The 47,310-nt window shown below is 75.7% G+C and carries 46 protein-coding genes and 1 pseudogene (1 of these 47 cut by a window edge); 14 read left to right on the forward strand and 33 right to left on the reverse strand.

Features of this window, described 5'->3' with window-relative positions:
- On the forward strand, window positions 1-139 hold the end of the coding sequence (locus ACFC2L_RS16835; protein WP_375825476.1) for a peptidase. Its footprint begins 533 nt before the window's first position; the window shows 139 of its 672 coding nt (coding positions 534-672); its start codon lies off the left edge, out of view; it ends in the stop codon at window positions 137-139.
- Between the two features lie 58 nt (window positions 140-197).
- Here ACFC2L_RS16835 and ACFC2L_RS16840 read toward each other — a convergent pair whose 3' ends face one another.
- The 6 genes and pseudogenes from ACFC2L_RS16840 to ACFC2L_RS16865 form a co-directional block, all read right to left on the reverse strand.
- Complete coding sequence (locus tag ACFC2L_RS16840) at window positions 198-851, reverse strand: hypothetical protein (RefSeq protein ID WP_375825477.1); 654 nt, start codon at window positions 849-851, stop codon at window positions 198-200.
- A 5-nt stretch (window positions 852-856) separates the two neighbouring features.
- Window positions 857-2,133, reverse strand: a pseudogene (locus ACFC2L_RS16845) (glutamate decarboxylase).
- Window positions 2,134-2,191: 58 nt separating this feature from the next.
- A complete protein-coding gene (locus ACFC2L_RS16850; RefSeq protein WP_375825526.1) occupies window positions 2,192-2,569 on the reverse strand; it encodes an SHOCT domain-containing protein in 378 nt (125 codons plus the stop codon).
- 32 nt (window positions 2,570-2,601) lie between these two features.
- On the reverse strand, window positions 2,602-2,922 hold the full coding sequence (locus tag ACFC2L_RS16855; protein WP_375825478.1) for an SHOCT domain-containing protein: 321 nt from the start codon (window positions 2,920-2,922) through the stop codon (window positions 2,602-2,604).
- 24 nt (window positions 2,923-2,946) lie between these two features.
- Window positions 2,947-3,423 (reverse strand): DUF6325 family protein, encoded by a 477-nt coding sequence (locus ACFC2L_RS16860; RefSeq protein ID WP_375825479.1) that lies wholly within the window; start codon window positions 3,421-3,423, stop codon window positions 2,947-2,949.
- Window positions 3,424-3,546: 123 nt separating this feature from the next.
- Window positions 3,547-5,913, reverse strand: coding sequence for an arylsulfatase (locus tag ACFC2L_RS16865; RefSeq protein WP_375825480.1), 2,367 nt, complete (start codon window positions 5,911-5,913; stop codon window positions 3,547-3,549).
- Window positions 5,914-6,118: 205 nt separating this feature from the next.
- Between ACFC2L_RS16865 and ACFC2L_RS16870 the strand changes: the two genes are divergently transcribed.
- Window positions 6,119-7,291 carry an epoxide hydrolase family protein gene (locus tag ACFC2L_RS16870; RefSeq protein ID WP_375825481.1) on the forward strand — a complete coding sequence of 391 codons (1,173 nt, stop codon included), beginning with the start codon at window positions 6,119-6,121 and terminating at the stop codon, window positions 7,289-7,291.
- A gap of 7 nt (window positions 7,292-7,298) precedes the next feature.
- Here the strand turns inward: ACFC2L_RS16870 and ACFC2L_RS16875 are convergent, their stop codons facing one another.
- From ACFC2L_RS16875 to ACFC2L_RS16885, 3 genes are all read right to left on the reverse strand, one after another.
- Entirely contained in the window at window positions 7,299-9,215 is a 1,917-nt protein-coding gene (locus ACFC2L_RS16875) for a heavy metal translocating P-type ATPase (protein ID WP_375825482.1), read from the reverse strand.
- Window positions 9,216-9,365: 150 nt separating this feature from the next.
- Window positions 9,366-11,600, reverse strand: a complete 2,235-nt coding sequence (locus ACFC2L_RS16880) for an AAA family ATPase (protein WP_375825483.1) — start codon at window positions 11,598-11,600, stop codon at window positions 9,366-9,368.
- 31 nt (window positions 11,601-11,631) lie between these two features.
- Window positions 11,632-12,021: a carboxymuconolactone decarboxylase family protein gene (locus ACFC2L_RS16885; RefSeq protein WP_375825484.1), complete on the reverse strand. Its 390-nt coding sequence runs from the start codon at window positions 12,019-12,021 to the stop codon at window positions 11,632-11,634.
- Between the two features lie 337 nt (window positions 12,022-12,358).
- On the opposite strand from ACFC2L_RS16885, the gene ACFC2L_RS16890 reads away from it, so the two are divergent.
- Entirely contained in the window at window positions 12,359-13,495 is a 1,137-nt protein-coding gene (locus ACFC2L_RS16890; RefSeq protein WP_375825485.1) for a YihY/virulence factor BrkB family protein, read from the forward strand.
- A 4-nt stretch (window positions 13,496-13,499) separates the two neighbouring features.
- On the opposite strand, the gene ACFC2L_RS16895 is transcribed toward ACFC2L_RS16890, so the two are convergent.
- From ACFC2L_RS16895 to ACFC2L_RS16910, 4 genes are all read right to left on the reverse strand, one after another.
- Window positions 13,500-15,140, reverse strand: coding sequence for an MFS transporter (locus ACFC2L_RS16895; RefSeq protein WP_375825486.1), 1,641 nt, complete (start codon window positions 15,138-15,140; stop codon window positions 13,500-13,502).
- Entirely contained in the window at window positions 15,137-16,174 is a 1,038-nt protein-coding gene (glsA, locus tag ACFC2L_RS16900) for a glutaminase A (RefSeq protein ID WP_375825487.1), read from the reverse strand. The genes ACFC2L_RS16895 and glsA overlap by 4 nt, the downstream gene beginning before the upstream one ends.
- 199 nt (window positions 16,175-16,373) lie before the next feature.
- Entirely contained in the window at window positions 16,374-17,348 is a 975-nt protein-coding gene (locus ACFC2L_RS16905; protein WP_375825488.1) for a LacI family DNA-binding transcriptional regulator, read from the reverse strand.
- Between the two features lie 135 nt (window positions 17,349-17,483).
- A complete protein-coding gene (locus tag ACFC2L_RS16910; RefSeq protein WP_375825489.1) occupies window positions 17,484-18,002 on the reverse strand; it encodes a VanZ family protein in 519 nt (172 codons plus the stop codon).
- 100 nt (window positions 18,003-18,102) lie between these two features.
- Here ACFC2L_RS16910 and ACFC2L_RS16915 point away from each other — a divergent pair, with 100 nt between their 5' ends.
- The 3 genes from ACFC2L_RS16915 (at window position 18,103) to ACFC2L_RS16925 (ending at window position 20,310) form a co-directional block, all read left to right on the forward strand.
- A complete protein-coding gene (locus ACFC2L_RS16915) occupies window positions 18,103-18,972 on the forward strand; it encodes an MBL fold metallo-hydrolase (protein WP_375825491.1) in 870 nt (289 codons plus the stop codon).
- Window positions 18,973-19,118: 146 nt separating this feature from the next.
- A complete protein-coding gene (locus tag ACFC2L_RS16920) occupies window positions 19,119-19,886 on the forward strand; it encodes a methyltransferase domain-containing protein (RefSeq protein WP_375825492.1) in 768 nt (255 codons plus the stop codon).
- Between the two features lie 43 nt (window positions 19,887-19,929).
- On the forward strand, window positions 19,930-20,310 hold the full coding sequence (locus ACFC2L_RS16925; RefSeq protein WP_375825493.1) for a VOC family protein: 381 nt from the start codon (window positions 19,930-19,932) through the stop codon (window positions 20,308-20,310).
- Window positions 20,311-20,322: 12 nt separating this feature from the next.
- On the opposite strand, the gene ACFC2L_RS16930 is transcribed toward ACFC2L_RS16925, so the two are convergent.
- Entirely contained in the window at window positions 20,323-20,988 is a 666-nt protein-coding gene (locus ACFC2L_RS16930; protein ID WP_375825494.1) for a LysE/ArgO family amino acid transporter, read from the reverse strand.
- A 52-nt stretch (window positions 20,989-21,040) separates the two neighbouring features.
- Between ACFC2L_RS16930 and ACFC2L_RS16935 the strand changes: the two genes are divergently transcribed.
- A complete protein-coding gene (locus ACFC2L_RS16935; RefSeq protein WP_375825495.1) occupies window positions 21,041-22,000 on the forward strand; it encodes an ArgP/LysG family DNA-binding transcriptional regulator in 960 nt (319 codons plus the stop codon).
- Between the two features lie 22 nt (window positions 22,001-22,022).
- Here ACFC2L_RS16935 and ACFC2L_RS16940 read toward each other — a convergent pair whose 3' ends face one another.
- Window positions 22,023-23,042: an NAD(P)H-dependent flavin oxidoreductase gene (locus ACFC2L_RS16940; RefSeq protein ID WP_375825496.1), complete on the reverse strand. Its 1,020-nt coding sequence runs from the start codon at window positions 23,040-23,042 to the stop codon at window positions 22,023-22,025.
- Between the two features lie 162 nt (window positions 23,043-23,204).
- On the opposite strand from ACFC2L_RS16940, the gene ACFC2L_RS16945 reads away from it, so the two are divergent.
- Window positions 23,205-24,005 carry a thioesterase family protein gene (locus tag ACFC2L_RS16945; RefSeq protein ID WP_375825497.1) on the forward strand — a complete coding sequence of 267 codons (801 nt, stop codon included), beginning with the start codon at window positions 23,205-23,207 and terminating at the stop codon, window positions 24,003-24,005.
- On the opposite strand, the gene ACFC2L_RS16950 is transcribed toward ACFC2L_RS16945, so the two are convergent.
- The 14 genes from ACFC2L_RS16950 to ACFC2L_RS17015 all read right to left on the reverse strand — a co-directional run bounded on the left by ACFC2L_RS16950 (window position 23,992) and on the right by ACFC2L_RS17015 (window position 40,089).
- Window positions 23,992-25,329, reverse strand: coding sequence for a condensation domain-containing protein (locus ACFC2L_RS16950; protein ID WP_375825498.1), 1,338 nt, complete (start codon window positions 25,327-25,329; stop codon window positions 23,992-23,994). The two genes, ACFC2L_RS16945 and ACFC2L_RS16950, sit on opposite strands and share 14 nt — an antisense overlap.
- Window positions 25,326-26,093 (reverse strand): 4'-phosphopantetheinyl transferase family protein, encoded by a 768-nt coding sequence (locus tag ACFC2L_RS16955; RefSeq protein WP_375825499.1) that lies wholly within the window; start codon window positions 26,091-26,093, stop codon window positions 25,326-25,328. Before ACFC2L_RS16955 ends, ACFC2L_RS16950 begins: the two co-directional genes overlap by 4 nt.
- Complete coding sequence (locus ACFC2L_RS16960; RefSeq protein ID WP_375825500.1) at window positions 26,090-26,860, reverse strand: HAD-IA family hydrolase; 771 nt, start codon at window positions 26,858-26,860, stop codon at window positions 26,090-26,092. The genes ACFC2L_RS16955 and ACFC2L_RS16960 overlap by 4 nt, the downstream gene beginning before the upstream one ends.
- Window positions 26,857-29,064, reverse strand: a complete 2,208-nt coding sequence (locus ACFC2L_RS16965) for a hypothetical protein (RefSeq protein ID WP_375825501.1) — start codon at window positions 29,062-29,064, stop codon at window positions 26,857-26,859. Before ACFC2L_RS16965 ends, ACFC2L_RS16960 begins: the two co-directional genes overlap by 4 nt.
- Window positions 29,061-30,902, reverse strand: coding sequence for an MATE family efflux transporter (locus ACFC2L_RS16970; RefSeq protein ID WP_375825503.1), 1,842 nt, complete (start codon window positions 30,900-30,902; stop codon window positions 29,061-29,063). The genes ACFC2L_RS16965 and ACFC2L_RS16970 overlap by 4 nt, the downstream gene beginning before the upstream one ends.
- Window positions 30,903-30,960: 58 nt before the next feature.
- On the reverse strand, window positions 30,961-32,118 hold the full coding sequence (locus tag ACFC2L_RS16975) for an acyl-CoA dehydrogenase family protein (protein WP_375825504.1): 1,158 nt from the start codon (window positions 32,116-32,118) through the stop codon (window positions 30,961-30,963).
- The gene (locus ACFC2L_RS16980) at window positions 32,115-32,933 is read right to left on the reverse strand and encodes an acyl-CoA dehydrogenase family protein (RefSeq protein ID WP_375825505.1); all 819 of its coding nucleotides are present in this window, start codon (window positions 32,931-32,933) and stop codon (window positions 32,115-32,117) included. Before ACFC2L_RS16980 ends, ACFC2L_RS16975 begins: the two co-directional genes overlap by 4 nt.
- On the reverse strand, window positions 32,930-33,877 hold the full coding sequence (locus ACFC2L_RS16985) for a hypothetical protein (RefSeq protein WP_375825506.1): 948 nt from the start codon (window positions 33,875-33,877) through the stop codon (window positions 32,930-32,932). Before ACFC2L_RS16985 ends, ACFC2L_RS16980 begins: the two co-directional genes overlap by 4 nt.
- Window position 33,878: 1 nt before the next feature.
- The gene (locus tag ACFC2L_RS16990; protein WP_047233438.1) at window positions 33,879-34,169 is read right to left on the reverse strand and encodes an acyl carrier protein; all 291 of its coding nucleotides are present in this window, start codon (window positions 34,167-34,169) and stop codon (window positions 33,879-33,881) included.
- A gap of 71 nt (window positions 34,170-34,240) precedes the next feature.
- Window positions 34,241-35,557, reverse strand: a complete 1,317-nt coding sequence (locus ACFC2L_RS16995) for a type III PLP-dependent enzyme (RefSeq protein WP_375825508.1) — start codon at window positions 35,555-35,557, stop codon at window positions 34,241-34,243.
- Window positions 35,554-37,029, reverse strand: coding sequence for a hypothetical protein (locus tag ACFC2L_RS17000; RefSeq protein ID WP_375825509.1), 1,476 nt, complete (start codon window positions 37,027-37,029; stop codon window positions 35,554-35,556). The genes ACFC2L_RS16995 and ACFC2L_RS17000 overlap by 4 nt, the downstream gene beginning before the upstream one ends.
- On the reverse strand, window positions 37,026-38,003 hold the full coding sequence (locus tag ACFC2L_RS17005; RefSeq protein ID WP_375825510.1) for a 3-oxoacyl-[acyl-carrier-protein] synthase III C-terminal domain-containing protein: 978 nt from the start codon (window positions 38,001-38,003) through the stop codon (window positions 37,026-37,028). Before ACFC2L_RS17005 ends, ACFC2L_RS17000 begins: the two co-directional genes overlap by 4 nt.
- Entirely contained in the window at window positions 38,000-38,266 is a 267-nt protein-coding gene (locus ACFC2L_RS17010) for an acyl carrier protein (RefSeq protein WP_375825511.1), read from the reverse strand. Before ACFC2L_RS17010 ends, ACFC2L_RS17005 begins: the two co-directional genes overlap by 4 nt.
- Window positions 38,263-40,089, reverse strand: coding sequence for a fatty acyl-AMP ligase (locus ACFC2L_RS17015; RefSeq protein ID WP_375825512.1), 1,827 nt, complete (start codon window positions 40,087-40,089; stop codon window positions 38,263-38,265). Before ACFC2L_RS17015 ends, ACFC2L_RS17010 begins: the two co-directional genes overlap by 4 nt.
- A 231-nt stretch (window positions 40,090-40,320) precedes the next feature.
- Here ACFC2L_RS17015 and ACFC2L_RS17020 point away from each other — a divergent pair, with 231 nt between their 5' ends.
- Window positions 40,321-41,040 carry a LuxR C-terminal-related transcriptional regulator gene (locus ACFC2L_RS17020; RefSeq protein WP_375825513.1) on the forward strand — a complete coding sequence of 240 codons (720 nt, stop codon included), beginning with the start codon at window positions 40,321-40,323 and terminating at the stop codon, window positions 41,038-41,040.
- On the opposite strand, the gene ACFC2L_RS17025 is transcribed toward ACFC2L_RS17020, so the two are convergent.
- The 3 genes from ACFC2L_RS17025 to ACFC2L_RS17035 all read right to left on the reverse strand — a co-directional run bounded on the left by ACFC2L_RS17025 (window position 41,037) and on the right by ACFC2L_RS17035 (window position 42,491).
- The gene (locus tag ACFC2L_RS17025) at window positions 41,037-41,456 is read right to left on the reverse strand and encodes a VOC family protein (protein WP_205201125.1); all 420 of its coding nucleotides are present in this window, start codon (window positions 41,454-41,456) and stop codon (window positions 41,037-41,039) included. The genes ACFC2L_RS17020 and ACFC2L_RS17025 overlap by 4 nt on opposite strands.
- A 157-nt stretch (window positions 41,457-41,613) precedes the next feature.
- Window positions 41,614-42,051, reverse strand: a complete 438-nt coding sequence (gene arfB / locus ACFC2L_RS17030) for an alternative ribosome rescue aminoacyl-tRNA hydrolase ArfB (RefSeq protein WP_375825514.1) — start codon at window positions 42,049-42,051, stop codon at window positions 41,614-41,616.
- Window positions 42,052-42,134: 83 nt separating this feature from the next.
- Window positions 42,135-42,491, reverse strand: a complete 357-nt coding sequence (locus ACFC2L_RS17035) for an iron chaperone (RefSeq protein WP_375825515.1) — start codon at window positions 42,489-42,491, stop codon at window positions 42,135-42,137.
- Between the two features lie 147 nt (window positions 42,492-42,638).
- Between ACFC2L_RS17035 and ACFC2L_RS17040 the strand changes: the two genes are divergently transcribed.
- Window positions 42,639-43,265 carry a superoxide dismutase gene (locus tag ACFC2L_RS17040; protein ID WP_375825516.1) on the forward strand — a complete coding sequence of 209 codons (627 nt, stop codon included), beginning with the start codon at window positions 42,639-42,641 and terminating at the stop codon, window positions 43,263-43,265.
- 129 nt (window positions 43,266-43,394) lie between these two features.
- On the opposite strand, the gene ACFC2L_RS17045 is transcribed toward ACFC2L_RS17040, so the two are convergent.
- A complete protein-coding gene (locus ACFC2L_RS17045) occupies window positions 43,395-44,105 on the reverse strand; it encodes a metal-dependent transcriptional regulator (RefSeq protein ID WP_375825518.1) in 711 nt (236 codons plus the stop codon).
- Between the two features lie 118 nt (window positions 44,106-44,223).
- Here ACFC2L_RS17045 and ACFC2L_RS17050 point away from each other — a divergent pair, with 118 nt between their 5' ends.
- The 4 genes from ACFC2L_RS17050 to ACFC2L_RS17065 form a co-directional block, all read left to right on the forward strand.
- The gene (locus ACFC2L_RS17050) at window positions 44,224-44,568 is read left to right on the forward strand and encodes a PadR family transcriptional regulator (protein ID WP_375825519.1); all 345 of its coding nucleotides are present in this window, start codon (window positions 44,224-44,226) and stop codon (window positions 44,566-44,568) included.
- Window positions 44,565-45,509: a permease prefix domain 1-containing protein gene (locus tag ACFC2L_RS17055; protein WP_375825521.1), complete on the forward strand. Its 945-nt coding sequence runs from the start codon at window positions 44,565-44,567 to the stop codon at window positions 45,507-45,509. The genes ACFC2L_RS17050 and ACFC2L_RS17055 overlap by 4 nt, the downstream gene beginning before the upstream one ends.
- 9 nt (window positions 45,510-45,518) lie before the next feature.
- Entirely contained in the window at window positions 45,519-46,733 is a 1,215-nt protein-coding gene (gene zapE / locus ACFC2L_RS17060) for a cell division protein ZapE (RefSeq protein ID WP_375825522.1), read from the forward strand.
- A gap of 89 nt (window positions 46,734-46,822) precedes the next feature.
- Window positions 46,823-47,310, forward strand: a 488-nt coding sequence (locus ACFC2L_RS17065; protein ID WP_375825523.1) for a ClpX C4-type zinc finger protein, incomplete at its 3' end; no start/stop codon positions are given.

Raw genomic sequence — 47,310 nt, forward strand, 5'->3', positions numbered from 1 at the left:
CGAGATCAGCGCGTCCGCGCAGAACCCCAGCCTGGCGGAGACCGGCGCGACGGTCGGCCTGTACGCGGCCCTCGCCGCGGGCCTCGCCGCGGTGGGCGCCGCCATCGTGCTCCTCACGCGCCGCGCGCGCCGGAGCTGATCCAGCCTTCCGCCCGCGAGCGCTGCGCTCCCGGCCGAGCGACGCACCCCGACGTGCGTCACCCGGCCGGGAGCGCGTCGCTCGGCGCGGGCGCGTCGACCGACCGCCGCGACAGCAGCGCCGCGACGAGGAAGCACACCGCCCCGACGAGCGTGCCGGCGTCGTCCCACCACTCGCTCACGTACGTGCCCGTCGCGGGAGAGACGTACGCCCCGACCGCCGACGCGCCGAACGCGACCGAGCCGACCAGGTTGAGCCACGTGCCGTGCCAGGTGCGGGCGTCGACGTCCCACAGGTGCCCGCGGTCGCGCGTCGCGACGACGGCGAACGCCGACGACACGAGGAACGCCACGGACCCGTAGGCGTCCGGCTTCCAGCCCGCGCCGAGCGCCGTCGGGTCGTCGACCGCCGCGACGAGGGCCGCCGTCGTGCTCACGTTGAAGCACAGCGTCCCGACGAGCTGGACGGCCGCCGCCCACCAGTCCCACCGGTCGGCCGGGTGGGTCCCCGCGCGCGGCGGGCGCCGCCCGCTGAGGCCGAGCTGCACGAACGCGGCGGCGGTGAAGAACACCGCGCCGACGACGAACGTCACGTTCGTGGCGACCGCACCGACGGCGTCGGCGTAGGGCGGGAGCGCCCCGACGAGGAAGCACAGCGACCCGACCGCGAACCCCCACGCCTCGCGCCGCAGACGACGCTCCCGCCGGTCCACGACGGTCAGTGGTGGAAGCCCGAGCGCCGGCCCTCGGCGGGCATGGGCGACGTGAGCCCGTCGAGCCACTCCGTCTCGACCCGGATGTCCTCGAGGAGGTCGTCGGCGAGGTCGCGGCTCACGCCGTTGCGCACGACGATGCGCTGCACGGTGAGGTCGGCGAGGTCGTCGGGCATCGGGTAGGCGGGGACCAGCCAGCCCTTCATGCGCAGCCGGTCCGAGAGGTGGTAGAGGTCCCAGTTCTCCGTGTGGCCCGGCTTGAGCCGCCAAGCGAACACCGGGATGTCCGACCCGTCGTTCCACAGGTCGAACGCGCCGATGTCCTCGATCCCGTGCGCGAGGTACTTGGCGACGTCCTGGCACTCCTGCTGGATCGCGGTGTAGCCCTCCCGGCCCAGCCGCAGGAACTGGAAGTACTGGAGCAGCACCTGGGCACCCGGGCGCGAGAAGTTGAGGGCGAGCGTCGGCATGTTCCCGCCGAGGTAGCTCACCCGGAAGACCAGCTCCTCGGGCAGCGCGTCGAGCGTGCGCCACACGACCCAGCCGACCCCGGGGTACACGAGCCCGTACTTGTGCCCCGACGTGCTGATCGAGTGCACGCGCTCCAGGCGGAAGTCCCAGTCGATCTCCGGCTGCAGGAACGGCGCGATCATGGCGCCCGACGCGCCGTCCACGTGGATCGGGACGTCGAGGCCGGTGCGCTCCTGGAGCGCGTCGAGCGCCGCCGCGATCTCCTTCACGGGCTCGTACATGCCCGTGTAGGTCACGCCCAAGATCGCGACGACGCCGATCGTGTTCTCGTCGACGTACTTCTCGAGGTCGTTGCCGTCGAGGCACGGGTGCTCCTCCGAGATCGGCACGTACCGTGCCTCGACCTCGAAGTAGTTGCAGAACTTCTCCCAGCACACCTGCACGGCCGAGCTCATGACGAGGTTCGGCCGGTCCGCCGGCTTCCCCGCCGCCCGGCGCGCGAGCTGCCACCGCCGCTTGAGCGCCAGGCCCCCGAGCATGCACGCCTCGGACGACCCGATGGTCGACGTGCCGATGCAGTCCTGCACGTCCGGCACGTTCCACAGCGACCCGAGGATGCGCCAGCAGTTCTCCTCGACCGCCGCCGTGCGCGGTTGAGGCGCGAGTTGCCGTCCAGCATCACCTCGTCGTGGACCACCTGGTAGGCGGACGTCGGCTCCATCTCGGCGTCCGGCATGGTGAAGCGTGGCGCGACCGCCCGCACGCCGGGTCGCGTGTTGGTCGGGCGCAGGACGTGCTGCTCGTCGGTCATGCTGGTTCCTTCCGACACGCCGGGTTCTGGCTCGTTCGACGGTCCTGACGGGGTCGCGTCAGGCGAGGGCCTTGGCCTTGAGGACGGAGAACTCCTGCGCGTCGATCGCGCCGGCGTCGAGCAGCGCCTTCGCGTCCGCGATCTGCGACGACGGGGACGAGCCCGCGACGCCCCGGATGTACGCGTCGGTCGCCGCCTGGGCGCTCGCCACGCTCTGCGCGTGCCGCTCACCCATGCCCTTGCCGCGCGCGATCAGGTAGACGAGCGCCGACAGGAACGGCACGACGATCAGCGCGAGCAGCCACACCGCCTTCCACCACCCGCTCAGGTGCCGGTCGCGGAACAGGTCCGCGACGATCTGGAAGAGGATCACCAGATACATCACGAAGAAGAACCACCACACCATGAGCCAGAACCAGTCCCAGAAGGTGTCCATGTCCATGCCTTTCGTGTCGGGGTCGTCCTCGCTCAGTCCGCGAGGATGCGTGCCTTCTGCGCCTCGAACTCCGCGGGGCTGAGCACGCCCTGGTCGCGCAGCGCGGCGAGCTGCGTCAGCTGCGCGATGCGGGCATCCATGTCCGGCGCCGCCGCGGGCGCGGGGGCGGGGGGCGCGGCGTAGGTCGGCTGGGGGGCCGCGTACTGCTGCGGAGGCGCGGCGTACTGCGGCTCCTGCGCGCTCTCCTGCGCGGCCCAGCGGCCCGCCTGGCGGCGGGAGACGCGGTTCGAGACGGCGGTCGCGGTTCCGGCGACGACGGCGGTGCGCGCGACGCCGCGGATCAGTCCTGGCACGGGATCCTCCTTAGGGCGGCCGGATCAGGCGTCCGGCTCGGTGGCGTCCAGCGACGCGATGAGCGCCTGGACCGGGATGCGCCCGCTCGCGACGAGCTGGGCGCCGTTGCGGCGCAGGGCGGTCGCGAAGGGCGCCGCCCAGACGTTCTCGTAGACCAGCACGACGGCCGTCATACCGGGCTCGACGGCGCTCGCGGCCTCGTCGAGGTCGTCGTCGCCGAGCAGGCCCGACCGCGACCCCTCGAACACCGCGAGCTCGGTCGACCCGTCGTCGAGCTCCTCGAGCCCGAGGCCGACGACGCTGCCGTCGTCCTCCCGGCGCACGACCACGAGGTCGAGCACGCGGATGATCCCGCGGTCCACGAGGTCGACGAGGTGCGGGAAGGCGGCGTCGCCCGTCGCGCGGTCCGTCGGCAGCTCGATGACCAGGAAGTCGATCGGCCCGCTCTCCTCGAGGTCGCCGAGCTCGCTCCCGACCCCGTCGCTGAGTTCCTGCGTCATCGTCGCGTCCTCTCCGCGTCCGTCCCGCGCGCCGTGCGCGGGCCTGTCCTCAGGCTCGTCGTCGCCGTCGGTCGCGTCCTCACCCAGAACGAGTGAACTCCCGGCCGGCGGCGCCTCCGGCCCCTACCTGTCCGCCCCGTCGGTCGCGGGCAGCAGGTACTCCACGTGCACGGCGTCGACGCGCCCGTCGAGCGCGAACGGCATGCGGTCCGCGTACGCGCGCGACACCGCGCCGCCGTACGCGCGCCCGACGTCGAGGCAGTCATTCGCGGAGAAGAGCAGCGGCGCGCTCACGGGCACCGTGCCCCGGCCGACCTCCTCGCCGTCGACCAGCAGGACGACCTCGAGCGGCCCCGCGGGCCGCGGCTCGACGTACGTCGTCACGACCTCCACCGTGTGGTCGCCGGCCGTGAGCGGTGCGCTCGACCGGACCACGGACCGCTGGATGAGGAAGAGGTTGTACTCGTACGTGAGGACGCCGTCGAGGAGGAAGCACGTGAGCCCGCCGCCCGCTCCCCCGAGCTTGTAGAGGACCCCGTTCGCGGCGTCGGGCACCGAGAGCCGGATCTCCACCCGGTTGGGGCGGTTGCCGAGCGCGGGCGCGCAGAACTCGGGCACGCGCACCGTGTCCCCGGACAGGTCCCACTCCGTGTACGGCGGGCTGATCCGGTCCTCGGGGTGGATCGCCGGGACCCACAGGCCGCCGCCCACGGGCAGGACGTCGTTGCGGGCCGCCTCGATCGCGAACAGCTCCTTGAGCTGGGCGAGCTTCTCGGGGTGCTCCGCGGCGAGGTCGTGCGCCTGGCTCCAGTCCTCGTCGAGGTGGTAGAGCTCCCAGGGGTCCTCGTCCGGGGTCCAGGTCCGGATCCCGGCCGGCATCCCCTGCACCCACGGCAGGCGTGGACCGGTCGCCGACGCCATCCAGCCGTCGGCGTAGACCGACCGGCTCCCCATGATCTCGAAGTACTGCGTCCGACGTCGTCCCTCGGCAGCGGCGTCGTCGATCGAGTAGGCGAAGCTCGTCCCGTCGATCGGGTCCTGCGGGACGCCGTTCACCGTGTCCGGGTGGGAGATGCCGAGGATCTCGTAGATCGTCGGCGCGAGGTCGACGACGTGGTGGAACTGCGTGCGCGGCACGGGGTCCGGCTCGATGTGCCCCGGCCAGCTCACGAACATCGGGTTCCGCGTGCCGCCGAGGTGGGACGCGAGGAGCTTCATGCCCTGGTACGGCGAGGACCCTGCCCACGCCCACGCGGCGTGGTACTGGTTGTCCGTCGCGGGGGTGCCGAGGGCGTCGAGCCCGCCGAGCTCGTCGAGCGCGGCGATGTGCTGCTCGACCGTCGACGGGATGCCGTTCTGGGCCAGCAGCTCGCTGATGGTCCCGTTCTGCCCCTCGCCCGACGAGCCGTTGTCGCCCCAGATGTAGACGACGATCGTGTCGTCCGCGTACCCCAGCCGCTCGACCTCGTCGAGCAGCCGCCCGGCCTGCACGTCCGCGTGCTCGCCGAACCCGGCCGCGACCTCCATGAGCCGCGCCTGGAACGCCTTCTGGTCGTCGGGGATGTCGTCCCACCCCGCGAGGCTGTCCGGGCGGGGCGTGAGCTCGGCGTCCTCGGGCACCCAGCCCGCCGCCTTCGCGCCCGCGAGCGCCCGCTCCCGGTAGACGTCCCAGCCGTCGTCGAACGCCCCGGCATACCTGTCCGCCCACTCCTTCATGATGTGGTGCGGCCCGTGCAGCGCTCCGGTCGCCCAGTAGACGAAGAACGGCTTGTCCGGTGCGTTCGCCTTGTGGTCGCGGAGCCAGCGCATCGCGTCGTCGGCGATGTCCTCGCTAAGGTGGTACCCCTCCTCCGGGGTCTTCGGCGGGAGCGTCGGGGTCGTGTTCCGCACCAGGTGCGGCTCGTACTGCGACGCCTCGCCCGCGAGGAAGCCGTAGAAGTACTCGAACCCGTACCCCGTGGGCCAGCGGTCGAACGGTCCGGACGCCGTCGTCTCCTCCGCCGGGGTGTTGTGCCACTTGCCCCACGCGCCGGTCGCGTAGCCGTACTGGCGCAGCACCTCGGCGATCGTCGCGCTGCTCTTCGGGATGTGACCGGAGTAGCCGTCCCAGTCGTTCGCGAGCTCCGCGATCTGCCCGTTGCCGACCCGGTGGTGGTTGCGCCCGGTGAGCAGGGACGCGCGCGTCGGGGAGCACATCGCGGTCGTGTGGAACCGGTTGTACCCGATGCCGTTCGCGCGGACCCGGTCGAGCGTCGGGGTGCGCACCGCCCCGCCGAGCGTCGTGGGGAGCGCGGGCCCGGCGTCGTCGATGAGGATCACGACGACGTTCGGCGCGTCCGCGGGCAGGTGCCGCTCGGGCGGGCGCGGAGAGTACGTGGACTCCTGGATCGTCCGGCCGGCGACGCTGCCGGACCGACGGGGCGGGAACGGCAGCGACCGCTCGGCGGGCAGCGGCGGTCCGACGACCGTGCGGCGGGGCTCGTCACTCATCGACTCTCTCCTGTCTGTCCAGGACCTCACGGACGGCGCTCTCGCCGGCCCCGGGGCGGGCGAGCGGTCGCCGGGCCGTCGTGCAGGTGGGAAACGCCCGGCGGCCCGACGACGCGTCGACCGTAGGTCCGCCCCGGCCGCGAGGGCATCACGCAGATCGTGCGAACGACGTTCCCGCGATCGAGGTCCGGCTAGCCTCGGTCGCATGGCGTACCTCGTGACCGACCTGGAGGACCACACCCCGCAGATCTCCGAGGCGGTGGTCGCCGACCTCCGGTCCCGGCTCCGCGCGACCCGGTGGGTCGACGCCCCGGACGGGCTCGGGTGGGACGCCGGCACCGACGTCGCGTACCTGCGTGACCTCGTCGCCTACTGGGCCGACGGCTTCGACTTCGCCGCGCACCAGGCACGGCTCTCCGCGCTCCCGAGCCGGCGCGCCACGATCGACGGGACCCGCGTCCACCTCGTCCACGCGCTCGCGACCCCGCGGCCCGGCGACGCTCCCCCGCTCCCGCTCCTGCTCGCGCACGGCTGGCCGGACTCCGCGTGGCGGTACCGCAAGGTCGTGCCGCTCCTGACCGAGCCGGGCGACCCCGCGGCCCCGGGCGGCGCGGGACGACGCACCTTCGACCTCGTCGTCCCCGACATGCCCGGGTTCGGGTTCTCCGACGTCCCCTCCGGCCCGACCCCGGACAACCGCACGGTCGCCGCCCTGTGGGCGGAGCTCATGACCGCCCTCGGCTACGACCGGTTCCTCGTCGCGGGCGGGGACATGGGCAGCCACGTCGCCCGGTTCCTCGCGCTCGACTTCCCCGACCGGGTGATCGCGGTGCACCGCACCGACGCCGGTCTGCCCCTGTTCACGGGCGACCCGGCGTCCCTCACGCCCCAGGAGCGCGACTGGCTGGAGGAGAGCGTGCGGTGGCGCACGACCGAGGGCGGCTACGCCGCCGTGCAGGCCACCAAGCCGCAGTCGCTCGCGGTCGGCCTCACCGACTCCCCCGCCGGTCTCGCGGCGTGGGTCGTGGAGAAGCTGCGGTCGTGGAGCGACTGCGGCGGCGACCTCGAGTCGGTGTACACGCGGGACGAGGTCCTCGACCTCCTCACCGAGCACTGGGCGGCCGCCAACGTCGGGTCCGGCGTCCGCGCCTACCGGGCGAACGCCGCGATCCCCCGCGAGCAGCTCGCCCGCTACGTCGACGTGCCGTCCGGGTTCTCCGTGTTCGCCGGCGACGTGGTCCGCCCGCCCCGCGCGTGGCTCGACCGCGTCGCGAACACCGTGTACGCGACCGAGCCGCCGCGCGGGGGACACTTCGCCCCGTTCGAGCAGCCCGAGAGCTACGCCCACGAGCTGCGGTCGTTCTTCGGCCGGTTCTAGCCGCCCGTCAGGCCGGGGTGCGCGTTCTCGTCGCGGGTCCGGGACTCGGCGCGGGGACCGCGGCCGGAGACCCGCTCCGGCGCAGGCCTGGGAGCCGGACCGTACGGCCGGCCGCACGCAGCGCCCAGGCGATCGCGAGGATGTCGACGGCCTCCTGGAGCCACGCGCCCACCACGGCCGGGAGCGCGCCCGTGGTCGCGACGAGCATGAGCGCGACGCTCACGGCGATCCCGATCCAGATGCTCTGGCGGGCGACGTCCACGGTGCGGCGCCCGATCTCCAGCGTCTCGGCCACGCGCCCGACCTCGTCCGGAAGGATGACGACGTCGGCGGACTCGGTCGCGGCGCTCGATCCGCGGGCGGCCATGGCGATACCGACGTCGGCCGCGGCGAGCACCGGGGCGTCGTTCACGCCGTCGCCGACCATGACCACGGGTCGCTCGGGCACGTCGCGCACGGCCGCGACCTTGTCCGCGGGCAGGCACCCGGCACGGACGTCGTCGATGCCGACCTGGTCGGCGACGGCGCGGGCCGTCGCCTCCTCGTCGCCCGTGACCATGAGGACGTGGCGGATGCCGCGCGCACGCAGGCCGGCCACCGTCTGGGCGGCGTCGGCGCGCACCTCGTCGCGCAGGACGAGGCACCCGGCGTAGGCGCCGTCGACCGCGACGTGGACGGCGAGCTCGCCCGGGGTGAGCCCGGGCACGGGCACCTGGGACCCGGTCCGCTCGGCCACGAACGTCCGCTTGCCGACCACGACGCGGACGCCGTCGACGGTCGCGGTCACACCACCGGCCGTCGTCTCGGTGACGTCCTGCGGCACCGGCAGCACGACACCGCGGGCCGTCGCGCCCCGCACGATCGCGTCCGCGAGCACGTGCACGGAGGCCTGCTCCGCCCCGGCTGCCAGACGCACCAGAGCGTCCGGGTCGAGGCCCCCCGCCGGGCGCACGTCGGTGAGCGCGGGTGTCCCGCGCGTGAGGGTGCCGGTCTTGTCGAAGGCGAAGGTCGCGGCCCGGTGCAGCTTCTCCAGGGTGGCGCTGGACCTGATGATCGCGCCACGGCGGGCCGCACGGCTCATGCCCGCCATGAACGCCACCGGCGCGCCGATGATGAGGGGGCAGGGCGTCGCCACGACGAGCACCTGGGCGAACCGGAGCGGGTCGCCCGAGGCCCACCAGGCGATGCCCGCGATCGCGAGCGCGAGCGCCGTGAACGGGAGGGCGTAGCGGTCGGCGAGACGCACCATCGGGGCGCGGCTCGCCGCGGCCTCCTCGACGAGCGCGACGATCCGCTGGTACTGCGAGTCCTCGGCGCGCCGGGCGACCCGGATCGTGACGGCGCTCGCGCCGTTGATCGCTCCCGAGTACACGGTGTCCCCCGCGACGCGCTCCTGCGGCAGCGACTCCCCCGTGAGGGACGAGTCGTCGAACACCCCGGCGTCGGAGACGAGGACGCCGTCGAGCGGCACGATCTCGTGCGCGCGGACCAGGACCCGCTCACCCATCTCGACGTCGGCGACGTCGACGTCGCGCACCGCCTCGTCGGCGGTGAGGAGGTGCGCGGTGCGCGGGGCGTTGGACACGAGCGAGGTCAGATCCTTGCGCGCCCGGCCCGACGCGTACTCCTCCAGCGCCTCGCCGCCGGTGAGCATGAGCACGATGACGGCGGCGGCCCAGAACTCTCCCACCGCGATCGTCGACCCGATCGCCGTCACCGCGAGGATGTCGACGCCGAAGGTCCCCGAGCGCAGCTCCGCGACCATCGCGACCGCAGCCCGGAGCGCCATCGCGCCCGCGTAGACCCCCAGCACCCACGGCACGGCCTCGGGCCACACCGCCGACAGCACGCCCGCGACGGCGATCACGACGAGGGTCGCGGTCACCCACGGAAAGGCGCGCGCAGCGGAGAAAATGCGGCTCATGCATATGATCTTTGTCGAGCACTCGCATTGTTTCAAGCAAGCAAAGCCTTGCCGAACGACATTGATCGAAGCAAGAGAAAGGAAAGCCTCACCATAGATCGGGCTTTTCGAGGCAGGAAGGTCCGGGAGGCTCACGTCCCCCTCGGCGACCTAGCTCCCGAGGAGGCCGAGCATCACCGCACGCTCGACGGCGGCGCCGCGGGTCGTCGCGCCGAGCTTGCGGTAGATCGCGCCGACCTGGGTGCTCACGGTGTTGCGGGAGACGAAGAGCCGACGGCCGATCTCCGCCATCGTGAGGTGGGTCTGCAGGTAGGGCAGGAGCCGGAGCTCGGCCGGGGTGAGCGGCGGGGCGCCGTGCGTCGCGGCGACGGTCTCGAGCCGGGCCCGGAAGGCGGCGACCTCGTCCACCAGGAGCCCGACGCGCGGGCGGCGCCGCAGCAGCTCGGCCGCCTCGGCGGCGAGGTGGGTCGCCGTCGTGCGGTCCCCGAGGGCGAGGCACGCGTACCCGAGCTGGAGCCGGACGCGCAGCGCGAGGTACGGCATGACGTACGTGCACGGCACGCGGGCGCGCATCCCGCGGGCGACGAACCGCTCCGCCGCGGTGCGCTCGCCCCGGTGGGCGGCGACGCGAGCACGCACGGCGAGAGCGATCGCCGTGGTCGAGTAGCCCTCCATGTGGTGGTCGTCGACCGTGGCGACCGCGGCGCGCGCGTGCCGCTCCGCCTCGTCCCACCGCCCGTCGTCGAGCGCGAGGACGCCGAGCTCCGCCTCGCTGAGGAGCACCGAGTCCGGGTTTCCCGCCTCGGTACCGCAGGCCACCGCCTCGACGAAGGCGTCGCGCGCCGCGTCCCGGTCGCCCACGAGAAGGTGGGCCGAGCCCAGGAGGTGGAGCGCCTGGTCGCGCCACGGGCTCCACGCGGGCTCGTGCTCGACGGCGTACGTCGCGCACGCGAGGGACGCCTCCGGCCCGTCGACGCACATGGCGGCCCGCACCTGGCACCGGGCGGACTCGAGCGCGACGCGGTCCTCGTCGGGGAGGAGGCCGGCGTCGAAACCCTCCAGCACGGCGGCCCACCGCTCGGCCGCCGGGGACTCGCCGAGCAGCAGCGCGCGCCACGCGGCGACGACCGTGAGCTCGGGGAAGGCCTCGACCACGGCGTCGCCGAGGGTGTCGAGCCAGCGCGTCACGACGGCCACCCCGCCGTCCTGGTACGTCGGCAGCGCGAGGCGCCCGACGAGGACGGCCGCCTCCTCGACGTCGCCCGCCGCGAGGAGGTGCTCGACCGCACGGGCCTCCAGCCCTTCCTCGACGTGCCACGCGGCGGCGCGACGGTGGAGCGGCGCGACGGCGTCGGGCTCGACCCGGTCGAGCTCCGCGAGCAGGAACTCGCGGAACAGCGCGTGGTAGCGGAACCAGCCGCGGTGATGGTCGAGCGGGACGAGGAACAGGCTCGCGTCCTCCAGCTCGCGCAGCCGCTCCGCGGCGTCCGTGGTACCGAGGAGGGCGTCGCAGGTCGCCGCCGAGAGCTGGTCGAGGACGGCCGTGGCGCGCAAGAAGTGCTGGGTCCGCACGGGGAGGAGGGTCATGCACTCGCGGTACAGGTAGTCGGCGACGAACCGGTCGGTCCCCGTGAGGGACGACGGGTCCTCGCCGTCGCGCACGAGCAGCGCGCAGAGGAAGACGCCCGTGGGCCAGCCCTCGCACCGCTCGACCACGCGGCCCAGCGCATCGTCCGAGTCGACCCCGGCCGCGCGGAAGATCTCGCGCGCACCGTCGGCGTCGACCCGCAGGTCGTCGGGACCGACCTCGACGAGGTCGCCCTCCACCCGGCGGCGCGCGTCGTACCCCGGGGCACGACGGCTCGCCACGACGACCTGGGACCCGCGCGGGACGCCGCCGAGCACGACCTCGAGCGCGTCCCGGCAGGACGCCGAGCCTGCCTCGTGCAGGTCGTCGACGAACAGGACGAACGGCGTGGCGGTGCGCGCGAGCGCCGACGCGAGCAGCGGGGCCGACCGGCCGAGCATCGCCGCGCCGGTACCGCGCATCTCGGCCGCCACCGCGGCGACCTCGGGCGACACGCGCGCGCACGCGAGCGCGAGGAGCGTGAGCAGGGCGCCGGGGTCGTCGTCGAGCCGGTCGAGGCTGGCCCACGCGACCGCGCGGTCCTCGAGGCTCGCCCACTCCGCGAGCATGGTCGTCTTGCCGTAGCCCGGCGGAGCCGTCACCACGACGACGCGCGCGCCGTCGCGCCGCGCGCGCTCGACGAGACCGCGCCGCGAGACCGCACCCCGGCGCGGCGCCGGAGGCTCGACCTTGCCCGCCAGCAGCGCGGTGCTGAGATCCGGTCGCGCGGTGACCGCCTGACGGCTCCCGTCGGACACGCGAGCAGCCTAGGAGCGCCCCCCGGGGCCCTCAACCGGAACGGGGGAAATCACCCCGCCGGGGCGTGCCGTCCTCCGGTGCGCCGTCGTCCACGGGACCACCGGCGTCCTCCCACCCCTCGACGGGTTCCAGGCCCAGGGCGAGCGCGACCCGCGGCGCGGCTGCCACGACCGTCGGGAGCCCGACGACCGGCACGACCGCCGCGAGGACGCCCACCACCTCCGCGGGGTCGATCCCGGCCTCGACGGCGGCGTCGATCTCGGCGCCGTAGGTGGGGACCGACGCGCCGACGGCGACCGCGGCCGCGATCCGCACCAGGGCCCGGTCGCGCGCGGACAGCGCGTCGTCCCCGAGCGCTGCGCCGTCCGCGACGCGCTCGTCGTTGATCGTGAGCCGCCGGAGCACCTCCGCATGGTCCATGCCGACCATCCACCCTTCCGACGCGGGCCCGGCCGGGGCCGGCCGTCCCGGGCCCGTCCCCCTGCCCGATCGCCCCTCCCCGCCAGCATGACGACGGCGCGGCGCGAGGTCGTCACGCAGAACGCATGACGAGCGCAGCGGGCGAGGCCGACGCTCTCCCAGCTCCGCCTCGGGGTCCCGCTCGCCCTGCCGCTCGCCGTCCTCGTCCTCGACGAGGCCCTCGCACGTCGCGCGCCGAGCTTGCGAGCGCTCGGCACCGAACCGAGCCTGGAGGCGGACAGGCCCGGCGGGGGCGCCGAGGGGCGCGGCCCGCCGCGACGTCGACCGAGGAGGCCCGATGACCGCGGACACCGAACGCCCCGAGCCCGACTCCGAGCGCAAGCCGGGCTCCCCCACCGACCTGCACAAGCCGTCGTGGGGGTTCGCGCTCAAGGGCGCGGTACGCGAGTTCCTGGACGACCAGTGCACCGACCTCGCCGCGGCCCTCACGTACTACGCCGTGCTCGCCTCCGCGCCCGCGCTCCTCGCGCTCGTCTCCCTGCTCGGCCTCGTGGGCGACGGGGAGAAGGCCGTCGACTCGGTGCTCACGAGCGTCGAGGGGGTCGTGCCGTCCACGACGCTCGACACGATCAAGCCGCTCGTCGAGCAGGCCGCGAACACGGACAAGGCGGGGTTCGCGCTCGTCATCGGTGTCGTGCTGGCCCTGTGGTCCGCGTCCGGGTACGTGGGCGCGTTCGCCCGGTCGATGAACCGCATCTACGAGGTCGAGGAGGGACGCCCCGTCTGGAAGCTGCGCCCCGTGATGCTCGGCGTCACCGTGATCACCGTGATCCTCGCGGGCCTGGTCGTCGCGAGCCTCGTGCTCTCCGGCCCGATCGCGCGGCAGGTGGGCGCGCTCGTGGGCCTCGGGGACACGGCGATCGCCGTCTGGCAGGTCGCGAAGTGGCCCGTCGCGCTCCTGCTCGTGGTGCTCCTCGTCGCGCTGCTCTACCACCTCACGCCCAACGTGAAGCAGCCGAGGTTCCGGTGGGTCAGCCCGGGCGCGATCCTCGCGATCCTCGTCTGGGTCGTCGCGTCCGCGGGCTTCGGGCTCTACCTCGGCAGCGGCCTCAGCAGCTACGGCGCGACGTACGGGGCGCTCGGCGGCGTCATCATCTTCCTGCTGTGGCTCTGGCTCACGAACCTCGCGCTGCTGCTCGGGGCGGAGCTCGACGCCGAGGTCGAGCGCAGCCGGGAGCTCCAGGGCGGGCTCGAGGCCGAGGAGCGCCTCCAGCTGCCGCCGCGCGACACGCGCGCGAGCGACAAGAAGGCGGCCAAGCGCGACGAGGCGGTCGAGCAGGCTCGCGCCCTGCGCCGGAGCGGCGGGCGCTCCACCGACGCCGAGACCCGGGACGGCGGCGCCGGTCAGGAGTCGGGTCGCGGTGCCCACCGCTCCGCCGACGGGCCCGACGGCGCCGGGGACCGCGAGGCGTAGCGGGCTACCGGGCGGGCGCGGGGTCGGGGATCTCGTCGGGCCGGTAGCGCGGCAGGCGGCTCGCGGGGAGGATCGCCGTCGCGCTGACCCCCGCGAGGACGAGGAGCCCGATCTTCAGCGTGCCGAGGCGCGCGTCCTCGTTGAGCGCGACGGCGGCGTCCACCTGGGCGGGGGTGGCGTCGGTGCCCGCGAGGACGGTGCGCAGCTCGTCGTTGCTCACGAAGTTGACGGTGTCGAGGTCGACCTGGGCGACGAGCGACGGCGGCAGCTCGGGGTGCTCGACGACGGCGCGCCCGACGCTGAACGACAGGATCGTCACGAGCAGCGCCCCCGCGAGCGCCGTGCCGACCGCCGAGGCGAGGTTCTGCGTCGTGCCGCGGACGGAGCCGACGTCGCCCGCGAGGGTCTTGGGCGCCGCCGTGACGAGCACGTTGAACACGAGCGTCACCAGGGCGCCCTGCCCGATCCCGAAGACGACGAGGCCGAGGATCGTGGGCAGCGTCTCCCAGTTGTTGGTCACGACGAACGACAGCCACAGCAGCGCGACGGTGGTCAGGGTGAAGCCGAAGACCCCGATCGTGCGCGGCGGGTAGCGCCGGTAGAAGCGCACGACGAGCGTCGCGGTGACGAACACGGTGAGGTTGAACGGCATCATCGCGAGCGCGGTGTCGAACGGCGTGCGGCCCTGCACGATCTGGATGTACAAGGGCACGGTGAAGTTCAGCGCGGCCTCGAGGGCGACCACCACGAACATCGCGTACACCGCCGCCCGTTCGCTGGGCCGCGCGAGGACGGACAGGTCGACGAGCGGGACCTTGCCGGCGGCGGTCCGGCGCCGCGTCCACCAGAAGAACGCCTGCCCGAGCACGATGCCGAGCAGGACGAGCACGGGCGCGGGCGAGACGCCGACGAGGTCGAACGGGGCGCCCGGAGCGGCGAAGAACAGCCCCCAGGCGTTGAGGTTGTTGAAGCCGAGGGTGAGCGCGACGACCGCCGCGCCGATGAGCACCGCGGCCACGAGGTCGATCCGGATGCCGGGGTCGCCGGCGTCGGAGCGCAGCCGGAAGCTGAGGACGAAGACCGCGACGGCGAGCGCGAGGACGATGACGAAGGTGGGCCGCCAGCCGATGAGCGTCCCGAGCGCGCCGCCGATGAAGAACGCGCTCATGCCGGACACCGCGCGCGCCGAGCCCAGCGAGCCGATCGCCGTCGCCTGCTGAGGTCCGCGGTAGTTCTCCGCGATGAGGGCGACGAGCGCGGGCACGATGATCGCGGCCGAGGCGCCCGCGAGGGCCTGGCCCGTGATGGCCCACGCGACGGTCGGCGAGAGGATCATGAGCAGCGCCGAGCCGGCGAACGTCGCCACGACGACCCGGAAGATCGCGACCCACCCGATCCGCTGCCCCAGCTTGGCCCCGGTCATGACGAGCGCGGCGACCGCGAGCCCGTAGACGACGATCGTCGTGCTCGCGACGGTCGGCGGGACGCCGAAGTCCTCCACCATCCCGCCCAACGACACCGGCAGGGCGGCGACGTTGAACGACATGAGGACCTGCGCGAGGAACAGGCCGACCATGGGTACCCACGACCGGCGGTCCTCGGTCGCCGCTGCGGCGCTGCTGTCGACGACGTCTCGGGTGCTCACGGGGCGGGGTCCCTTCTCTCGGTCGTGCGGGTGGGCGTCACGGGGACGTGCGGGGACGACGCGAAGAGGTTGAGGCCGAGGGTCCGCGAGAGGTACGCGGTCGCACGCTGGCCGCGCACGCTGTTCCCGGCCGGGTCGAGCGGTGGTGAGAACGTGCCGATCGCCCCCTTGCCGGGGGCGACGGCGACGATCCCTCCTGCCACGCCGGACTTGGCAGGAAGACCGATCTCGAACAGCCACTCCCCCGAGCGCTCGTACATCCCGGTCGAGGCGAGCACCGCGAGCGTGTCCCGGCACACCTGCGCCGAGACCACGCGCTCGCCCGTGACCGGGTTGACCCCGCCGTCCGCGAGGGTCGCGCCCATGACGGCGAGGTCGCGCGCGCTCACGCGCAGCGCGCACTGCTTGGTGTAGACGTCGACGACCTCCAGCGGGTCGACCTCGATCCGCCCGTAGCTCTCCAGGAGCCGCGCGATGGCCTTGTTGCGCATGTTCGTCGCCGACTCCGACCGGTACACGACCCCGTCGAGCTCGAGCGGCCGACCGGCGAACCGGGACAGGCCGGTCCGCACGTTCTCCCACTGCTCGGCGAAGGACGAGCCGGGCATGAGCGCCGTCGTCGCGAGCGCACCGGCGTTGACCATGGGGTTGCGCGGGTGGCCGTCGTGGAGCTCGACCGCCATGACGGAGTTGAACGCGAGGCCCGTGTTGTCCACCCCGACCCGTTCGAGCACCCCCTCGTGGCCGTAGGCCTCGCAGACGAGCGCGTAGACGAACGCCTTGGAGATGGACTGGACGGAGAACTCCACGTCGGCGTCGCCCACGGCGTGGACCGCCCCGCTCGACTCGGCGACACAGACCCCGAACAGGGCACGGTCCGCCTCCGCCAGGACGGGGATGTAGTCGGCGACCGTGCCGTCGTCGTGCCCGCGGTAGCGCTCGTGCGCCGCGCGGACGTGCTCCTCGACGCGGTCCCAGCCCGGGAGCGACCCGGTCGCGACCTCCTGCTCGACCCCGTCGACGTCCAGTCCCATCCTGTCCCCTCCGTCCGGATCGTCCGAGACGACCACGCGCGATGCTGCCACGTCCGCCCCGCGGGCGCAGGACGAGGCGCGCGCGGCCGGGCCGGGCCGGCGCGACGGTCGGGTGCGGGTCCTGCCGTCGCCGGGGCTGGGGCCCGGCGTGCGGGTGGCAGGTGGCGGGTGGCGGCCGGTCAGGCGTGCCCGGTCGCGCTCAGGCGCTCGTGCGGCGGACGACGACGGAGGGGAACGTGCGCTCGTCGTCGCGCCGGCGGCGGTCCAGCAGGGCCGCCGTCGCCGCGGCCGCGATCCGCTCCACGGGGTGGGTCGCGGTCGTCAGGCCGGGGCCGGCCTGCTCCGCGAAGGGCTGGTCGTCGAACCCGGTGACCGCGACGTCGTCGGGCACGCGGACGCCGTCCTCCGCGAGCGCGCGCATCGCGCCGACGGCGAGCGTGTCGCTCATCGCGACGAGCGCGTCGACGGCGGGCCAGCGCCGGCGGGACTCGCGCGCCGCCTCCGCGCCCGCGAGGGACGTGAGGTCGGCGGCCACGACGCGGCGCGGGAGCCCGGCCGCGCGCACGACGGCGTCGTACGCCTCCACGGCGCGCTGCGCGCCGGGGAGCCAGCCGGGACCGGTGAGCATGACGACGTCGCGCCGCCCGTCGGCGAGCACGTGCTCGACCAGCGCGGTGATCCCGGCGGAGGCGTCGACGTCGTACGAGGGCACGCGCCCGTCGGCCGGGCCGATCGCCGCCACCCGGTCGACGAGCGCGCGCGGCACGCTCGCGAGCACCTCGGCGGAGTAGTCGACGAGCAGCACGCCGCCCACGCCCGGGTCGCGCGCGAGGCGGGCCAGCTCGTCGCGCGGGTCGCGGCCGAGCCAGCGCAGCGCCACGCCGACGCCCTGGGTGTCGGCCGCGCGGCTGGCCGCCGCGACGACGCGCGCGACGTAGGGGTCGCCCAGCAGGTCCGCGGACGGCGACCCGACCGCGACCACGACGCGCTCGCCGCGCCCGCTCGCGAGCGACCGCGCGCCCGGGTGGGGGACGTACCCGAGCTCCTCGACGGCGGCCAGGACCGCGCGGCGCGCCGCGTCGGACACGGGGCCCGTGCCGCGCACGACGCGCGAGGCCGTGGACCGCGAGACGCGGGCCGCCGCGGCGACGTCGTCGAGCGTGGTGGGCGGCATGGCGATCTCCTGGGCGGTCCGGTCGGCGATGACGGGCGGCGCCCGGAGCACCACGCTAACCCCGGAGGGCCGTCGGTGGAAGCGTTCCCACGGTCGTGTCGGAGCCCGGTCCGTCGTCGATCCCGGGGTCGCTCCTCAGGACCGGCGCGCGGTGGGGACCGAACCCGGGTTCGTCGCGCGCTCCCGGCGGGCCGCGAGCCGGAGCGCGACCACGGCGAGGACCGCGCCGAGCAGCGCCCCGATCGAGTTGGAGAGCCAGTCGTTCGTGTCGCACGACCGCCCGAGCGCCGGGACCAGCGCCTGGACCACCTCGACGAGCGCGGAGGCGACGACGCCGCCGAGGAGCGCGACCAGCGGCCGGCCGAGCGCGACCGCGGCGAGCAGCACCGGCGGCACGAACAGCACCACGTTCGCGAGGAGCTCGACCCGACCCGGGGTCGGCAGCGCCCAGCTCACGGTGCACACCGCGAAGAGCTCGCGGTCGACCGGCACGAGGGTCAGCAGGAGCACCGGGAGCAGGGAGACGCCGAACAGCACCCACGCCAGCGGCCGGCGGCCCGTCAGCCACGCGCCCACGAGCGGTCCGACGACGACGAGGACGAGGAGGGCGAGCGGCGACAGCCAGGGGTGCGCGACGAGGACGGTGGCGATCATGGGCGGCCAGTATCGCAGGTGCCGGGTGCCCGGGTGCCTCCGTGCCTGGGTGCTGAGTGACGGGTGACGCGTGTCGGTGGGACGCGGTAGACCTGTGCCCATGACGACGACGCCGTCCCCCGAGCCCCTCGCGACCGACGCTCCCGCCTCCCACGAGGAGTGGTGGATCTGCCGCACGTGCGCGGTCGAGCACGCCGAACGACCCGACGTGTGCGCCATCTGCGCCGACGAGCGCCAGTGGGTCCCCGCGACCGGGCAGGCGTGGACCACGCTCGCCGAGCTCGCCGCGGCCGGCGAGCGCCTCGTGCTGGAGGAGCTCGAGCCCGACCTGTTCGGCCTGTCGAGCGAGCCGAACGTCGGCATCGGGCAGCAGGCCAAGATCGTGCGCACCCCCGCCGGCAACCTGCTCTGGGACCCGCCCGGCTACGTGGACGACGACGCGGTCGCCCGGGTGCGCGCGCTCGGCCCGGTCGTCGCGATCGCCGCGAGCCACCCCCACATGTTCGGCGTCCAGGTCGCGTGGAGCCGCGCCCTCGGTGACGTCCCCGTGCTCGTCGCCGAGGCGGACGCGCACTGGGTCGCGCGCCCCGACCCGGTCATCGAGACCTGGACCGGCGAGCGCGAGGTGCTGCCCGGCGTCGTCCTGTCGCAGCCGGGGGGCCACTTCCCCGGGAGCGCCGTCGTGCACTGGGCGGCCGGCGCCGAGGGCCGGGGCGTGCTCCTGTCCGGGGACACGATCTTCGCCAACCCCGACCGCACGTCGGTCAGCTTCATGCGGTCCTACCCCAACCGCATCCCGCTGTCCGCCGCCGTCGTGCTGCGCGTCGCCGAGCACGTCGCGCGACGCCCGTTCGAGCGGCTGTACAACAACTTCGAGGGCGTCGTCCCCGCCCACGCGCGAGAGGTCGTGCTCCGCTCCGCGCAGCGCCACGCCGCCTGGGTCCGCGGCGACTTCGACCACCTCACGTGACCGGTCGCCGCCCGCGGGTCCGTCGACAGGGTCATGGTTCCGTGACGTTCGATCCTTGCGCGACGGTTCGGCCCCTTCACCGTCTCCGTCCCGGATCCTGCCGTTCCATCCAGCCGGCCCCGCCGACGAGGGCCGAGAATCGCCGGATGGCGGACATCTTCGAGGCCACCCGGCCGGACGACTACCTGATGCGCCTGGCGGCGTCCGACCTCGGGCGCGGCTACAAGGCGATGGTGACCGCGGAGCTCGCCCTGGCGGACGGCCACACCGTCGTCGACCTCGGGTGCGGCCCCGGTGCCGACCTCCTGGCCTTCAGCGCGGCGGTCGGCGCCGACGGGCTGGTCGTGGGGATCGACCGCGACCTCGAGGCCGTCGAGGCGGCACGAGAGCTCGTGGCGGGGGCCCGCAACGTCACGGTGCGGACGGGCGACGCCCACGAGCTCGACCTCGACACCGGGAGCGCCGACCGTGCCCACACGGATCGCGTGCTCCAGCACGTCGCGGACCCCGACCGCGCCGTCGACGAGATCGCTCGCGTGCTCCGCCCGGGCGGGCGCGCCGTGCTGGCGGAGCCCGAGTGGGGGACCCTCGCGATCGACGGGCCGGACCGCGCGACGACGCACGCGTACCAGGCGTACGTGGTCGAGGAGGTGGTGCGCAACGCGTGGACGGGCCGACGGCTCCCCGCGCTCGCCCAGCGCTCGGGTCTGTCCGTCCGCCGGATCGTCCCGGTCACGGCCGTCTTCCAGGACGTCGGCGAGGCCGACGCCGTCCTGGGCCTCGGGCGCGTCGCCCGGCGTGCACGGGACGCCGGGCACCTCGACCCGGACGCGTACGAGCGCTGGGTCGCGCACCTCACGACCGCGCCGTTCTTCGCCTCGGTGACCCTGTTCGTCGTGGTCGCCGTGCGCTGACCGAGGGCGCGTCCCTGTGGGTGGCCCGCGCGACGATGACCGCATGAGCACCCATGCGCACGGCATCCACCACTCGATTGACTACGTCGAGCTCCCCGTGACCGACCTCGCGGCGGCGCAGGCGTTCTACGGCGCGGCCTTCGGCTGGGAGTTCGTCTCCTACGGCCCCGGGTACGCGGGGATCCGCACGGCCGCGGAGTCGGGTGCGGACGAGGCGGGCGGGCTGCGCCTGGCGGAGGCGGCCGACGTCTCGCGGGGCGGGCCGCTCGTGCTGCTGTTCTCCGCGGACCTCGACGCGACGCTCGCCGCCGTGCAGGGGGCGGGCGGCCAGGTGGTCGCGGGCCCGTACGAGTTCCCCGGCGGCCGGCGGTTCCACTTCCTCGACCCGAGCGGCAACGAGCTCGGGGTCTGGGCGACGTCCTGAGGTCGCGCCGCCTCAGCCGCCGAGCAGGAGCGACACCCCGATCGTCGCCATGACGACGGCGATCGCGCCGTCGAGCACGCGCCACGCGCCGGGCCGGGCGAACACGGGTGCGAGCAGGCGTGCGCCGAAGCCGAGCGCGGTGAACCAGGCGATGCTCGCGACCATCGCGCCTGCCCCGAAGAGCCAGCGGGCGGCGTCGGGGTCGCCCGCTCCTCCGGCGTGCGTGGCGGCGTAGCCCGCCGCGAGCGACCCGAGGAGCAGGACGGTGTCGAGGTACACGTGCGGGTTGAGCCACGTGAGGGCGAGCGACGTCCCGACGGCGGAGCGGGCGCTCGTCGCACCCGCGCCCGATGCCGGATCGAGACCGCCGGGACGCAGGGCGCGCCGGGCGGCGAGCGCCGCGAGCGTGAGCAGGAACGCGGCGCCGCCCCAGCGCACCACGGTGAGCAGCGCGGGCGCGCCCGTCACGAGCGCGCCGAGCCCGGCCGTCCCGGCGGCGATGAGGACGAGGTCGGAGAGCGCGCAGACGAGCACGACGGGCAGGACGTGCTCGCGGCGCAGGCCCTGGCGCAGCACGAACGCGTTCTGCGCCCCGATCGCGACGATGAGGGACAGCCCGGCGGCGAGACCGGCGGCGAGGGGCGAGAGAGCGGCGAGCACGTCCTCGACGGTAGGCACGCGGCTCCATGAAGTACAGCGAAAGATTCTGCACTTCCCTAAGATCTGCTTCATGGTGGACCTTCAGCCCGACCAGCTCCGCACGCTCGCCGCGATCTCCGTCGCCGGGACGTTCGAGGCAGCCGCCCAGCGGCTCGGGGTGACCCCGTCCGCCGTGAGCCAGCGCGTGCGCGCGCTCGAGTCGGCGGTGGGCCAGGTGCTCGTGCGGCGCGGGAAGCCCGCCGAGCTCACGCCGCCGGGCCAGGTGCTCGTCCGGCACGCGCGCCACCTCGCGCTGCAGCAGGCGGACGTGCTCGCGGAGCTGGGGATCGGGACCGCGACGCGTCCGAGCGACCCCGCGGCCGACGGCGGTGTGCCCCTGCCCGAGGTCACGCTCGTCGTCTCCGGCGACGCCCTGACCACCTGGGCGCTGCCCGCGCTCGTCGAGGCGTCGGGGTGGGCCCGGCTCGAGGTGCTGCGCGAGGACGAGGAGCACTCCATCGGCCTGCTGCGCGACGGCACTGCGGTCGCGGCGGTGACCTCGGTCGCCGAGGCCGTCCCGGGCTGCCGATCGACCCTGCTCGGCCAGATGCGCTACCGCCCCATGGCGAGCCCCGCGTTCGCCGCGCGCTGGTTCCCCGAGGGCCCGACCGCCGTCGCGCTCTCCCGCGCGCCCGTCCTCGCGTTCGACCGCAAGGACGACCTCCAGGAGCGCTACCTGCGGCTGCGCGCCCAGGAGGCGGTGGGGACAGCGGCGGGGGGTATGGCGGGGACGGTGATCGACCCGCCCCGCCACCACGTCCCCGCGTCGAACGAGTTCCGCCGCGCGATCGAGCTCGGCATGGGCTGGGGCATGCTCCCCGACCTCCAGAGCGCCCGGGCGGAGCGCGAGGGACGCCTCGTCGGCTTCGACGACGCCCGGGCGATGCACGTGCCGCAGCACTGGCAGCAGTGGCGCCTGCACTCCACGTCTCTCGACCGCCTGGCGACCGCCGTCGCCTGGGCAGCCCGCGCCGCCCTCGGCGACTCCTGACGTCCGGCCGCTGCCCGTCCGCTCAGACGCCCGCGAGCGCCCGCACGACGTCGCCCGCGGACCCGTCCGCCGCGTGCCGGTAGCCGGTCCCCGCCCAGAGGTGCAGGCGGTCGGCGTCGCCCGCCGCGGCAGCGGCCTGCCGCAGCCCGCGGGTCAGGTGGTGCACCGCGGGGTAGGCGACGGGTGCGCTCCCCCGGTGGCGCTCGACGAAGCCGTTGCGCAGCGCCCGGGCGGGCCGGCCGGTGAACGCCCGGGTCAGGACCGTCTCGGTGAAGGCGGGGTCGGCGAGGGCGCGACGGTAGGTGGGCGACGTGCCCGCCTCGCCGGTCCGCAGCAGCAGCGTGCCCACGGCCACGGCCTGCGCCCCGGCGTCGAGGAGCCCGCGCACCGCCCCGGGTCCGTCGACGCCACCGGCGGCCACGACCGGCAGGTCCACCTCGCGCAGCACCCGCCGGACGAGCTCGGCCGTCGCGACGGGCTCCGGGTCCCGGCCGGGGTCGTGGACGGCGCTGTGGCCGCCCGCGTCGGAGCCCTGGACCACGAGCCCGTCGACTCCGACGTCGCGCGCGAGCCTCGCCTCGGAGGGCGTGGTGACGCTGGCGAGCACCCGGGTCCCGACGGCGCGGAGGGCGGCGACCGTGTCCCGGTCGGGCAGCCCGAACGTCAGGGACACCACCGGCACCGGCCGCGCGAGCAGGAGCGCGAGCTTCTCCTCCCAGCGGTCGTCGTCGGCGACGGGCGTCGGGTCGAGCACGACCCCGAGCGCGTCCGCCTCCGGCGCGAGCTCGGCGGCGTAAGCGGCGAGTGCGTCCGGGTCGACGACGTCGCGCGACGGCACGAACAGGTTGACCCCGAAGGCGTGCCCCGTGGCGCGGAGCGGCTCGACCTGGGCCGCCAGCGCCTCGGGCGTCGTGTAGCCACCGGCGAGGAACGGGAACCCTCCGGCGGACGCGACGGCGGCCGACAGCGCCACCGTCGTCGGGCCGCCGGCCATCGGCGCGGCGACGATCGGGAGCGGGGAGTCGAGGATCGGCGCGCTCATGGTCGGATCCTCTCAGGTCGACGGAACGGCTCGACCTCGCCCCCGTGGTCGCCCCTCGGACGTGTCGGTGCCGTCGACGGGCACCGACCGCCGTCGCACCGGGGCACACTCGTGGGGTCACCCGCTCGCAGAGCCGAGCGACCACCCCCACCGAGGAGCACGATGGCGTACTTCTTCCGCACCGGCCCGACGACGTTCCGCGCGACCCCGCACGTCGGCGGGGCGTGGCGCACCGACGAGCAGCACGTCGCGCCCGCGCTCGGGCTGCTCGCGCACGTCGTCGAGACCGACCGCGTCGCCCGGGGGCGCGACGACCTCGCGGTGTCGCGCCTCGCCTACGACATCTGGGGCGTGTTCCCGATCGGCGACGTGGAGACGCAGGTCAGCGTGGTGCGCCCGGGGCGGGGCGTGGAGCTCGTCGAGGCGACGCTCTGGTGCGCGGGGCGCTGCGCCGTCTCGCTCCGGGCGTGGCTCGTGCGGACGGGCGACACCGCCGACCTCGCCGGTGGGGCACCGTACCCGGTGCCCGGCCCGGACGATACGGCGCCGTGGGACCCCGCGACCGTCTGGCCCGGCGGCTTCATCGACTCCGTCGAGGTCCGCCGCACCGCCGTCGAGCCGGGACGCGCGACGGTCTGGGTGCGCACCGACGTGCCGCTCGTCGCCGACGAGGAGGTGGGCCCGCTCGCGCGCACCGCGGGTCTGCTCGACGCCGCCAACGGCATGGCCGTGCGCGCGGACCCGCGGCAGGTCGCCTTCCCCAACGTCGACCTCACGGCCCACCTCTTCCGCGCGCCGCTGGGCGGCTGGGTCGGCCTGGACACCTCGGTCGTCTTCGGCCCCGCGGGCTCCGGCGTCACGCACAGCACGCTCCACGACGAGGCCGGACCGTTCGGGACGCTCGCGCAGGCCCTCGTCGTCCGCGCGCTCGCCGCGCCGGAGGGTGCCCCTACCGGCGCGTGACCGTCCCGCCGTGGCTCCCCGCGCGCGACGCGTCGAGGACGCAACGCTCGACCTCCCGGACGACCCGCTCGGCGGTCGCGTCGTCCAGGCGCGCCGTGTCGGCGGTGAGGACCACGTCGATGCCGCCGTCCGGGGCGTCGACGAGGTGCAGCGTGAGCGAGACGCCGCCCTGCTCGTCGGACGCGTCGGCGCGCGCGAGCCGCCGCGACCGCGTGGGGCGGGCGCGCAGCGTCCGGTCGGGCCCGGTGCCGCGGCGGTCGTTGTACCAGCAGGTGCCGTCGTGGGCGGTCGACGGGTCGGCGGCGGCCTCCTCCTGGAGCCGGTCCTTGTCGTAGTACGCCGACCGGTACGCCGTCATCGCCGCGCGCCAGACCCGCGTGCCCACCTCGTCGAACGGCGCGTCGAGACCGTCGACGTGCACCAGGCCCTCCATCGCCGTCGTGACGACGGCCTCGGCGAGCTCCCGGCGGAAACGATTGCTCACCATGACCTGCAGCGCGAGGTCGTCCCGGCCCGCGGCGGCGGCGAGCGCCCGGCACGACGCCGCGAGCAGGACGCCGGACGCGCTCGTGCGCCAGCGCGCCGCCACCCGCTCGGCCGCAGGCCCCAGGCGACGCGACCGCAGGACCGTCTGCCGGTACCGCGGACCGCCGTCGAGCGCCCCGGCGGGACGCGGCGCGAAGACCTGCGCCGGGGCCGCGCGCATGGTGCGCAGGGTGCGTGCGCGCGCCGCGGCGTCGTGCCGCCGCCCCTCGTCCGAGGCCTGCCAGGCCGCCTCGTCGAGCGGCGTCCACGCTCCGACGTCCGGCAGCGTGGCACCCGCGGCGAGGGCCGTGAGGTCGCCGTCGAGCACGGGCAGCCCCCAGCCGTCGAGCGCGGTGTGCGCGACGACGAGCACGGTGTGGTGCACCGCGCCGTCCACCGTCACGAGCCCGGCCCGCACGGGCAGCTCGGCCGGGTAGTCGAACGCACGACCCCAGAGCTCGTCGCGCAGGCGCGCGCCGTGCGCGGCGACGTCCGCCACGTCGGTCACACGCTCCTCGACGACCTCGACCGTCCCCGCCCCGCACAGCTCCTGGCGGAAGCCGCCGCCGTGCGGGTGGACGCGCGTCCGCAGCGAGTCGTGCCGCTCGACGAGCGCGCGCACGACGGCGGTCGCGGCCTCGGTCGGCACGGGCTCGTCGAGCGGCCCGCCCCACACGAGGTTGAACTGGTGGTCCAGCGGCTCCAAGGCGGCGAGCGCCCGTCGGATCGCGGTCTGGCCCCACGTCGCGGGCCCCTCGCCCGCGCGACCGCTCACCTCGACACGGTGCACGACCCTCACCACGCACCTCCTGCGCCCGTACGCACCGGGGGCGACGGGTGCTCCGCGCCCCAGACCCGGGTGCGCAGCGCGTGCGGCCGCGGCCCCGGCGTCGCGCACGCCGCGACGGCGCCCGCGGGTGCCGCCACGTCGCTCACCCACCACTCCTGCCCGCGCCAGGGGCCGCCGTCGGCCCGCACCAGCCCGGACGCCCGGACGTCGAGCCCGAGCACGTCGAGCAGCCGTCCGCCGACCGCCTTGGCGCACGCCTCCAGCCGTGCGAGGCGCCGCCACGGGTCGGCGTCCGCGTCCGACCGTGCGTCCTCGGGGGCGAGGAACCGCGCGGCGAGGCGGTGGACGTCGACGCGCGGGTCGCGCACCTGCACGTCGACGCCCACGTCCGTCTCGGCGAGCGCCACGAGCGCGTGGTCGCCGCTGCGGCTGAGGTTCCACCGCTGCCCGACGACGGGGCCCGGCTTCCCGTGCGGCCCCATCTCCCAGCGCACGTCGGCGGGCGGCAGCCCCGTACGCGCGGCGAGGATCTCGCGCGCGGCGACGTGGGCGCGCACGTACCGCGCGGCGTCGGCGGGCGAGGCGAGGCGCCGGGCACGGGCACGCTCCGCCGCGTCCAGCACCTCGGCGCCGAGCACGACGTCGCCCGCCGTCGAGCACGACCTGGCTGTCGGAATCGAGCCCAGAACGACACTGATGTCGTGCTCGGCGGGGGGCGGGGTCGTGGTGACGAACCACAGCTCGACCTCGGGCTCCGGATCGACCGCGCTCACGCGACGAACTCCGGCAGGCCGTCGTCGTCTTCCAGCAGCTCGTCGAGCGGCCCCTCGGCCGCGCCCCCGAACGTGCCCGCGCCGCGCGTCGTCACGACGACCTCCACCCGGCGGTCGACCGCGCGGGCGACGACCGGGCGCAGGTCCGGGACGCCGTGGTGCGCGCCGGGGACGTCGTCCGGGCCGACGGCGAGCACGGTCGCCGTCGCGCCCCGGCCCGCGGCGACCCCGGCCGCGGAGTCCTCCAGGACGAGGCACCGCCGCGGGTCGACGCCGAGCAGCCGCGCCCCCGCGAGGAACCCCTCCGGGTCGGGCTTGCCGCGCGTCACGTCCTCCGCGCACACGAACCGCGCCGGCACCGGCAGCCCGGCGGCCGTCAGCCGCGCGAGCGCGACCTCGCGCGCCGCCGACGTCACGACCGTCCAGGCCCGCGGGTCCAGGCCGTCGAGCAGCTCCGCCGCGCCGGGCACCGCGACGACGCCCTCGGTGTCGTCGCACGAGATGCGGTGCAGCCACTCGACCTCGCGCGCGACGTCGGCGTCCGGCGCCACGAGGCGGACCACCTCGACGTCGCGACGGCCGTGCGACGCCGTGACCACCGCGTCGCCGTCGAGCCCGAGCCGGGCCGCCCACGCGAGCGTGTGCCGCTCGATCGCGGCCGAGGAGTCGACGAGCGTCCCGTCGAGGTCGAGCAGCAGGGCCGCCCCACGCCACGCCCACGCGCCGGCCGACGCGCGCGCCGACGCACCGGTCGGGATCGCGTTCACAGCAGCTCCACCGCGCGCGCGAGCCGCGCCTCCGCGTGGAGGTCGGCGTACCGCTGCGCGAGCCCTGGCACGTGCAGCAGCCCCAGCGCGGCCGGGCTCGGCCGCCCCGGCGCGTCACCGTCCGCGCGCGCCACGACCGGCAGCACGTGCGCCGCGTCGGCGCCGGCGAGCGCCACCAGGACCTCCGCCGCCGTGAGGTGCGCCGCATCGGCATCGGTGAGCGTCACCAGCGCCTCCGCCGCGGTGACGTGCGCGGCGGCGGACGGGTGCGCCGTCGTGCGGTGCGGCTCGCCCGCCGTCGCGCCCGGCGGTGCGGGGACCGCCCTGCGCGCCGCCCACAGCCCGCGCGAGACGTAGCGGCCGCCGGGATCGACGCCGAGCAGCCCGCGCGGCTCGACGTGCTCGCACGCGAGGATCTCGACGACGGCCCGGCCGCGCGGGCCGTCCGCGCCGTCGGGCGCCTCGCGTGCGTCAGGCGCGTCAGACGCCTCGGGTGTCAGGGGTGGCACGGGACGGTCGGACGGGCCGGAGGGCGTCCCGCCCCCGCCCGCGGCGTCGTCGGCCCCGCCGACGCGGTCCTCGCCGGTCCCGGCGACACGGTCCTCGCCGGTCCCGGCGACACGGTGCTCGGCGCTCCCGGCGACACGGTGCTCGGCGGCGCCGTCGAGGTCGACCTGCGCGGTGAGGCGCCGCACCGCGTCCTCGGCGCGCGCGCCGCACGCCGCGCAGTCGTGCACGACGACGCGCACGGGCACCGCGGGTCCCGCCGCCCGGCACACGACCTCGGCGTCGCGCTCCCCGAGAAGCCGAGCGGCGGCAAGCACGGCCCGGTCGACCGCCGCGCCGTCGCGCGCCCCCGCCCCGACGACGGGTGGCGAACCCGGGGTTGTGGGCGACCCCGGCTCCGAACCCGCCCGTAACCCCGGGTTCGACGGGGTACCGGTCGACGTCTTGCCGGCGAGCAGCGCGTCGAGGCCGAACGCTACGAGCTCTTCGACCAGGTTGTCCGGGCGGTCGGCGGGGAGGAGGCCGGAGAGCACCCACGTCCGGACGGCGGCGGCCCGGTGCGCCGGCGCGTCGGGGCCGGCGGGCGGGGGCCAGTCGCTGTGCGCGACGTCGTGGCCCAGCAACCAGCACGCGGCGCCGAGCTCGAGCAGCGCGTCCCGCGAGACCTGGCCGAGCTCCGGGGAGGCGCCCGCGACGAGCACCGACACGTCGTGCGCGACGGCCGCCGGGTCGACGCCGAGCCACCACGACCACGCGTCCCAGCCCCAGCCGAACGGGTGCTCGAGCGGTTCGCCCGCGCCCGGACGGAGCACGCGCAGCGTGCAGCGCGACCGTTCGAGCGTGACCGCGACGGGCCGCCCGGTGGTCGGCGAACGGGCCGGCTCGCGGTCGAGGCCGGGCCGGTCCCAGGCGTCCGGGTCGACGGCGTCGCCCGCCGGGACCGTCGCGTGCCGGGCCCCGTGCGCGTCGTTGCCCGCGAGGCTCGGGCCGTCACCGTGCTCCAGCAGGTGCGGCAGGGTCGCGACGACGGGGTAGCCCTCGCGCGCGCAGAACGTCACGACGGCCTCGTCGTCGTCCCGCTCGTCGTCGGGCAGGGTCGCGAGGTGCGCGGCGAGGCGCAGCGCGCCCTCCGCGGGGAGGACGAGGCCGAGCGTGGGCACCCACTCGTCGTGCCCGAGCGGCGCCCACGCCTGCCCGGCGACGGCCGCGGCGCGCACGAGGTAGGCGTTGCGCGGGCTGTTCCAGTTCGAGTAGAGCGCGACGGCGTGCCGGTCCCGCGCGCGCACGGCCCGCAGCACGAGCTCGGCGAACCCGGGGACCGGGGTGACGTCGTCCTGCAGCACGAGGTGGTGCGTCGCGCCCGGGGCCACGGCGGCCCACGCGCGCTTCGCGGTGCGCAGCGGGCTGGGCGGACCGTCGGGCTCGGGGTCCTCGACGACCCGCACGTCGAGCGGCGCGCACGCCGCGACCAGGTCGGAGACGTCGCCCCGCGCCGGGTGGTGCATGACGACGACGCTGAGCACGGGCTCGGGGGCGACCGAGCTCGGACCGGTCGCCGTCCGCGGGAGCGCGCCCATTCCCGGCACGGCACGGACCGACGCGTCGCGGACCGACGCGTCGCGGACCGGGACGTCGCGGACCAGTGCGGTACGGGCCGGGGCGTCCTGGGCAGGCGGCGTCGTCCCTCGCGCGGTCACGGCGCGACCTCCACGGCCGTCCCGGCGGTCTCGGCCGTCCCGGCGGTCTCGGCCGAACCGGCCGTCCCGGCCGTCTGAGCCGTCTCGGCCGCCTCGGCCGCCTCGGGCGCCTCGGCCGCCTCGGCCGCCTCGGCCGGAGCTTCGACGGCCCGCCGCCGGACGAGGCGCACCGCGACGGGGAGCATGACGACGAGGCCGACGACGTTCGTCACCGCGATCGTCGCGTACAGCGCGGCCGGTCCCCCGCCCGCGCGCGCGAAGATCCCGCCGACGCCGAGCGAGACGGCGTGGTAGAGCACGTTGAGCGTCACGGCGACGCGCCCGTACCCGAGCTGCTCCAGCAGGGTCAGGAGGTACAGCACGAGCCCCACGCCCGCGTACGACGGGCCGACCACCCGCAGGTAGAGCGCCGCCTGCGCGGCGACGTCCGGGTCGGCCGCGAGCTGACCCGCGACGAGCGGCGCGGTCAGCAGGACGAGCGCCCCCACCACGACGTACACGCCCGCGACGACGACCGTGCCCGCGCGCAGAGTGCGCGGCAGCAGCCCCAGCTCGCCCGCACCCCACTGCTGGTTCATGACGATGCTCACCGCCGCGGCGAGCCCGATCGCGGGCACGATCACGAGCGTCTGGACCGTCGCGGCGCCGCCGAACCCCGCGACGACGTCGGTGCCCGACGGCCCGAGGACCCACACCATGACGAGGTTCGTCACCGTGAGGAGCAGGTAGGACAGGCCGACCGGCAGGCCGACGCCGAGGAGCAGCCCGCGCACGTCGACCCGTTCGACGCCCACGCCCTCGGCGGGCGCGTCCGACGTCGACGGTTCCGCGACGTCCGGGGCGGCCGGGGGGACGGACGTCGCAGCACCCGGCCGTCCGGGCCGTGCCGTGGCCGGGGTCGGAGCCGTCGTCGTCGCGGACGATGGCGGCAGGGGCGGAGGCGGGGGCGGAGGCGGGGCCGGCGTCGTCCACGAGCCGGCGGGCAGCGCCCGGAGCACCCGTCGCCACCACGCCGCCAGCCGCTGCGGTGCCGGGTGGTGGCGCAGGGCGAGCGCGCGACGCAGCCCGGGGACGTGACCCGGCCGCGGGAGGAGCCGGGCGCGCACGAGGAGCGCCCAGGCGACGCCCGCGCCGACGAGCGTGGAGCCCGTGATCGCGACCGGGACCGCGAGCACGCCGAACCCGCCCACGAGTCCGACGAGCCACACGACGAGCACCTGGAGCCCCGCGACGAGCAGCGCCACGGTCGCCGACGCCCCGGTGCGCGCCCACCCGCGCAGCGCGGCGGCCGCGACCGCCGTCGGGACCGACAGCACGCTCGCGACCACGGTCCAGCGCGCGAACGCGACGAACTCGGCGACGAGCGGCGCAGGCACGGACAGCACGGCGGCGAGCACCGGCGCGGCCAGGACCACGAGCAGGGCGACCCCGCCGAGCACCGCCGCGCCCGCCGCCACGAACCGCCCCAGGAGCGCCGTGGTGGCCGACCTCGGGACGACGGCCGCGCCACCGTCCTCGCCCGCGCCGGCCCCGCCGCCGTCCTCGGCGTCGTTCCCCGTGCCGGGGCCCCCGGCCCGGCCCCGGGACCCGTGCAGGCGCGCGAAGCCGACCTGGGTCGAGACGTCGAGGCCCTCCTGGACGGCGAGGACGAGGAACGTCACGGGGATGAAGAGCGACCGGACGTAGAGCGCGTCGTCGCCCATGTGCCCGAGCAGCGCCGCGATGACGAGCTGTGCGAGCGCCCCGACGACGAGCGCCGCGCAGATCGGGGCGGCGAGGCGCACGACGCGACGCCGCAGGGCCCCGACCGTCGGGCCCACGACAGGAGGCGGCGGCACGGGCGGCGGCGCCTCCGGTCGCGGCGAGGCGGTCGCGACCGGGGTCGCGCCCGCCTCCCTAGACGAGCTCGGCATGCCGTGCCCTGCCCTGCAGCCAGCCCTGCGCGAGGGTGAGCCGCTGCACGGTCCGCGTGCCCTCCATCATCTCCAGGCCGGGCACGTCGCGGACCAGCTTGTCGAGGTACGGGTGCTCCCACCGCGCGCCCGGGCCGAGGAGCGGCGGCACCGCGTGCGTGACCTCCTCGGCGAGGTCGAGCGCGGTGGCCTTGGCCGCCGCCGGCAGCGTCCCGTCCGCGGGGTCCGCGTCGGCGGCGCGTGCGGCCTGGAGCACGAGCGCGCGCGCGGCGTGGAGCCGGTCGTCGAACGTCTCCAGGCGCCAGCGCTCGTCGGCGGTGAACGACGACCGCTCGGCGCGCACGTAGTCGAGCGCGGCCTGCGTGACACCCACGGCGAGCGACGCGACGACCGGGCGCAGCCGGTTGAAGGTGCGCACGGCCCCGAGGAGCCCGCGGCGCGACGGCGACAGGTGCCGCCCGAGCGTGTCCTGCTCCAGCAGAGCCACGTCGTGCAGCCGCACCTCGCCGAGCTGCACGGCGCGCATCCCGGTGGTCACGAGCGGCGCGGCGTCGAAGCCGGGCCGGTCGGTGTCGACCAGGTAGACGCCGACGCCCAGCGGGCCCGGGCGGTGCCGGGCGAACACGACGCCGAGGCTCGCGCGCGCGACGTTGCCCACGTACTTCTTGTGGCCGCGCAGCACGGGAGCGCCCTCAGCCTGGGCGACCGCGGTCTCCAGCGCCGCCGCGTCCGAGCCACGGTCGGGCTCCGTGAGGCCGAAGAACGTCCACGTGCCCGGCTGCGCCACGCGACGGTAGAAGCGGTCGCGCTGCTCCTCGTCGGCGAGGTCGTCCACGACGACCCCGGACATGGACGGCCCCGGTGCCCCGACGACGACGGACGCGTCGCCCCGGGCGAGCGTCTCGGCGACGACGACGCGCTCCACGCACGTGCGCACGTGCACCGGCACGCCCCGCACGCGCAGCGGGTCGTCGAGATAGCCGGGCGGGAACCCGCCGAGCTGCCGGTACGGCAGGGCGCCGGAGTCCAGGAGCACCTGGAGCGCGGCGGGGTCGGCGTCGATCGCGAGGGCGTGCTCGCGGAGCGCGGCGCCGACGGGCCGCAGGTGGTCGCGCAGCGCGACGAGGTCCACGGTGCTCATGCGTCCTGCCCCTCCCGGCCGTGGGGTGTCTCGGCGACGCGGCCCGGCAGCGTCCCGCTCGCGTGGCCGAGCAGGTCGATCGTGCGCGCGAGCCGCGCGGCGTCGCCGTCGACGTACCCCGACGCGCCGAACAGGTTGTGGACGGCACGCGACGAGCGGTCGAGGACCGCGGTGACGCGCGCGAGCGACGTCCCGGAGACCGCGGGCCCGCGGTCGGGCGACCCGGCGGCGGCGTCCCGCGCCGCGACCCCGCCCAGGAGCGCCTGCGCCTCGAGGTGCGCGAGCGCGGCGTCCGCGAGGACGAGGCGGACGGGCGGCAGGTTCACCGTCGCCGTGCCGCCGACCGTGCGGCCCCGCAGCCGCTCCACGGCCCGGTCCGTCAGGCGCTCGCACAGCCCGGTCCGGACCCACGCGACCCCGACCCGCCAGGCGGCGTCGGCCGCGGCGGACGCGGCGCCCTCGTCGGCGGCGGGTGCGGCGGGCCTGGTCGCCTCGGCGGCGGGCGCGGCCGATCCGGGTGCCACGGTGGCGTGGGGCGCCCGCCACACGAGCAGCGTGCCGACGTCCGACGCCACCTCGCCGACCCGCGCCCACCCGCCCGGGGGCGGGACGTCGTCGGGCAGCAGGACGCACTCGCCCGGCAGCGCCGCGACGGGCAGCAGGTCCCCGAGCGCGGTGAGCGCCGCGACCGCGCCGAGCTCGCGCGCGACGGCCCGCAGGTCGGCCGGGACGGCCACGCGCATCGCTGCGCCGCCCTCCTCTGGCAGCGCCTCGACCGCCGCGACGGGGGCAGGGGCGACGACGTCCGTGCTCATGCGAGCACCGCCTCTCGTGACAGGTCGTCGGCCTCCGGGGAGGCCGCGGCGACGGAGCGCGGGCCGAGGACGAGCGAGCAGCGGTAGCCCAGCTCGAGGCACCGCTCGTGCAGGACGACCGGCGCGTCCGGGACGTCGTCGCACGCGGCGAGGACCTCCCAGACGCCCGTCGCCGCCGCGCCCGGGTCGGCGTGCAGCACGACGCCGCCGTCGACGTCCGGCACCTCGCCCGGGTCGACGTCGATGCCGAGGACGACGCGCCGGGCGTCGGGCGACGGCTCACGCCCCGGCGCCTGGGCGACGTCGTGCACCGCGGCAGCCGGACGGGGGCCGCGCGCCGCACGCGCGACCGACAGCGCCTGGACCGGCCGGCCCGCGCCGCCGTGCCCGACGACGAGCGCGACGACGCGGTCGCGCGCGGGGACGCGCGTCGCGGTCGGGGGCAGCGTGCACTGCTCCAGGACGAGGACGAGGGCATCTCCCCCGAGCCCGACCCCCTGCGGACCGCCGTGCGCGAGCTCCTCGTGCGCGAGCCGCAGCGCCGTGAACGGGCCCGCGAGGCCCTGCTCGGTCACGCAGAACGTGTACGGCCGGTCGTCGAACAGGTCGGCGACGAACCCGCCGAGCAGGCGTTCGTGCTGCAGGTCCGGGGTGGTGACGACGAGGACGACGAGGCGCACGTCGTCGAGCAGGCCCCGGTCGCCCAGCGCGGCGCGCGCCGCGCGGATCATCGTCGGGTAGTCGCGGCCCGGCCCGGCCTCGAGCCAGTCCGTCGGCTGGTCCTCGCCGTACACGTACCGCAGGTCCTCGGCGACCGACCGCCGCGTGCCGTCCCCGACGGGGACGAGGTCGTCGACCGGGACGTCCACGGCGCCCCGCACGCGCAGGACGGCGCCGCCGGGCTCCGCCCAGGACGCTGACCCGCTCCCGCCCCCGAGCGTCACGTCAGTTCCGCGTCGAGTGCTCGACGACGAAGTCCGTCAGCGAGCCCACGCTCTCGAGGTGGTGCTGCTCGAGCGACTCCGGGTCGACCTCCATGTCGAGCGAGTCCTCGAGGGCCATGAGCAGGCCGAGGACGCTCGTCGAGTCGAGGTCGAGGTCGTCGAACAGGCGGGTCGCGTCCGTGACGTCGGGCAGCGGGCGCCCGAGGACGCTCGACAGCGCCTCGACGACCGCGCCGACGACGCGCTCGCGGCCGAGGGCCTCCTGGGACTCGGTGTTCGTGCTGGTGCTCACGATGTTCCTCCGGGTGGTGGGTCAGGCGCCCGCGGGAGCGGGTGGCGGGTGACGGCCGGACGGCCGGCGGGTCAGGGGGCGGCGACGGCCTCGGCCGGGGCGACGCGCGCGCCGAGGTCGTGGAAGACCTGGCGGGCCAGGAGGTCGTCGGGCGTGTCCGCCTGCCGGACGAGGAACGCGTCGTCGCCCAGCGTCAGCACCTCCGCGGGATACCCGTGGCTGAGGAAGTGCACGGGCGACGCGGTCGCGCCGTACGCGCCCGAGCGGTCGACGGCGACGAGGTCGCCCGCCGCGAGGTCCGCGGGGAGCGGGACGGCCTTGCCGATCGTGTCGTTGGGCGTGCACAGCGGGCCGGTGACGTTCCACGGCACGTCCTCGGCTCCCGACACAGGGCCGATCTTGCGCATCGGGAAGTTGCGCTTGACGAACGAGCCGATGCCGACCGCCGCCATGTGGTGGTTCGTCCCACCGTCGGCGACGGCGAACCGCTCGCCCATCGACTCCTTGACGTAGCGCACGCGCGCCACGTACGTGCCGCACAGCGCCACGAGGTACCGGCCGAGCTCCATGACGAGGTCGGTCGCGGGGTGGCGCTGCACGAACGCCTCGATCACCGGGTTGAGCGCCGCGGTGAGGACGTCGACGTCGAGGTCGCGCTCGCGCTCGAAGTACGCCACGCCGAGCCCGCCGCCGACGTCGACCAGCTCGAGCGGGAACCCGAGCCGGTCCGCGAGCCGCTCGGCGAGCTCGAAGATGCGCGTCGTGTTCTCGACGATCGTGCCCTCGTCGAGGATGCGCGTGCCCATGTACACCTGGACCCCGACGACGCGGGCCGTCGTGAGCCCGGCGCACAGGTCCGGCGCGTCGAGGAGCTGCTGCTCGTCGATGCCGAACTGGCGCGGCTTGCCGCCCATCGTGAGCCCGGAGCCCTTGACGGAGAACGACGGGTTGACGCGCAGCACCACGCGCGCGGCGCGCCCCGTCGCGCGCGCGAGCTCGTCCACCAGCGCGAGCTCCGGCAGCGACTCGACGATGATCGCCCGCACGCCCGAGTTGAGGCACGCGACGAGCTCGTCCCGGCTCTTGCCCGGCCCGAGGAACAGGATGTCCTGCGGGGCGACCCCCGCCGCGAGCGCCGTCCGCAGCTCGGTGAGCGACGACACCTCGGCGTTCGCCCCGAGCGAGTGCAGCAGCCCGCAGATGCTGACGTTGGGGTTCGCCTTGAGCGAGTAGAAGATCCCCAGCGCGGGGTGCAGCCGCTCGCGCAGCGCGCGGTAGTTCGCGGCGAGCACGTCGCCGTCGTACACGTACACGGGCGTGCCGAACTCCTCCGCGACCGCGGTGAGGTCCGCGTTCCCGGGCGTCGGCCGGCTCGGCGTCGCGGTCATCGGGGGTCTCCTTCGGTCGGGTCCGCGGTGGGTCCTGCGGTGGTGCGCCCGGCCAGCCGCTCCGTCACGGCGCGGTCGAGGCGGGTCAGCGCGTCCTCGTCGGGCGCGACGAGGAGGCCGTGGAGCCGGCCGGCGAACGTGCCGCCCGGGGTCGGGGACGACGCGCCGGCGTTGACGGTGCCGGTCCCCTGGACGACGAGGCCCGCCTGCCCGGGCGCGCCGGGGAGCAGGTCGCCGAGGACGTCGTGGAGCGCCGCGAACGGCAGCGGCGCGTCGAGCACGAGCGGGTACTGCCGCGCGAGCGCGACCCAGCCCTCCGGCTGGAACCGCTCCTGCAGGGGGACGGTGTACGTGGACATGTTGCTGCGCGCGTTGATCTCCAGGACCGGCAGCAGCGAGCCGTCCGTGCGCACGAGCGCGTCGACCCCGACGAGGCCGTGGAAGCCGTCGGACGCGAGGCGCGCGCCGAGCCGGCCCGAGAGCTCGGCCAGCGCGTCGACCTGCGCCGCAGGCAGGCGCGACGGGATGCGGTGGCCCTTGTGGACCCCGCCCTCCGTGATCGCCTCCTTGACGAAGTCGAACGCGACCGAGCCGTCCTGCGCGACGGTGAAGTGGTAGTTGAGGTCGGTCGCCTTGTCGGCCCAGACCTCCACGACGACGGCGAGGCGGTCGTCGCCCGAGCGCGCGGCCCGGCGCGTGACCATGCGCACGAGCTGGTCGAGGCGGCGGGGGTCGTCGACGACGAGGATCCCCTTGCCGGAGACGCCGTACGCGTCCTTGACGCCCACGGTCGCGCCGTCCGCGACGAGCCGGGCCGCCTCGGCGCACGCGCGCTCGAAGTCCTCGACGGTGCGGCACGCCCAGCCGCGCGCCTGCTCGATCCCGAGCTCGTCGCACAGCCCACGGCTGTAGACCTTGCTGTTGACGGCCTTGGTCGTCGCGGCGTCGACGAGCACCGAGCGCAGACCGGTCGCGGCCGCGAGGTCCTCCTCCGCCGCCGACGTCCCGTGCGCGAGGAGACGGACGCCGTCCCCCGCGAGGTCGCGCAGGCGCGCGAGCAGCGCGGGCGAGTCGAGCGCGTCGAGCGTGACGGTGCGCAGGGGGTCGCTCGACTCGGCGACGTGCACGGTCGGGAGCCCGACGCCGAGCGCGTCCAGGTGGGCGAGGTGGTCCGGGTCGGGCTCGGCCTTGAGCACGACGTGGTCACCGGGGCCGGCGAGCAGCAGCGCGAGCTCGTCCATGCGGTTGACGAGCGCGGCCGTCGCCGACGCGCCCCCGACCGAGGGCAGGCCGACCTCCCCGACCGCCCACGCGTCCTCGACCTCGAAGTTCCCGAGCAGCACCAGCGGCGCGTCGGGGGCGCCCGCGAGCGCGCGCTTGGTGCGCGCGAGGAACGGCTCACGACCGGTCGCCGTCAGGGCCGGCGGGGCAGCGTCCGGGGTGGCGGCCTCCGCCACCTGCTCGACCGTCATGCGGGCTCCTCCGTCTCGTGGGGCGCGTAGCGCAGGACCATGGCGGAGAACGTGGCACCCAGCCCGACCGCCACCATGAGGAACGGGTCGCCGGGGCGCAGCCGGCCCTCGGCGCGCGCGGCGGCGTAGCCGATGAACGAGTCGGCGCCGAAGCAGTGGCCCGTCACGGGCACGTCGTCGAGCCGGACGCGCGCGATCGGCAGCCCGAGGCGCGAGCACAGGCGCCGCCACGACACGCGGTTCACGTTGTGCGGCAGGACGAGCGCGAGGTCGTCCAGCGTCAGGCCCGCACGCTCGACGGCCTCGACCACGACCTCCGCGAGCACCTCGGTGTACGCGACGCCGAACGGCGCGGCCAGGTCCTCCGGGAGCGGGACCTGGTGGTACTCGCCCAGGGTGCGCGTCGCGTAGGACAGCACGGGGCTGCCCTCCCGCGCCGAGACCCCGCCGGTCGCGTCCGCCGCGACGAGGACTGCCGCCGTGCCCTCGCCCATGATCGTCGTGCCCTCGATGAGGCGGGACCCGGGGCTGAACGCCTTCTCCCCGGTGAGGACGAGCGCGAGCGCGTCGGGGTCTCCGTCGGCCGCGAGCAGGCGGCCCGCGACGTCGACCGCGAGCAGCGCGGACGCGCACGCGTGCTGGGTGAGGGTCCACACGACCGCGTGGTCCAGCCCGAGGCGGTCCGCGGCGTCGTGCAGGGGGTTCACCCCGACCGGAGCGACCGTCGCGATGGTCCGCGCGCCCAGCACGTACCGCACGCGGTCCTCGTTGCCCGCGAGGCCGGGCACGGCGCGCGCCGCGGCGACGAGCAGGTCGGTGAGGCTCTCGTCCGGCGCCGTGCACACCTCGCGCAGCCCGAAGAACCGCTCGAACACGCCCAGCTCGAGGTGGTCGAGGCCCAGCTCGTCCGCGAGGTCGCGGATGGGCACGCGCGTCGCGGGAACGTGCGCGCCGACGTCGACGAGGGTCGTCATGCCGCGGTCCCGGGGACGTCCACGACGCTGCGCAGGTGCTCGGCGAGCGCCCGCGGCGTCGGGTTGTCGACGACCGCCTCCGGGTCCAGGTCGACGCCCAGCGCGTCCTCCAGGTCACCCAGCAGGGCGAGAACCTGGACCGAGCCGAGGCCGAGCCCGGCGAGGTCGCCCGCCGGGTCGACGTCCGCGGGCGCGACCCCCAGGGCGCTGGCGACGTGCCGGAGCACGAGGTCGTCGAGAGAGTCGGGCAGCGGTGCGGTCATGAGCGGGTCCCTGCGAGCTCGGTGCGCGCGCGGTCGCGGGACGCGCGCAGGGAGTGGAGCGCGGCGAGGTCGCCCGCGCCGTGCAGGTCGCGCGCCCGACCGCGCTGGATCTTGCCGCTCGTGGTCCGCGGCACCTGGCCGGGACGCACGAGGACGACGTCGTGCACCGCGGCGCCCGAGACCGAGGCCAGGTGGGAGGCCATCTGGCGCACGACGGCGTCGAGCTCGTCCTCGGCGCTCGCGCCGTCGAGACGAGCCCCCGGCGTGGGCCGGAACTCCTGGACCGCGCACAGCGTGCCCGGCAGGCCCTCCGCCTCGAACACCGCGCCCGGGCGGCCCTCGGCCCCGGGGTGCAGACGGCGCAGCTCGCGCTCGAGGTCGTAGGGGTACAGGTTGCGCCCCGCGACGATGAGGAGCTCCTTGATCCGGCCCGTGACGACCAGCTGGCCGCCGTGCAGCGCGCCGAGGTCCCCGGTCCGCAGCCACGGGCCGGTGCCGTCGGCCGCGACGGCGCCGAACGTCTCGGCCGTCGCGCCCGCCGCCGCGTCGCCCCAGTACCCGGCCGCGACCGTGCCGCCGCGCAGCCAGACCTCCCCGACCGCGCCGTCCGGCACCTCGACGCCCTGGTCGTCCACGAGGCGCAGCTCCACGCCGCTCGGCAGGCCGCAGCACACGAGCCGCGCGCCCGGGACGCTGCCCCGGCCCTGCGCCGCGGCGTCCGGGAGGGCGGAGAGGAACGACGCCTCCTCGAGCACGACCAGCCGGCCGTCGGCGAGCGCCGCCTCGTCGGCGGTGATGACGAGCGGGAGCCGGCGGTCCGGGTACGTCGCCGTCAGCGTCGCCTCCGCGAGGCCGTACCCCGGGCCGTGCGCCGAGCCGCGGAAGCCCACGGGCTCGAACCGGCGCGTGAAGGCGTCCAGGACGGCGGGGTCCACCGGCTCGGCCCCGCCGAGCGCCCAGCGCAGGCGGGTGAGGTCGAGCTCGGCGAGCTGGTCGTCGCGCACGCGCCGCGCGCACTGGTCGTAGCCGAAGTTCGGTGACGCCGTGACGGTCGCCCCGGTCTCGGTGATCGCGGAGAGCCAGCGGACGGGACGCTTGAGGAACGACGTGGAGGGGACGATGACCGCCGTCGCGCCCAGGCCCAGGGGGACGAGCAGCATCCCGACGAGCCCGAAGTCGTGGTACCCCGGCAGCCAGCTGCAGAAGACGTCCTCCGGGACGAGGCCGAGGGTCGTCGTGAACGCCTCGTGGTGGTGCAGGACGTTCGCGTGCGTGACGACGACGCCCTTGGGGCTGCTCGTGGACCCGGAGGTGTACTGCAGGAACGCGACGTCCTGCGGGCCGGGGCGCCCGCGCCGGGCCGGTCCGTCCGTGGCGCCGTCGACCACGGTCACGACGACGGGGCCGCCGTCGGCGCGCCGCAGCGGCTCGGCCCACTCGGTGGTCTCGCTCGCGGCGGTCGGGTCGACGAGCACGACGGCGGCGTCGCAGTCGACGAGCATGCCGCGCACGCGCTCGCGCTGGTAGGCCTGCCCGCCCGGGAGCGGGGACGGGACGGGGATCAGGCCCGCGTAGAAGCAGGCCACGATCCCGACGACGAACGACGCGGTCGCCGAGTAGAGCACGAGGGCGCGGTCGCCCTGCTCGTACCGGTCCGCGAGGTCGGCCGCGAGCGCGGCGGCCTGCGCGTCGAGCTCGGCGTAGGTCAGGGTGCGCCGCTCGCCCGCCTCCGGCACGACGACGACCGCCGCGTGGTCCGGTCGCTCGCGTGCATGCTCGTGGACGAGGTCCACGAGGGTCAGGTCGTCCGGCTGCGCGCCCATGTGGCCCCCTCCGTCACCGGCGCCGGGACCGTCCCGGCACGTAGGACGCCGGGCAGCACGAAGCCCGACCCGGCGGTCCGGGGGAAGCCTGGCAGCGGAACGTCGCGGTGTAAACAAATCCGACGTGTCCGGAAGAGGACAAATGCCCGCTGACCTCCGCGTTCGTCACAAGGGTCCGACCGCCGGGACGGCTCTCGGCACTCCCGAGGAGGTCGACTACAGTCACCCCGTGTGACGTCGTCGGAGCGGGACCCGGTGCTCGGCGCCAGGCGCTCCGCGAGGGCCGTCGCGCTGCGCCGCGCGCGCGACGTCCTCGTCCTCGACGACGGCAGCGGTGACGACCCGGACCCGCTGTGGGCACGCGTGCGCGACCGCGCCCGCCGCGGGGCGCACGTGCGGGTCGTGACGGTCGAGCGGGCAGCGCCGCCCCGCGTCGGGCCGACGGACGACGCACCGCCCGACGACGGGCTCGACGACGGTCCCGGCGGCGACGGACCGCTCGCCGGTGCACCACCGGCCGCCGACCACCGCCCGGGACCCAGCGCCCCGGACGACGCGCCCGACGGCGGCCCCGCCGTCGAGCACCGCGTGGCGCCGGCGCTGCCCCTGTCGCTCGTCGCCCTCGACGACACGGTCGTGCTCGTCGCCCGGCCCGACCGCACGCGCGCCGTGACCGACCGGGACGCCGTCCTCGCGCTGCGAGCGCTCGCCGAGTCCGAGTGGGGCCGGGCGCGGGCGGCCGACGACGCGCTGGCCCCGAGCGAGGACACGCTGCTGCGGCTCCTCGCCGAGGGCAAGACCGACACCGCCGTCGCCGCGCGGCTCGGGGTGTCGCCGCGGACGGTCCGGCGTCACGCGGCCGGGCTCATGGGCCGGCTCGGCGCGACGAGCCGGTTCGAGGCGGGCGCGCGGGCCGCCCAGCGCGGCTGGATCCGGATCACGGACCGCTAGCGCGCGGCCGCCGCCGCCAGCTCCGCGTCGCTGCGCAGGATGCAGAACTCGTTGCCCTCCGGGTCGGCGAGCACGACCCAGCCCCCGCCGTCGGGCGTACGCCGGTCCGCGACCTGCGTCGCCCCGAGCGCGAGCACGCGCTCGACCTCCTCCTCGCGCGTGCGGTCCGTGGGCCGCAGGTCGAGGTGGACGCGGTTCTTCAGCTCCTTGTCGTCGGGCACCTCGACGAACAGGACGTGGCCGCGGCTCTCGGCGGGCGTCGTCGCGTCGGCGGGCGGGATGATCATGCACTCCTCGTGGCCGGGGAGGTTGGGGTCGCCGGGCACGTCGGTGTACCCGAGGACCTGGGCCCAGAAGACGGACTGCGCGTAGGAGTCGCGCGCGTCGAACGTGGTGTGGGAGATGCGAGAGGTCATGGTCGCGACCCTGCCACGCCCCGGGGCCACGCGGCACCGCATTATCAGCGGACCTCCCGCCGAGCACGGGGTTGCCGGCGTTCTCGCGCCGAGAACGACAGCGACGTCGTGCTCGACCGCGCGTGAGGTCGTGCTCGGCGAGCCGCGACGGCCCCGGTCAGTCCTGCGGCGGGCGGCGCAGGCGCTTGACCTCGGTCCGCCGCTTCTTGGCGCCGATCCGGCGCTCCACCGAACCGCGCGTGGGCCGCGTCGCGCGCCGCGGCGGGCCGGGCGGGGCGACGGCGTCGGCCAGCAGGGCGGCGAGCCGCGTCCGCGCGGCCTCGCGGTTGCGCCGCTGCTCCCGGTGCTCCGAGGCCGCGACGGTGACGACGCCGTCCACGACCCGCCGTCCCAGCCGGTCCAGCACCCGGGCGCGCTGGGACTCCGTGAGCACCGCCGACCGCGCGACGTCCCACGACAGCTCGACGCGCGAGTCCGTCGTGTTGACGCCCTGCCCGCCCGGCCCGGACGAGCGGGAGAAGCGCCACGACAGCTCCGCCTCGGGGACGACCAGGGTGGTCGTCACGCGGAGGCCGGGGCGGGCGTCGTCGGGCATCCGCCCATGGTGCCCGACGGCGCCCGCGGGGCCCAGGGGATTCGGTCGCGCCCCGCGGGCGCGGGCAGGCGACGGCCCGACGGTCAGCGGTCGAGCTGCGCGTCGATCTCCGCGACGCGGGCCGCGACGAGGTCGCGGACGACGTCGTCGGGAAGCGGATGGTCGCTGGAGAACCGGACGGTCCCCTTCGCGTGCGAGAAGCCGTCGAGCCGCGGCTCGACGGCGGTCACCGCGGCCGGGCTGAACGGGTAGACCGCGAGGTGCTTCGCCGACGCCATGGCGCTGAGCAGCGCCTTGCCGCGGTGCAGCAGGGCGGGCATGCCGTAGCTCGTGCCCTCGGTGGCGTCGGGCGCGACGTCGCGCGCGACCCGGACGACGCGCCCGAGGGTCGTCCGGTCCGGCTCGTCGAGGCCGGCCAGGTAGTCCGTGACGGTCCCCATCCGGAAATCGTCCCGCGGCCCGCGGCGGACCGCTCGCCGAGCGGGACGGTCCGTCCGACCTGCAAGATCACAGTGCGCCCACCTTGACCTCAACCGTGGTCGAGGTCCTAGCGTGGCTGCATACCGACGGAAGGAACCTGAGGAACCATGCCTGTCTACTCTCTCCCCGAGCTGTCCTACGACTACGGTGCGCTCGAGCCGCACATCTCCGGGCGGATCATGGAGCTGCACCACTCCAAGCACCACCAGGCCTACGTCACCGGCGCGAACACCGCCCTGGAGAAGCTCGCCGAGGCCCGCGAGACCGGCGACTTCGCCGCGATCAACCTCCACGAGAAGAACCTCGCGTTCAACCTCGGCGGCCACGTCAACCACTCCGCCTTCTGGACCAACCTCTCCCCCGAGGGCGGCGGCGAGCCCACCGGCGAGATCGGCGCCGCGATCGACGAGCACTTCGGCTCCTTCGATGCCTTCAAGAGGCAGTTCGCCGCCGTCGCCGCCGGCGTCCAGGGCTCGGGCTGGGCCATCCTCGCCTGGGACTCCATCGGCTCCAAGCTCGTCACCGTCCAGCTCTACGACCAGCAGGGCAACCTCACCCTCGGCCTCACGCCGATCGTGCTGCTCGACGTCTGGGAGCACGCCTACTACCTCGACTACCAGAACGTGCGCGCCGACTACGTCACCGCCTGGTGGAACCTCGTCAACTGGTCCGACGCCGAGGCCCGCCTCCAGCGCGCCAAGACCCAGACCGCCGGCCTGATCGTCCCCGCCTGACCAACCCCCCGCGAGGACAAGCCCCGCCCGGGCGGGCACAACACCGCCCGCCCGCGAGAACGACATGAGGGTCGTTATCCACTGGATAACGACCCTCATGTCGTGTTCGGCGCCCTGCCGGGCGACGGGTCAGTCCGCCGTGACGAAGAGGTGGCGCGCTACGTCGTCGGGCAGGTCGAGGACCGTCTCCGCGCCGTCGCCCGAGACCGTGACGGCGCCGTCGTTCACCGCGACGACGAGGGTCTGGCGCGGGAAGACGCCCGCCTCGGCGAAGCGCGCGAGGAGGTCGACGTCGACCTGGACCGGCTCGGCGATGCGCTGGAGCACGACGCGCACCTCGGCCCCGTCGGTCGTGCCGCTCGCGGCGAGGTGCGCCGACAGGGAGACGACGCCGTCGAGGTACTCGACCTCCGGCAGGTCCTCGCCCAGCTCGCGCAGGCCCGGGATCGGGTTGCCGTAGGGGTCGTGCGCGGGGTGGTCGAGGAGCGCGACGAGGCGCTGCTCGACGAGGTCGCTCATGACGTGCTCCCAGCGGCAGGCCTCGGTGTGCACCTGCTCCCAGTCGAGCTTGATGACGTCGGTGAGCAGCCGCTCGGCGAGGCGGTGCTTGCGCATGACGCGCACCGCCGTCTGCTGCCCGAGCGTCGTGAGCTCGAGCTGGCGGTCGCCGCCGACGACGACGAGGCCGTCGCGCTCCATGCGCGCGACGGTCTGGGAGACGGTCGGCCCCGAGTGCCCGAGGCGCTCGGCGATCCGCGCGCGCAGCGGGGGGATCCCCTCCTCCTGCAGCTCGTAGATCGACTTCAGGTACATCTCGGTGGTGTCGATCAGGTCGGTCACTCGGCCTCCCGCGGCAGGTACGCACTCTTCTCTGGAACCGTTCCAGTCTAGCGCTCCGGCGTCGACACGATGATGTGCCAGTTGTGCATACTGTGTGCCGCACACTATGGTGTGAGGTATGACCGATCCCGAGATCTTCGCCGGGCACAGCCAGGAGGTGCGCCGAGGCTCCGTCGTCGTCGCGAGCCTGCTGCTGCTGCGCACGCCCGGCTACGGCTACGGGCTCCTCGAGGCGCTCGCCGCGGCGGGCGTCCCCGTCGACGCCAACACGCTCTACCCGCTCCTGCGCCGGCTCGAGAAGCAGGGCCTCCTCGCGAGCGAGTGGAACACCGACGAGGCGCGGCCGCGCAAGTTCTACCGCACCTCCCCCGCGGGCGAGCGCTTCGCCCGCGACCTGCTCGACGAGTGGCTCGCGATCGCGCGCAGCCTGCAGACCATCGACTCCCAGGAAGGCACGTCATGACGCTCACCGACCGCTACGTCGCCGCCACGCTGCGCCGCGTCCCCGCGGACCAGCACGCCGACCTCGAGCAGGAGCTGCGCGCGTCCGTCGCCGACGCCGTCGAGGCCAAGGTCGAGGCCGGCACCGACCCGGCCCGGGCCGAGACCGACGTCCTCAACGACCTCGGCGACCCCGACCGCCTCGCGGCCGACCTCGCGGGCCGCCCGCTCTACCTCATCGGCCCGACGCTCTACCTCGACTGGCTGCGCCTCCTCAAGGTGCTGCTCTGGGTCAGCCTCATCCCCGGTGCGATCGTGCTCGCGACGGACCTCGTCGACGGCGACGCCGTCGGGTCGGCCATCTGGAGCGGCATCTGGACGACCGCGTCGGTCGCCCTGCAGATCGCGTTCTGGACGACGCTCGTCTTCGTCCTGCTCGAGCGCTACGGCACCCCGCGGAGCCAGGACGAGCTCACCGGCCCGTGGACGGTCGACCGCCTCCCGAGCGAGCGCGCGCCCCGCGAGGTCACCCTCGCCGACACGGTCGTGTCGGTCGGCCTGCTCGTCCTGGTCGCCGCCGTGCTCCTCCTCCAGAACGTCGCGACGTACCGGGGACCCGACGGCACCGCGGTCCCCGTGCTGCAGCCCGACCTGTGGCCCGTCTGGACCGGCGTGCTCGTCGCGCTCGTCGCGGTCGAGATCGTGCTCACGATCCTCGTGTACGCGCGCGGCCGGTGGACCGTCGGCCTCGCGGTCGCCAACACCGTCGTCGGGGCGCTGTTCGCCGGCGCCGTCGTCTGGCTCGCGAGCGCCGACCGCCTCGTCAACCCGGCGTTCCTCGACGTCACGGGCGGCGACTCGGTCACCTGGCTCTCGAACGCGATCATCGCGGGCACCCTGGTCATCACCGGCTGGGACGTCGTCAGCGTCTGGGTGAAGGCCCTGCGCAGCCCGCGTGCCTAGGCTGGCCCGGTGACCCGCTCCCGCCTCGACCGCACCCGGCGTGCGGTCGAGGCGGCGGCCGCACGCGAGGGGTTCGCGCTCGACCCGGACCAGTCCGCGCTCCTCGACCGGCTCGCCCGGCTCGGCGACGAGCTCGCCGGGGCCCGACGGCGCCCCGTCCGCGGGCTGTACGTGTGGGGGCCCGCGGGGCGCGGGAAGTCGTGGCTCGCAGGGGCGTTCTTCGCGGCCGTCGCGGCCGGGCTCCCCGCCGGCGCGGCCAAGCGGGTCCACGTGTACGACCTGTTCCGCGCGCTGCACGCGGCGATCCACGCCCAGCGGGTGAGCGCCCTCGCCGGGCCGCGCCCCGCCGTCGGGCAGGGCGGCCCGACGCGCGGGTGGCGCACCCGCGCGGCCGCGCCGACCGCGGAGCCTCCGCCGCCCGGGCCGCCGGAGGAGTCGGCGGAGCCACGCCCCGGCACCGTCGACGCCGCGATCGACGACCTCCTGCGCGGGACCACGCTGCTCTACCTCGACGAGCTCCACCTGCACGACACCGGCGACGCGACCCTGCTCACCCGGCTCCTGCGCCGGGCGTTCGAGGCGGGCGTCGTCGTGCTCGCGACCTCCAACTACGAGCCCGGCACGCTGCTGCCGAACCCGCTGTGGCACCACGTCGCCGAGCCGGGCATCGCGCTCCTGCGGGCGCACCTCGACGTGGTCGAGCTCGCCGGCCCGACCGACTACCGGACGCTCGGGGGTCGCGGCCGGGGCGGGTTCGCCGGCGGCGCGTGGCTCCGTCCCGGCACGACGGCGCAGCTCGCCGACCACGGGCTCGTCGCCCCCGCCCAGGGGTCGCGGGCGCTCGTCCGTACCGGGACGCGGTCGTTCGAGGTCACCGCCGCACGGGCGGACGGCGAGCTCTGGGTGACCTTCGACGACCTGGCGGGCCGGCCCACGTCCACGCTCGAGTACCTCGACTGGGCCGCGCGCTTCCGCCGCTGGGTCGTGACCGACGTCCCGCTGCTCACCGACGTGGACCGCGAGGCCCAGCAGCGGTTCATCGCGGTCGTGGACGTGCTCGTGGACGCCGACGTCGAGCTCGTCGTCACGTCGCACCGCGCCCTGGCCACCTTCCGCACGACGATGCCGGACCGGCCCGACGCCTTCCGGACGGCCAGCCGGCTCCAGCTCCTGGCCGCGCCCGAGGACGGTCTTCGTCCTCCCGCGGGCGCCCCGCGCGGCTGAACCCGGCACGCCCGGACCCGGGAGAGCGACCCGGCGTGTCGTGGGCGGCGGCTACGATCGGCCGCAACCGACTGGACTGGAGGCACCCGGTGGCACGCACCGACGGCACCGACGACACGCGCGGGCAGCGCGGTCCGCGCGCGGCGGACGCGCTCACGTGCTCGTTCTGCGGCAAGTCCCAGCGCCAGGTGAAGCGGCTCATCGCAGGGCCCGCGGGCGTGTTCATCTGCGACGAGTGCGTGGCCCTGTGCCTCGAGATGGTCGAGGAGGACCGCGAGGCCGAGAACGCGTCGCAGGACGTCGTGACCGGCGACGGTCCCCTCCCCACGCCGCACGAGATCTTCGCGCACCTCAGCCGCTACGTCGTCGGGCAGGACGGTGCCAAGCGAGCCCTGGCCGTCGCGGTGCACAACCACTACAAGCGCGTCCGCGCCGCCGCTGCCGCCGAGGAGGCCGGCGACGCCCCCGCGACAGACGACCCGGACTACGTGGAGCTGGCGAAGTCGAACATCTTGTTGATCGGTCCGACGGGGACGGGCAAGACGTATCTGGCGCAGACGTTGGCGCGGATGTTGAA

Source organism: Cellulosimicrobium sp. NPDC055967, assembly GCF_042269845.1.
In the GTDB taxonomy this organism is placed as follows: domain Bacteria; phylum Actinomycetota; class Actinomycetes; order Actinomycetales; family Cellulomonadaceae; genus Cellulosimicrobium.

What these genes read in the sequence shown, in the direction of transcription:
- arfB (WP_375825514.1), bottom strand. Translation starts at nt 42,051, where the DNA reads ATGCCCGACGACGCCCGCCCCGGCCTCCGCGTGACGACCACCCTGGTC.
- ACFC2L_RS16935 (WP_375825495.1), top strand. Translation starts at nt 21,041, where the DNA reads ATGGTGGACCTTCAGCCCGACCAGCTCCGCACGCTCGCCGCGATCTCC.
- ACFC2L_RS16915 (WP_375825491.1), top strand. Translation starts at nt 18,103, where the DNA reads ATGACGACGACGCCGTCCCCCGAGCCCCTCGCGACCGACGCTCCCGCC.
- ACFC2L_RS16885 (WP_375825484.1), bottom strand. Translation starts at nt 12,021, where the DNA reads ATGGACCATGCGGAGGTGCTCCGGCGGCTCACGATCAACGACGAGCGC.
- ACFC2L_RS16975 (WP_375825504.1), bottom strand. Translation starts at nt 32,118, where the DNA reads ATGAGCACCGTGGACCTCGTCGCGCTGCGCGACCACCTGCGGCCCGTC.
- ACFC2L_RS16870 (WP_375825481.1), top strand. Translation starts at nt 6,119, where the DNA reads ATGGCGTACCTCGTGACCGACCTGGAGGACCACACCCCGCAGATCTCC.
- glsA (WP_375825487.1), bottom strand. Translation starts at nt 16,174, where the DNA reads ATGGGACTGGACGTCGACGGGGTCGAGCAGGAGGTCGCGACCGGGTCG.
- ACFC2L_RS17010 (WP_375825511.1), bottom strand. Translation starts at nt 38,266, where the DNA reads ATGACCGCACCGCTGCCCGACTCTCTCGACGACCTCGTGCTCCGGCAC.
- ACFC2L_RS17040 (WP_375825516.1), top strand. Translation starts at nt 42,639, where the DNA reads ATGCCTGTCTACTCTCTCCCCGAGCTGTCCTACGACTACGGTGCGCTC.
- ACFC2L_RS16890 (WP_375825485.1), top strand. Translation starts at nt 12,359, where the DNA reads ATGACCGCGGACACCGAACGCCCCGAGCCCGACTCCGAGCGCAAGCCG.
- ACFC2L_RS16875 (WP_375825482.1), bottom strand. Translation starts at nt 9,215, where the DNA reads ATGAGCCGCATTTTCTCCGCTGCGCGCGCCTTTCCGTGGGTGACCGCG.
- ACFC2L_RS16860 (WP_375825479.1), bottom strand. Translation starts at nt 3,423, where the DNA reads ATGACGCAGGAACTCAGCGACGGGGTCGGGAGCGAGCTCGGCGACCTC.
- ACFC2L_RS17000 (WP_375825509.1), bottom strand. Translation starts at nt 37,029, where the DNA reads ATGACGGTCGAGCAGGTGGCGGAGGCCGCCACCCCGGACGCTGCCCCG.
- ACFC2L_RS16865 (WP_375825480.1), bottom strand. Translation starts at nt 5,913, where the DNA reads ATGAGTGACGAGCCCCGCCGCACGGTCGTCGGACCGCCGCTGCCCGCC.
- ACFC2L_RS16850 (WP_375825526.1), bottom strand. Translation starts at nt 2,569, where the DNA reads ATGGACACCTTCTGGGACTGGTTCTGGCTCATGGTGTGGTGGTTCTTC.
- ACFC2L_RS17050 (WP_375825519.1), top strand. Translation starts at nt 44,224, where the DNA reads ATGACCGATCCCGAGATCTTCGCCGGGCACAGCCAGGAGGTGCGCCGA.
- ACFC2L_RS16980 (WP_375825505.1), bottom strand. Translation starts at nt 32,933, where the DNA reads ATGAGCACGGACGTCGTCGCCCCTGCCCCCGTCGCGGCGGTCGAGGCG.
- ACFC2L_RS17025 (WP_205201125.1), bottom strand. Translation starts at nt 41,456, where the DNA reads ATGACCTCTCGCATCTCCCACACCACGTTCGACGCGCGCGACTCCTAC.
- ACFC2L_RS16940 (WP_375825496.1), bottom strand. Translation starts at nt 23,042, where the DNA reads ATGAGCGCGCCGATCCTCGACTCCCCGCTCCCGATCGTCGCCGCGCCG.
- ACFC2L_RS17005 (WP_375825510.1), bottom strand. Translation starts at nt 38,003, where the DNA reads ATGACGACCCTCGTCGACGTCGGCGCGCACGTTCCCGCGACGCGCGTG.
- ACFC2L_RS17035 (WP_375825515.1), bottom strand. Translation starts at nt 42,491, where the DNA reads ATGGGGACCGTCACGGACTACCTGGCCGGCCTCGACGAGCCGGACCGG.
- ACFC2L_RS16995 (WP_375825508.1), bottom strand. Translation starts at nt 35,557, where the DNA reads ATGACCGCGACGCCGAGCCGGCCGACGCCCGGGAACGCGGACCTCACC.
- ACFC2L_RS16920 (WP_375825492.1), top strand. Translation starts at nt 19,119, where the DNA reads ATGGCGGACATCTTCGAGGCCACCCGGCCGGACGACTACCTGATGCGC.
- ACFC2L_RS16905 (WP_375825488.1), bottom strand. Translation starts at nt 17,348, where the DNA reads ATGCCGCCCACCACGCTCGACGACGTCGCCGCGGCGGCCCGCGTCTCG.
- ACFC2L_RS17015 (WP_375825512.1), bottom strand. Translation starts at nt 40,089, where the DNA reads ATGGGCGCGCAGCCGGACGACCTGACCCTCGTGGACCTCGTCCACGAG.
- ACFC2L_RS17055 (WP_375825521.1), top strand. Translation starts at nt 44,565, where the DNA reads ATGACGCTCACCGACCGCTACGTCGCCGCCACGCTGCGCCGCGTCCCC.
- ACFC2L_RS16945 (WP_375825497.1), top strand. Translation starts at nt 23,205, where the DNA reads ATGGCGTACTTCTTCCGCACCGGCCCGACGACGTTCCGCGCGACCCCG.
- ACFC2L_RS16925 (WP_375825493.1), top strand. Translation starts at nt 19,930, where the DNA reads ATGAGCACCCATGCGCACGGCATCCACCACTCGATTGACTACGTCGAG.
- ACFC2L_RS16910 (WP_375825489.1), bottom strand. Translation starts at nt 18,002, where the DNA reads ATGATCGCCACCGTCCTCGTCGCGCACCCCTGGCTGTCGCCGCTCGCC.